Here is a 55,128-nt window from a genome sequence, read left to right as displayed (position 1 = left end):
GCCGAGTGATGGAACAGTTAGATTTGCTGATGGCCTGGCGCGACCCGCTGATTCGCACCGGCCAGGTACTGCTGATCATCCTGCTGGCGTGGGTTGCCCAACGCATTCTGACCCGTGCCATCAGCCGTCTCGGCGCTCGTTACAGCCTGCTGCCGCCAGAAGTGCTGCAGCCGCTGCGGGGGCTGGTGCGCTGGCTGATCATGGGCAGTGCACTGCTCATGGTGCTGGAGCGCCTGGGGGTTTCGGCCACCGTGCTGTGGACGGCGCTGACCGGTTTCACTGCTGTCGCTGCGGTGGCGTTCTTCGCCATCTGGAGCGTGCTGTCGAACATGTTCTGTGCGCTGCTGATCTTCACCATGGGGCCGTTCCGTATCGGCGACACGGTCGAGGTGATCGATAGCGCTGACAAGCCGGGTGTGAAGGGCCGGGTCATCGCCATCAACCTGTTCTACACCACCCTGCAGGACCTCACTGAGGATGCCTCCGGCGCCGTGTTACAGGTACCCAACAGCCTGTTCTTCCAACGGTCGGTACGCCGCTGGCGCTGAGTCGCTAGTCGAGACGCTGGCGCCGGAGTAGGCTGTGCTGCTCTTCCCCTGATTTCAGCTTCTCGAGGTACGCATCATGGCTTTGGAAACCTGGCTCGCTTTCTTCGTCGCCTGCTGGGTCATCAGCCTGTCGCCGGGTGCCGGTGCCGTGGCGTCGATGTCGGCCGGTATGCAATACGGTTTCTGGCGTGGCTACTGGAACGCCCTTGGTTTGCAACTTGGCCTGGCGCTGCAGATCGCCATCGTCGCCGCGGGCGTGGGTGCCATCCTGGCCGCCTCGGCCCTGGCCTTCAGCCTGATCAAGTGGTTCGGCGTGGCCTATCTGGTGTTCCTCGCTTACAAGCAGTGGGTCGCGCTGCCCAGCGATCTGGATGCCGGTGCGGCCGAGCGGCCTATTGGTCGGCCACTGACCCTGGTGTTGCGCGGTTTTCTGGTCAACTTCAGCAACCCCAAGGCCATCGTCTTCATGCTCGCGGTACTGCCGCAGTTCATCAACCCGCATGCGCCACTACTGGCGCAGTATCTGGTGATGGGTGTGACCATGATCATCGTGGATCTGATCGTCATGGCCGGCTACACCGGGCTCGCTTCGCGCGTCCTGCGGCTGCTGCGCACACCGCGTCAGCAGCGGGTAATGAACCGCAGTTTCGCCGCACTGTTCGCCGCTGCTGCTGGCTTGCTGGCAACGGTCAAGCGCGCCGCTGTCTGAGCCCCATTTACTATCGTTCAACGCTGACCGATAGCGTTTGTCAGGGATGTTCTGAAAGAGTCATTCATCGTCACTCCCGCGAAGGCGGGAGCCCAGTTGACTCGCCGATTCTGGGTGCCCACCTACGCGGGCAGGACGGACTTTCAGGTTCCGCTCGGCTGATTGTTACCAGATATTTCAGATTGTTCTTGTGCTTGGTCGTTAGGCCGGCAACAATTTAATGCCACCCATTCTCGTTTGGGATGCATTAATGATCCGCTTTCGTTTCTCCCTTTCCTGGCTGATGCTGCCATTGCTGGCCAGCCTCAGCTTTCTCGCTGTTGCCGAGCCCCTCGATGGCGCCGCGCAGGCGCTGCATCTGATTGGCTACATCGGCGCTGATTACCCGGCCACCGTTGCCCATGGCCAGATCATCGATGCCGGTGAATACCAGGAGCAACTGGAGTTTCTCGACGTGCTGCAGGGCTTGATCGTCGCCTTGCCGGCTCAAGCTGGCCGTGCCGAGTTGGAGCAGGGCGTGCGCGATCTGCACCAGGCGATTGTCCAGCGCCAACCGGGCGATGAGGTCGCAGGCGCCGCGCGCAAGCTGGGCGCACGCCTGGCCGAGCTCTATCAGGTGGCGCAGACCCCCGTGCTGACGCCTGACCCGGAACGCGGCGCGCCGCTCTACGCGCAGCATTGTTCGGTGTGCCATGGCGACACCGGCCTGGGCGATGGGCCTGCCGGCATCGGTCTGGAGCCGGCGCCGGCCAATCTGCGTGACGCCGCGCGTCTGGATCGCCTGAGCCTGTATGACCTCTACAACACGCTCGGCCTGGGCATTGAAGGCACCGATATGCCGGCTTTCGCCGATCAGCTCGACGAACGCCAACGTTGGGATCTGGCCGCCTACATCGCCGGCTTCAGCGCCGCGCCGGCACAGGGGCAGACGCGCTTCGCCATGAGTGAGCTGGCAGGGCGCACGCCTGCCGAGATCGACGCAGCTGGCGGCGATGTCGCCGCGTTTCGCGCCCAGCGCGCGCATCCGGTGCTGGAGCAGCGCGGCCCGCAACAATTGATCGGCTACACCCGCTCGACCTTGGAGCGCAGTCTCCAGGCCTACCGCGAGGGTGATCGTGAGCAGGCCTATGACCTCTCCGTCGGCGCCTACCTGGAAGGCTTCGAACTGGTCGAAGGTGCTCTCGACAACCTCGATGCAGTGCAGCGCAAGACCACTGAGCGCGCGTTGATGGCCTATCGACAGGCGCTGCAGGATGGCGCTGGCGTCGCACAGGCGGGACAGGCGCTGGAACAGGCCAAGGTGGAGCTGGACAAGTCTGCGGCGCTGCTGGCCGATGGCGCCATGGATGACAGCCTGAGCTTCTTCGCCAGCTTGTTGATTCTGCTGCGCGAGGGGCTCGAGGCGATTTTGGTACTGGCGGCGATCCTCGCCTTCCTGCGCAATACCGGGCAGCAGCAGGCGGTACGCAGCGTGCACGTCGGCTGGGGCTTGGCATTGCTGGCCGGTGTCGCGACCTGGGCGGTGGCAGCCTACCTGATCGACATCAGCGGCGCTCAGCGTGAGCTGCTGGAAGGCGCCACGGCGCTGTTCGCCAGTGTGGTGCTGCTGTGGGTTGGCGTGTGGATGCATGATCGCCGCCACGCTGCGGCCTGGCAGGACTACATCAAGAGTAGCCTGGTCGGTGGCGGCGGTCGCTTCGGCTTCGCCGTGCTGGCGTTTTTCTCGGTCTATCGCGAGCTGTTCGAAGTCATCCTGTTCTACGAAACCCTCTGGCTGCAGGCCGGCCCTGCCGGACATGGTGCGGTGTTGGCCGGTGCAGCGGCTGCGCTGGTGTTGCTGATCGGCCTGGCCTGGGTGATCCTGCGTGGCTCGCGCAAACTGCCGCTGGCGACCTTCTTTGGCGTCAACGCGGTGCTGCTATGTGTGCTGTCTGTGGTCTTCGCCGGCCATGGCGTGGCCGCGTTGCAGGAGGCCGGCGTGCTCGGCACGCGTCCGGTAGCCTTCTTCGAGTTCGACTGGTTGGGCATTCATGCCGATGCCTGGAGCCTGTCGGCGCAGGGCCTGGCGCTGGCCGGTATCGCGTTGCTGTATGGGCGCAGCCTGCTGGGTGAACGGCGCCGCGCAGCGGCTCAGGCCTGAGCCGCTGGACAAGGCGTGAACGAGGGCGACTTTGCTCGCCCTCGTTGCGCGATAGCGTGAACCGCTGCCACGACAGCGGGTCCTAGTGCACCTAGGCTGGCTCCAATTTCTCTGCCGAGTGCGCGCATGTCTTCCTCGATCCACTCCACTCATTACGCCGACAGTCCTGATCTGGCGTTGGCTGCTCTGCGTCATCCCTCCCTGGAGCAGGCCCTGTCTGCGGCCTGTGCCCAGCTAGCTGTGCGCGAAGCTTTTCTCGCTGCGTTGCGCGATCCGGCCATCGGCCCGCAGCCGCGCTTGCTGCTGGCGATTTCCGGTGCCGATGTGCGCGGTCAGCGGCGCCTGGCTGCGCTGGTAGCCGAGCTGCTGCCCGATGAAGTGGAACTGGACCTTATCGAGCTGGCCGACGACAACCTGTCACGCGCCGTGCGTGAGCGCTGTGAGCCTTTCTACAACGCCTGATCGAGTCGTCTGCTGGCATACTGCGCGCTGATTGTTCTGCGGAAGTTGCTGCATGCGCGTATGGATCGACGCCGACGCTTGCCCTCGGGCAGCGCGGGACCAGGTGGTCAAGTTCGCACTCAAACGAGGCTTCGAAGTGGTGCTGGTAGCCGGTCAGGCCGTCGCCCGGCCGAATTTCGCCTGCGTGAAACTGATCGTGGTGCCCAGCGGGCCGGACGCCGCCGATGATCATTTGGTGGAGCACGCCGTGCCCGGCGAGCTGGTGATCTGCAGCGATGTGCCACTGGCCGACCGTTTGGTGAAGAAGGGTGTGGCTGCGCTCGACCCGCGTGGTCGCGAGTTCGACGAACGCAACATGGGCGAGCGTCTGGCGGTGCGTAACCTGTTCACCGACCTGCGTGAGCAGGGGCAGGTGGGCGGTGGTCAGGCGCCGTATTCGGAAAAGGATCGGCAGGCGTTCGCCAACTCGCTGGATCGAATTCTCACACGGCTGAGTCGCTAGCTGCCCCGGATTTCTGCTTGGGAGGCGCGTAGGGTGTACTCGCGAAGCAGTACGCCGGTGATGAGAGAGCTGGGCGCCAGTCGCGGCTGAATCTCCTCCCACAATGTGCGTTGCCACTACCCACACAGATAGGTGCCAGTGCCTACCGCCACCAGCACGCCCTCGTCGTTGTGCAGCTCCATACGAATGACCGCCACCTTGTTACCGGCGCGCAACGGCATGGCCGTGGCAGTGAAACGCTGGCCGCGACCGGGGCGCAGGTAGTCGATACGCAGGTCGATGGTGCCGAGCTTGGACAGTTTGCTCATGCGCTCGGCAGGCGGCAGGTGCTGGTGATTGGCGAAGGCGCCGATCAGAGCCATGGCGCCGCCACAGACGTCGAGCAGGGAGGAAATCACCCCGCCGTGCAGAATGCCGTGGACGAAGTTGCCGATCAGTTCGGGCTTCATCGGCAGGTGCATGGTCACCCGCTCGGGGCTCAGCTCATCGAGCTCGATACCGAGCACCTGATTGAAGGGGATGCGCTTAAAGAAACTGGCCACCGCCTGTTGCAGGTCGGGGCTGAGGACGAAAGGCTGGGACATGGCAGGGGCTCCAAGAAATCCTGTCGCCACGCTGCAGTACCGCGCAAGACTTGGCCAGAGGCAATGCAGGAGTGCCCTGAGCATTGGCCGGATCGGCCTGACTCCTGTGGGAGGATTCGGGTGCGTTCCGTTTCAGCTTCAGCCCACCAATGGCAATCAAGGTGGGCTAAAACGGAACGCCGCCCACCCCATTGGGCCCCGGCGTTAATTCAGGCGCAACGCCACATGCCGACGCCTGAAAATCAGTGGTGCGCCAGCTCCAGCACGCGGTCGACCAGTTTGTTGATGCCCGACGCTGCCTCGGCGATGGACTTGGCGAGCATATAGGCCGGCGTGGTCACCAGCTTGCGAGCCTCGTCTTCGACGATTTCGCTGACCTCACACTCTTGGTGCTCGGCGCCCATCTGGGTCAGCGCACTGGCGGTGTCCGCGTCGTTGCCGATGGTGCAGATCACGCCAGCGCCGAAGATCTTCGCGGCCAGCGCCGGGGCGATGCAGATCAGGCCAACCGGCTTGCCGGCATCGACGAACGCCTTGCAAGCCGCCAGCACGTCAGGTTGCACGGTGCAGCCGGCACCGCTGGTGGCGAAGTCGGAGAGGTTCTTCGCTACGCCGAAGCCGCCGGGCAGGATCAGCGCGTCGAACTCTGCCATGTGCAGCAGCTTGACGTCCTTGATCTGGCCGCGGGCGATGCGAGCCGATTCCACCAGCACGTTGCGTGTTTCGTTCATCTCGTCGCCGCTGTAGTGATCGACCACGTGCAGCTGCGGCACGTTGGGGGCGAAACACTGGACTTCGGCACCACGCTGGTCGAGGCGCAGCAGGGTGATCACGCTTTCATGGATCTCGGCGCCATCGTAGACGCCACAGCCGGACAGAATCACTGCCACTTTCTTGCTCATGCTCGACTCCTGGTGAGGAAAGACGCGACCTTGAAACGGGCGCGGGTATTACCAATGCTGGGGTTGTCGCCAAATGCCACTCGGACTGTCATTCGCCGCCGCGAAGCCTGACGAAGCTGCGCATAGGATGAATAACAGCTCATTCCCGACACAAGTACAACGATATGGCGCAGTCATGAATTACGTTCTTTACGCAGTGCCCTTCTTTTTCCTGCTGATTGGCCTGGAATTGCTCGCTGACCGCTGGCGCGGTATGCGCACCTATCGCCTGGCCGACGCCCTCAACAGCCTCAGTGCCGGCGTGCTGTCGCAGGCGACCGGTGTGCTGACCAAGGTGGTCGGCCTGCTCACCTACGCCTTCGCCTGGGAGCATCTGGCGCTGTTCGAGCTGGCCGAAGGCAGCCTCTGGGTGTGGCTCTTCGCCTTCGTCTTCTACGACTTCTGCTACTACTGGAACCACCGCCTGGGCCATGAGCGCAACGTGCTTTGGGCCGCTCATGCGGTGCACCATCAGAGCGAGGACTACAACCTCTCCACCGCGTTACGGCAAACCAGCACCGGTTTCATCTTCGGCTGGATCTTCTACCTGCCGATGGCGCTGGTCGGCGTGCCGCCGCTGGTCTTCCTCACCGTCGCCGCCCTGAACCTGCTGTATCAGTTCTGGGTGCATACCCGGCACATCCCCAAACTGGGCTGGTTCGAGTGGCTGTTCATCACCCCGTCCAATCACCGCGTGCACCATGCACAGAATCCTATCTACATGGATCGCAATTACGGCGGTGTGTTCATTGTCTGGGATCGAATATTTGGCACCTTCCAGGAAGAACTCGACGAAGAACCGGTGGTCTTCGGCGTTACCGTGCCGCTGGCCAGCTGGAACCCGCTGTGGGCCAACCTGCAGGTTTATGCCGGGCTGTGGAACGATGCCAAACGATCCAGTTCGTGGTGGGACCGGCTGCGCATCTGGTTCATGCCCACTGGTTGGCGCCCGGCCGACGTGGCGGCGCGTTATCCCCAGGCCAAGGCGGACCTGAGCAACTTCCGCAAGTTCGAGGTGCCGCTGGGGCGTGGCGCGCAGATCTACGCGCTGCTGCAGTTCGTCTGCTACCTGCTGGCCGGCGTATGGCTGCTGGCGCAGGGTGATTCACTGGCGATCGGTGGCGTGCTGCTGGCATGTCTGTGGATGGCCCTGGGGCTATGCAGCATTGGTATGTGGCTGGAGAACCGCAGCAATGCCTGGCGGCTGGAGTGCCTGCGTCTGGTGAGTAACCTGCCGGTACTCTGGTTGGCCGGTGAGCTCGGCATGCTGGCGCTCGATGCCAGCGCCTGGGCGTGGCTGAGCGCCTACAGTCTGCTCAGTCTGATGGGGCTCTGGCTAGCGCGTGGTTCAGCCACGCCGGCGCTGACGCCACCGGTGTAGCCAGGCCAGGGAAAGCAGCAGGACCACAGCCGCGAGCAGGATGACCTGATAGTTGCGCAGCTCTTCCAGCAGACCGCCCATGGCGTTGCCCAGGCTGTAGGCCAGCAGGCTGATGCCGCCGGCCCAGACGCCAGCGCCGATGGCATCGAGCAGCAGGTAGCGGCGCCAGGAATAGCCGGACAGGCCAATGGTCAGCGGCATTACCGTGCGCAGGCCATAGAGGAAGCGGAAACACAGGACCCACAGATCCGGGTAACGCTGGATCAACGCGCTGGCACGTTCGCCCAGCGGCTGCCAGCGCGGCTTGCGTGCCAGCAGCGCACGGCCATGGCGACGGCCGAGGTAGTACCACAGCTGATCGCTGGCGAAGGTGCCGAGAAAGGCGCACAGCGCCACCCATTCGATCTCCAGCACGTTGCGCACGGCCATGTAGGCGGCCAGCAGCAGCGATACCTCACCTTCGAGGAAGGTGCCGAGTACCAGTGCCGGGTAGCCAAACTGGCGGATCAGGTCTTGGAGCATGCCGTGAGCTCATCGATGCAGGTGCTGAAGACTACTCTGACTACGAGGAGGCCGGAAGGTGGCGCGTCATGCCACAATGCGCGACTGGCTGTGCGACTCGCCGTCGCACGCGGTCATTTGACCGTCATCATTTGGTCATAATGGTCGCTTATAACCGTCATACTGGCCCGCCCGAGCGGGCTTTGGAGTCTGCCGTGAGCGTTACCCCCGCCAATCGTCTGTTCCCCGCCACCCGCCTGCGTCGCAATCGCCGCGACGATTTCTCCCGTCGCCTGGTGCGCGAGAATCGCCTGAGCGTCGATGATCTGATTCTGCCGGTGTTCGTCCTCGACGGCGAACACCGCCGTGAAGCCGTGCCATCGATGCCGGGCGTCGAACGCCTGTCCATCGACCTGCTGCTGAAGGAAGCCGAACATTGGGTGGCGCTGGGCATTCCGGCGCTGGCGCTGTTCCCGGTTACCCCGCTGGAGAAGAAGTCCCTGGATGGGGCGGAAGCCTGGAACCCGGACGGCATCGCCCAGCGCGCGATCCGCGCCCTGCGTGAAAAATTCCCCGAGCTCGGGGTGATCAGTGACGTCGCTCTCGACCCCTTCACCACCCACGGCCAGGACGGCATTCTCGACGACTCCGGTTATGTGCAGAACGACATCACCGTCGATGCGCTGGTCAAGCAGGCGCTGTCGCATGCCGAGGCTGGTGCCCAGGTGGTGGCGCCGTCGGACATGATGGATGGCCGCGTGCAGGCGATCCGCGAGGCACTGGAGCTGGCCGATCACGTCAATGTGCGCATCATGGCCTACTCGGCCAAGTACGCCAGCGCCTATTACGGCCCATTCCGCGATGCGGTGGGCTCGGCCGCCAACCTCGGCAAGGGCAACAAGCTCGGCTACCAGATGGACCCGGCCAACGGTAACGAGGCGCTGCATGAAGTGGCCGCCGACCTGGCCGAAGGTGCCGACATGGTCATGGTCAAACCGGGCATGCCCTATCTGGATATCCTCTGGCGCGTGAAAGATGCCTACAAGGTGCCGACCTTCGTCTATCAGGTCAGTGGTGAGTACGCCATGCACATGGCGGCGATCCAGAACGGCTGGCTCAGCGAGGCCGTGATACTGGAATCGCTCACCGCCTTCAAACGTGCGGGTGCCGATGGCATCCTCACCTATTTCGCCGTACGGGCGGCAGAACTGCTAAAACAAGGGCAATGACGCCCTCAGGAACTCAGTGATGAACAGCGAAGGACTCAACAGCGAAGTGCTCGACAACAACCCGCCTCCGGCCGAGGTGGTCGCCGAGACGCCCGTGGTGGAAACCCCGCCACCGGCGCCGATTCCCGGCCTGGATGACAGCAGTCTGTACATCCACCGTGAACTGTCGCAGTTGCAGTTCAACATCCGCGTGCTGGAACAGGCGCTGGACGAGTCCTATCCGCTGCTCGAACGCCTGAAGTTCCTGCTGATCTTCTCCAGCAACCTCGACGAGTTCTTCGAGATTCGCGTCGCCGGCCTGAAGAAGCAGATCAACTTCGCCCGTGAACAGGCCGGCGCCGATGGCCTGCAGCCGCACCAGGCGCTGGCGCGGATCAGCGAGCTGGTGCACGAGCAGGTCGAGCGCCAGTACGCCATTCTCAACGACACGCTGTTCCCGGCGCTGGCTAAGCACAACATCAACTTCATCCGTCGTCGTTACTGGACGACCAAGCTCAAGGCTTGGGTGCGCCGCTACTTCCGCGACGAGATCGCGCCGATCATCACGCCTATCGGCCTCGACCCGACGCACCCCTTCCCGCTGCTGGTGAACAAGAGCCTGAACTTCATCGTCGAGCTGGAGGGTGTCGATGCCTTCGGTCGCGACTCCGGTCTGGCCATCATCCCGGCGCCGCGTCTGCTGCCGCGTATCATCAAGGTACCGGAAGACGTTGGCGGGCCCGGCGACAACTACGTGTTCCTCTCGTCGATGATCCACGCTCATGCTGATGACCTGTTCCAAGGGATGAAGGTCAAGGGCTGCTACCAGTTCCGCCTGACCCGTAACGCCGACCTGTCGGTGGATACCGAGGACGTCGAAGACCTGGCGCGCGCTCTGCGCGGTGAGCTGTTCAGCCGCCGCTATGGTGATGCGGTGCGCCTGGAGGTGGTCGATACCTGCCCGAAACACCTGCGTGACCACCTGCTCAAGCAGTTCGGCCTGACCGAGGGTGAGCTGTATCAGGTCAACGGACCGGTCAACCTGACCCGCCTGTTCAGCATCACCGGCCTGGATAATCACTCGGACCTGCAGTACGCCCCGTTCACCCCGGTGATCCCCAAACTGCTGCAGAACGCCGAGAACATCTTCAGCGTGGTCAGCAAGCAGGACATCCTTCTGCTGCATCCCTTCGAGTCCTTCACCCCGGTCGTCGACTTGCTGCGCCAGGCTGCCAAAGACCCGCACGTGCTGGCGATCAAACAGACGCTGTATCGCTCCGGGGCCAACTCGGAGATCGTCGATGCGCTGGTGGAAGCGGCACGTAACGGCAAGGAAGTCACCGCAGTGATCGAGCTGCGCGCGCGTTTCGACGAAGAGTCCAACCTGGCCCTGGCCAGCCGCCTGCAGGCGGCCGGTGCGGTGGTGATCTACGGTGTGGTCGGTTTCAAGACCCACGCCAAGATGATGCTGATCCTGCGTCGCGAGAACGGCGAGATCGTCCGCTACGCACACCTCGGCACCGGTAACTATCACGCCGGCAACGCCCGCCTGTACACCGACTACAGCCTGCTGACCGCCGATGTCGCGCTCGGTGAGGACGTATCCAAGCTGTTCAGCCAGCTGATCGGCATGGGCAAGACCTTGCGCATGAAAAAGCTGCTGCATGCGCCCTTCACCTTGAAGAAGACCCTGCTCGACCTGATCGCCAAGGAAACCGCCGCGGCGGCCGAGGGCAAGCCGGCGCAGATCATCGCCAAGTTCAACTCGCTGACCGACCCCAAGGTGATTCGCGCGCTGTACAAGGCCAGCCAGACCGGGGTGAAGATCGACCTGGTGGTACGCGGTATGTGCTGCCTGCGTCCGGGCATCGCCGGGGTTTCGCACAACATCCAGGTGCGTTCGATCATCGGCCGCTTCCTCGAGCACACGCGGGTGTTCTACTTCCTCAACGGCGGCGACGAGAAAATCTACCTGTCCAGCGCCGACTGGATGGAGCGTAACCTCGATAAACGCGTGGAGACCTGCTTCCCGGTAGAGGGCAAGAAGCTCATCACGCGCGTGAAGAAGGAGCTGGAAAGTTACCTGACCGACAACACCCAGGCCTGGGTGCTGCAGTCCGATGGTCGTTACCTGCGCCAACAGCCCACCGGCAACCAGAACCCGCGCAGCGCGCAGTCCGGCTTGCTGGAGAAGCTCACCGCACCGGTAATCGTGACGCGCTAAAAGCGGCTGCGTGCAGCCCTCTGCTGACCCTCTCCCATTTATGGGGCGAAGAGGCACGTTTTTGGAAGCACTGCTTCCTGCGCCGATGAGCGCCTGATCGCTGGCGATCAGGCCGGGGCGCGGAGCGGGGTGCCCGAAGGGCGGGAGAGGGCTTGGATGGCCGCGTGCCGTAGTTTTTGAAGTGCTTCCTGCGCCGATGAGCGCCTGATCGCTGGCGATCAGGCCGAGGCGCGGAGCGGGGTGGCCGTAGGCCGGAGGAGAGGGCTTTGCGGTCTTGGCGGGTTGCACCCGCCCTACAGGCTTACCGCCCGAAACCCCGGTGCGCACGGCGCACCCTACGGGCGCTTGACGCAGAAGTTGATCAACGCACGCTCAACGTCAGGTCGATGCGCTTGAGCCACTCTGCTTCGGCTTCGAAGTCCGCCAATGTCAGCGGGTTGGCGGCCAGCCAGCCTTCAGGAAAGACGATTTCCAGGCTGTTGTCGCCGACCTTGAACTGCACCTCGGGCATGCTCTGCGTGCCGCGAATATGGTGAAAGAGGATGGCGAAGCGCAGCAGCACGCACAGGCGCATCAGCTTCACGCCTTCCTCGCCGAAGTCGGCGAACTTGTCCTTGGGGATGTTGCGGCGGTGGCCGCGCACCAGCAGTGCGAGCATTTGCTGATCCTGACGCGAGAAACCCGACAGGTCGGAGTGCTCGATCAAGTAGGCACCGTGTTTGTGGTACTGGTAGTGGGCGATATCCAGGCCCACCTCGTGCACCTTGGCGCCCCAGCTGAGCAGTTCACGATGCCAGTCGTCGGTCAGCCCCCAATCATTGGCAACCTTGTCCAGCGCTGAAAGCGCCTTGGCCTCGACCCGAGCGGCCTGGTCTACATCGACGTGGTAACGCTCCATGAACGCCGCCAGCGTGCGTTCGCGGACGTCTTCATGCTGATGACGACCGAGCAGGTCGTACAACACGCCTTCACGCAGAGCACCTTCGGAGTGGCTCATGCGCTGGATCTCGCAGGCATCGAAGATGGCTTCGAGAATCGCCAGGCCGGCGGGGAAGATGCCGCGGCGGTCCGGCTTGATGCCGTCGAGGTCGATCTTGTCCACTTCGCCGAGCTTGAACAGCTTGCGTTTGAGCCAGGCCAGGCCCTCGACCGTGATCTCACCATTGCTCAGGCCGGCAGCCTTGGTCGTCAGGCCGATGGCCTTGATGGTGCCGGACGCGCCGACGGCATCTTCCCAGCCGAGGCGGCGCAGGCTCTGCTCGATGCCCATCAGCTCCAGGCGGGCAGCGGTGTAGGCCTGGGCATAGCGCGCCGGGGTGATCTTGCCGTCCTTGAAGTAGCGCTGGGTGAAGCTGACGCAGCCCATCTGCAGGCTTTCACGCAGCAGCGGCTCGAAACGCTGGCCGATGATGAACTCGGTGCTGCCGCCGCCAATGTCGGCGACCAGGCGTTTGCCGGGGGTGTCGGCGATGCTGTGGGAAACACCCAGGTAGATCAGGCGGGCTTCTTCACGGCCGGAAATCACCTCGACCTGATGGCCGAGAATTTCCTCGGCGCGGCGGATGAACACCGCGCGGTTGCGCGCCTCACGCAGGGCGTTGGTGCCGACGATGCGTACAGCGCCTTCCGGCAGTGTGTTGGTGAATTGGGCGAAACGACGCAGGCAGTCGAGCCCGCGCTGCATCGCTTCTTCGCTGAGCTGGCGCTCGTCGTCCAGGCCCGCGGCCAGTTGGACCTTGTCGCCGAGGCGCTCGAGAATGCGAATTTCGTGATTGTCGGCCTTGGCCAGCACCATATGAAAGCTGTTCGACCCCAGGTCGATGGCAGCGATCAGGGGAAAACTCTCGGCAGGGGCGTTAGGCATGATTACGGCATCTCGTTCGATTTCCGCGCCATCGTGCCACGACTGAGCGCATGAGCCAACGCATACGGATGTCGCATGAAACTGGTCTAGACCTGTGATCAGGGCAGGTTTAGCGCACTAAGTGGCTGTCTCAGCATCTGCTCGTCGCAGTTATGGCCGTCGCCACCACGGTCCACCACCAGGAAGCGGCCGGGGTGTTGCAGGCACAGTAAAGGGTGGTGCCAGGTGCCGCGAGCGTAGTTCACGCCCTGATCCGGCGCGCTGATGAAGGCGCGGATCTGCGACTCATCCAGTTCGCCGGGCGGCGCGACGACGATCAGCATGCGCCCGCCATCCACCGGGTAGAACGCCTGGCTGCCCAGCGGGTGGCGTTCGAGCATGCGAATCTCGACGGGTGCGTGCCAGGCCTTACCTTCGAACAGGTTGACCAGGGTGCGTGGCGCCTCACCGGCCAGCTCCACCTGCACCAGATCGTGGTAGCGAGTGGTGGTACCGGCGTTGATCGGGAAGGCCGTGGCGCCGGCAGTTTCGATCACGTCGCCGAACGGCGCGAAGGCTTCGCGAGTCAGTGGTTCGATACGCAATGGCAGCGGGGTCATGGCGTTCACAGGTTCACCGAGCCGATGAAGTTGCGCAGCTCTTCGGTCTGCGGGGCGGCGAACAGCGCTTTCGGATCGCCGATCTCATGCACTTTGCCATGGTGCATGAACACCAGCTTGTTACCCACTTCGCGGGCGAAGCGCATCTCGTGGGTGACCATGATCAGGGTCATGCCCTCGCTGGCCAACTGCTTGACCACCGCCAGCACCTCATTCACCAGCTCCGGGTCGAGCGCCGAGGTGATCTCGTCGCACAGCAACACCTTGGGCGACATCGCCAGAGCGCGGGCGATGGCCACGCGCTGTTGCTGGCCGCCGGACAGGCGTTCGGGGTAGGCGTCGAATTTCTCCGCCAGGCCGACGCGTTCGAGCATCTGGCGGGCGGTTTTCTCGGCTTCGGCGCGTGAGGTTTTCTTCACCACCTGTGGCGCCAGCATGACGTTCTCGCCGACGGTCAGGTGCGGGAACAGATTGAACTGCTGGAACACCATGCCGACTTTCTGCCGCAGGCTGCGCAGGTCGGCGCGGGCGGCGTCGATGTAATCGCCGTCGACTTCGATCACGCCGTCGTTGATCGACTCCAGGCCGTTGAGGGTGCGCAGGAAGGTGCTCTTGCCCGAGCCGCTGCGGCCGATGATGGCGACCACTTCGCCTTCTTCGACCTTGAGGTCGATGCCCTTGAGTACGTGGTTGTCGCCGTAATACTTGTGCAGGGCGGTGACGTTAAGCAGTGACATTCAGCCTCCTTTCCAGGCGGTATGCAGCGAGCGAGAGCGGGTAGCAAAGCAGGAAGTAACCGAGGGCGACGAAGCCGTAGACCATGAACGGCTCGAAGGTGGCGTTGGCCAGCATGCTGCCGGTCTTGGTCAGCTCGGTGAAACCGATGATCGAGGTCACCGCGGTGCCCTTGACCACCTGCACCGAGAATCCGACGGTAGGTGCCACGGCGATGCGCAGCGCCTGTGGCAGGACTACGTGGCGCAAAGTTTCCAGGCGGCTCATGGCCAGGCTTTCGGACGCCTCCCACTGGCCACGGCTGATCGACTCGACGCAGCCGCGCCAGATTTCGGCGAGAAAGGCGCTGGTGAACAGCGTCAGTGCGGTGGCTGCGGCCAGCCAGGGCGACACGTCGAGGCCGAGCAGGGCGATACCGAAGAACACCAGAAACAACTGCATCAGCAGCGGCGTGCCCTGGAACAGTTCGATATAGCCACAAGCGAGGATGCGCGGCGCCGATAACGGCGACAGGCGGGCCAGCAACACCAGCAGACCGGCGATGCCGCCACAGACAAAGGCCACCAGTGACAGAAGCAGCGTCCACTGCAGGCCGGTGAGCAGGTTGCGCAGGATATCCCAGAGGGTGAAGTCCATCAGCGGGCTCCCATGATGAAGCGGCGGCCGACCCAGGCCAGCAACTGGCGAATGCCGATGGCCATGATCAGGTACAGCGCGGTGGTCAGCAGGTAGGTCTCGAAGGCGCGGAAGTTGCGCGACTGGATGAAGTTGGCGGCGAACGACAACTCCTCGGTGGAGATCTGCGAGCACACCGCCGAACCGAGCATGACGATGATGATCTGGCTCGACAGGGCCGGCCACACCTTTCCCAGCGCCGGGCGCAGCACCACATGGCGGAACGTCTCGAAGCGGCTCATGGCCAGTGCGCTGGCCGCCTCGAGCTGGCCATGCGGGATGGCCTGGATGCCGGCCCGGATGATCTCCGTCGAGTAGGCGCCAAGGTTGATCACCATGGCCAGAATGGCGGCCTCCCATTCGCTCAGACGTACGCCGAGCGAGGGCAAGCCGAAGAAGATGAAGAACAGCTGGACGATGAACGGTGTATTGCGGATCAGCTCCACGTAGACGCCGAAAATGCGGTTGAACGGGCGGATGCGCCAGGCGCGCAGTATCGCCCCGACGATGCCGAGACCGACACCCAGCAGGGTGCCGATCGCCGTCAGGCCGAGGGTGAAGGCCGCGCCCTGCAACAGCAGATCGCTGTGCTGCAGGACGGCGGCGAAGTCGAACTGGTACGCCATGGCTCAGTTCTCCGCGCGGCTCAGAGGCCGGCCGGCAGCGGCTGCTTCAGCCACTTCTGGCTGAGCGCATCGAGGCTGCCATCGGTCTTGGCGTCGGCGATGATGGCGTTGACCTTGTCCAGCAGTGCGGCTTGGCTCTTGTTCACGCCGACGTACACCGGCGAGTCCTTGAGCTTGATCTTCATGCTCGGCACGCGCTTGGGGTTGCGCTCGGAAATGGCCACCATCACCACGTTGCCGCTGGCGATCAGCTCCACCTGGCCGGAGAGGTAGGCGGCGATGGTCGAGTTGTTGTCCTCGAAGCGCTTGATGGTGGCGCCTTTCGGGGCGACGTTGCTCAGCTCGATGTCTTCGATGGAGCCACGGGTGACGCTGATGGTCTTGCCATTCAGGTCATCGAGGCTGGCAATGGCGGCGTCTTCCGGGCCGAACACGCCGAGGTAGAAGGGCGCGTAGGCGGCGGAGAAGTCGATCACCGCTTCACGCTCTGGGTTCTTGCCGAGGCTGGAGATCACCAGATCGACCTTGCCGGTAGTGAGGAAGGGAATGCGGTTGGTGCTGTTGACCGGGGTCAGCTCCAGCTTCACCGCCAGCTTGTCGGCCAGCAGTTGTGCGGTATCGATATCCAGGCCACGCGGTTTCATGTCCGGGCCAACCGAGCCGAACGGCGGAAAATCCTGCGGTACGGCGACTTTCAGTACGCCAGCCTTACTGATGTCTTCGAGTGCATCGGCGTGAGCGGTGCTGGAGCCGAAGGCCAGGGCGGCGAACAGGGTACCCAGCAGGGTGCGGTGAAATTTGCGCATGTCGAACTCCTGGTGAATGAAAACTGAAGCGTTTTGCTTGGTTCCTGCAGTGCATCGCCTGTGCCAAGTTCAATGAAATCAGGGCTTTCATCGCCTCAGGCGAGTGGAAACAAGGTCTTACTGGTCTGAACAGTTGGCGTAGCTGACCGAATGGTCAGAGGTATTCCTGAGCCATCTCGGTGCGTTCGTGCGCTGAGCTGGTCCACAAGGGGGCGTCGCTTGCCTGAAATATGCTTATGGCCTTACAAAGGCGGCTTTACTGGACTGACCGGCCCGAACAGTCATGAATGCTTCTGCTCCCCGCGCGGTACCCGAATACGCCTTGCAGGCAATCCGTCGCCTGATCGAGGACGAGGGCTATCGCCCTGGCGACGCACTGCCGTCGCAGCGTGATCTGGCCGAGCGCCTTGGTGTCAGCCGTGCGTCACTGCGTGAGGCGCTGTCGTCGCTCAGCGCGTTGGGCCTGGTCAGCGTGCAGGCTGGCAAGGGTGTGTTCGTGCAGGAGGCGAGTAAGGCCGAGGCGGCCGGCGCTTTCGCCTGGCCCTTCGCTGCACAGGTATCGGCGGCCGATACCTTTCAGTTGCGCTTCGCTCTGGAGGGCTTTGCCTGCGGCCTGGCGGCCGGGGTGATGACCGCTGAGGAGCTGGATATCCTCGAGGACAACGTCGAGCAGATGCGCCGTGAGCTGCGCGCGGGCGATTTCGAGCAGGCCACGCGGCTGGATTTCGAGTTCCACCAACGCATACTCGCTGCCAGCGGCAATCAGGCAATGTTCGCCCTGGTTACCTCCAGCGCCGATATCTTTCTGGAAAGCCAGAAGCTGCCGTTCATCCGCCCGGAGCGAGCGATGGAAACCTGGCAGGAGCACCGCAAGATCATCAAGGCCCTTGCCCGGCATGCCGCCGGCCCGGCGCAAAAGGCCATGCAGCAGCATATCCGCGCCGCCGCACTGCGCACCGGTATTGCCTTCACCACGCTGGGCGATTGAGGCCTACATTGGCGACTATTGAAAGGCTCAATCGTCAGTGCCTTTCGGTGTCACTCAAGCCGGGCTATGATGGCGCCACTTTTTTGCTTCCGAATCACGGAGACTCCTCATGAGCGAATTCATCACCAACGTCAGCGACGCCAGCTTCGACCAGGACGTCATCCAGGCTGAAGGTCCGGTTCTGGTCGACTATTGGGCTGAGTGGTGCGGCCCGTGCAAGATGATTGCACCGGTGCTCGACGAGATCGCCAAGGAATACCAAGGCAAGCTGAAGATCTGCAAACTGAACATCGACGAGAACCAGGAAACCCCGCCGAAGTACGGCGTGCGCGGTATCCCGACCCTGATGCTGTTCAAGAACGGCAACGTCGAAGCGACCAAGGTCGGCGCGCTGTCCAAGTCGCAGCTGGCTGCTTTCCTCGACAGCAACATCTGAGGCAAGTCGCTCTGGAAGAGGCCCCGCAATTGGCGGGGTTTTTTCGTTTTCGGGACTAGACGCTGTTTTTTCACGGTGTTAAATTCGACCCCGCTGCATCCTCCATGCAGCTCTCTGCACGCCGTCGCCGATTCATTCCTATACGAACTCGTTCGCGATCCTGTCGCCTTCTCTGCGGCGCGGCCTCTCAAGCTAACAGCTTTCTTCTCCTCTCGATGATCACGTCATTCCTATGAATCTGACCGAACTCAAGCAAAAGCCGATTGCCGAACTGCTGGACATGGCCGAACAAATGGGCCAGGAAAACATGGCTCGTTCGCGCAAGCAGGACATCATCTTCGCCCTGCTGAAAAAGCATGCCAAAAGCGGCGAGGAGATTTCCGGCGACGGCGTGCTGGAGATCCTCCAGGACGGTTTCGGCTTCCTGCGCAGTGCCGACTCTTCCTACCTGGCCGGCCCTGACGACATCTACGTCTCGCCCAGCCAGATCCGCCGTTTCAACCTGCGTACCGGTGACACCATCGTCGGCAAGATCCGTCCGCCGAAGGAAGGCGAGCGTTACTTCGCTCTGCTCAAGGTCGACAGCATCAACTTCGACCGTCCGGAGAACGCCAAGAACAAGATTCTGTTCGAGAACCTGACGCCGCTGTTCCCCAACAAGCGCCTGACCATGGAAGCCGGCAACGGCTCCACCGAGGACATCACCGGCCGTGTGATCGACCTCTGCGCGCCGATTGGCAAGGGCCAGCGCGGCCTGATCGTCGCTCCGCCGAAAGCGGGCAAGACGATCATGCTGCAGAACATCGCCTCGAACATCACCCGCAACAACCCCGAGTGCCACCTGATCGTCCTGCTGATCGACGAGCGCCCGGAAGAAGTGACCGAAATGCAGCGCACCGTGCGCGGCGAAGTGGTCGCCTCCACCTTCGACGAGCCGCCGACCCGCCACGTGCAGGTTGCCGAAATGGTGATCGAGAAGGCCAAGCGCCTGGTCGAGCACAAGAAGGACGTAGTCATCCTGCTCGACTCCATCACCCGCCTGGCGCGTGCCTACAACACCGTGATCCCGAGCTCCGGCAAGGTACTCACCGGTGGTGTCGACGCCCACGCCCTGGAGAAGCCGAAGCGCTTCTTCGGCGCCGCGCGTAACATCGAAGAAGGCGGCTCGCTGACCATCATCGCCACCGCGCTGGTGGAAACCGGCTCGAAGATGGACGAAGTGATCTACGAGGAATTCAAAGGCACCGGCAACATGGAGCTGATCCTCGATCGCCGTGTTTCCGAGAAGCGTGTGTTCCCGGCGATCAACATCAACAAGTCGGGCACTCGTCGTGAAGAGCTGCTGACCGGTGAGGAAGAGCTGTCGCGCATGTGGATTCTGCGCAAGCTGCTGCACCCGATGGACGAGATCGCGGCGATCGAGTTCCTGATCGACAAGCTGAAAGCGACCAAGACTAACGATGAGTTCTTCCTGTCGATGAAGCGCAAATAAGAGGATCTACTGCGCTTCGGTGATGCTGCGTTAAAAACCGACTCGGAATGCTCATGTACAAAAGTACACTCCGCTTCCTCGCCTGTTTTTGCCTTGCCTGACCTTCGCTCGCTACGATCCATTGCACCGCCACAAGGCCGGGGAAACCCGGCCTTGTCGTATCTGGAAGCTTTCAAGCCTTCTGAAAGCCCGACTTCGGCGCTAAACTTTGCGGCCGACTCTTGCCTGTCCGACACGAGGCTCCTGCATGCAGTATCGCGACCTGCGCGACTTCATCCGTGAACTGGAAAAGCGCGGCGAACTCAAGCGCATCCAGACCCCGGTATCGCCCGTTCTGGAAATGACTGAAATCTGCGACCGCACCCAGCGCAAGGGCGGCCCGGCGTTGCTGTTCGAACAGCCCACCGGCTTCGACGTGCCGGTGCTCGGCAACCTGTTCGGCACGCCCAAGCGCGTGGCGCTGGGCATGGGCGCCGAAGAAGTGTCCGAACTGCGCGAGATCGGCAAGCTGCTGGCCTTTCTCAAGGAGCCCGAGCCGCCGAAGGGACTGAAGGATGCCTGGAGCAAGCTGCCGATCTTCAAGAAGGTCATCAGCATGGCGCCCAAGGTGGTCAAGGACGCGCCATGCCATGAAGTGATCGAGGAAGGCGATGACGTCGACCTCGGCAAGTTACCGATCCAGCACTGCTGGCCGGGCGATGTGGCGCCGCTGATCACCTGGGGCCTGACCATCACCAAGGGCCCAAACAAGGAACGGCAGAACCTCGGCATCTACCGCCAGCAGGTGATCGGCCGCAACAAGGTGATCATGCGCTGGCTCAGCCACCGTGGTGGTGCGCTGGATTACCGCGAGTGGTGCCAGAAGCATCCGGACAAGCCTTATCCAGTGTGCGTCGCTCTGGGCGCCGACCCGGCGACCATTCTCGGCGCCGTTACGCCAGTGCCGGATACGCTCTCCGAATATGCTTTTGCGGGCCTGCTGCGCGGTCATCGCACTGAGCTGATCAAGGCGCGTGGTAGCGATCTGCAGGTGCCGGCCAGTGCCGAGATCGTCCTGGAAGGCGTGATCCATCCGGGTGAGACCGCGCCGGAAGGCCCCTACGGCGACCACACCGGCTACTACAACGAGGTCGATACCTTCCCGGTGTTCACCGTCGAGCGCATCACCCGTCGCCGCGATCCGATCTACCACAGCACCTACACCGGCCGGCCGCCAGATGAGCCGGCGATCCTCGGCGTAGCGCTGAACGAAGTGTTCGTGCCGATCCTGCAGAAGCAGTTCCCCGAGATCACCGATTTCTATCTGCCGCCGGAAGGCTGTTCCTACCGCATGGCGGTGGTGACCATGAAGAAGCAGTACCCGGGCCACGCCAAGCGCGTAATGCTCGGTGTGTGGTCGTTCCTGCGACAGTTCATGTACACCAAGTTCGTTATCGTCACCGACGACGATATCAACGCACGGGACTGGAATGACGTGATCTGGGCGATTACCACGCGCATGGACCCCAAGCGCGACACGGTGATGATCGACAACACGCCGATCGACTACCTCGACTTCGCCTCGCCGATCTCCGGCCTGGGTTCGAAGATGGGCCTGGACGCCACCCACAAGTGGCCCGGTGAAACCACTCGCGAGTGGGGCCGCGCCATCGAGAAGGATCCGGCCGTGGTGGCGCGTGTCGACGCGCTGTGGAGCGAGCTGGGAATCGATTGATGAACGTCACCCTGCAACCTTCCGGCGTCACCCTCTCGCTGCAGCCGGGCGAACGCATCCTCGATGGTGCTCGGCGCCTGGGCTACGACTGCCCACAAAGCTGTCGCAACGGTAACTGCCATATCTGCGCTGCGCTGCTGGTTGAAGGCCGTGTCAGGCAAAACGGCGTGGAGCTGGACCATGGTGAGCTGTTCACCTGCCTGGCCGAGCCGCTGGAAGATTGCGTGCTGCACTGGGACGGTGTGCTGGCGCCGGGCGAGCTGCCGGTGCGCGAGCTGAGCTGCCAGGTGGTCGAATGCCAGGATGTGGGCGGCGACGTGTTCCGCGTACGCTTGCGTACCCCGGCCGGCAAAGCGCCGCGTTATCACGCCGGGCAGTACCTGCTACTGCAGCGCCCGGATGGCGAGATGGCGGCGTTCTCACTGGCTTCGGCGCCACATGCCGGGCGTGATCTGGAGTTGCACATCCTCGCCCGCGAAGACAGCAGCATCGCCCTGTTGGAGCAGTTGCGTGCAGCCGGTATGGCGCGCGTGCAGATGCCCTACGGTGATACCCACCTCGCCGATCTGCCCGATGGACCGCTGGTGCTGATCGCCGCCGGCACCGGTATGGGTCAGATGCATAGTCTGATCGAGCATTGCCGCGCCGCCGGTTTCGCTCACCCCGTACACCTGTACTGGGGCGCACGTCGGCCCGACGACTTCTATCAGCTGCCGCACTGGGCCGAGTGGCAACAGCTGGATAATCTGCACCTGCACCAGGTGGTCAGCGACCAGTGCGGCTGGCAGGGCCGTTGCGGCCTGTTGCACGAAGCCGTACGCGAAGACTTCCCCGACCTCAAGGCCCTGCACGTTTATGCCAGCGGCTCGCCGACGATGGTCTACGCCACGCTCGATGCGCTGGTCGAAGCGGGGATGGACGCCCACCAGATGCGCGCCGACGTGTTTGCCTACGCGCCGCGGCCGTAGCCGCAGAGGCGGGTGCAACCCGCCCTGCGCGGTTCAGTAAACCCTTACTACCACCTTGCCCGCCTGTCTTGCGTCCATTGGGTTTTGGCTTTCCCGTCCTGGCTTAGCGCGCCGATTAAAGTTGGCACTTTCCGATTCGCTGTTGGGTCGTAACTGATGTAGGGGATGGCGAAGCAGCGAGGGCATTGCCAGGCATTGGCTTCGCAGCAGTGTTACACCCTGCATAGGATCGGCAGCCGCACATGGGTTGCCGGTTTCAGGCGCGCCGCTCCATCGTGGGCCGCCACAGACATGCGAGGAGATTGCCATGGGCTTGGGAACCATACTGCTGATCATTCTGCTTCTGATGCTGGTTGGTGCGCTCCCGGCGTGGCCGCATAGCCGCAGTTGGGGTTATGGGCCCACTGGTGGCTTGGGGCTGGTGCTGGTTATCGTGCTGGTGCTAGTGCTGCTCGGTTACGTGTGAGCCGGCGCCGGCGTCGTTGACGCAGGCGGTCGCCACCAGCGTTTTTCGTCGTTGACGGCCTGGCGGGCTAAGGTGGGCAGCTTCCAGTTCGCGTCAGTCGCCAATGGATCTGGCGGCTGCAGGCCCTGACGGTCGCAATGAATCTTGGATCTTCTGACGGTGTGGAGTCGCAGGAGCGGGTTGCCCCGCCCCTGAGCGTTTTAGCGAATCTCCACCACCACCTTGCCCACCGCCTTGCGCTGACCAAGTGCATTGATCGCTTCGCCGCCGCGCTCAAGCGGGAAGGTCTGCGACACCAGTGGCTTGAGTTTACCTTCGGCGTGCCAGGCGAACAGCTGCTGGAAGTTCGCGGCGTTGTCCTGCGGCTGGCGCTGAGCGAAGGAGCCCCAGAATACGCCGACCAGTGATGCGCCCTTGAGCAGTGGCAAGTTGGCCGGCAGGGCCGGGATGCCGCCGCCGGCGGCGAAACCCACTACCAGGAAACGGCCGTTCCAGCCGATGCTGCGGAAGGCTTCCTCGAACAGCGTGCCGCCTACCGGGTCGTAGATCACGTCTACGCCCTGGCCGCCGGTGAGCTTCTTCACCTCGTCCTTGAGACTGTGTTCGCTGTAGTTGATCAGCTCGTCGGCGCCGGCCTTGCGCGCCACTTCCAGTTTCTCGGTGCTGCTCGCTGCGGCGATGACCTTGGCGCCCATGGCCTTGCCGATTTCCACCGCGGCCAGACCGACGCCGCCGGAGGCGCCGAGCACCAGCAAGGTTTCACCCGGTTGCAGGTTGGCGCGTTGCTTGAGGGCATGCATCGAGGTGCCGTAGGTCATGCCGAAGGCGGCTGCGGTGGTCAGGTCCATGCTCTTGGGTACTGGCAGCACGTTGTAGGCCGGTACGGCGACTTCTTCGGCGAAGCCGCCCCAGCCGGTCAGCGCCATGACCCGGTCACCGGCGCGCAGGTGGCTGACTTTCTCGCCCACGGCCTTGACCACGCCGGCTACCTCGCCGCCCGGGGCGAAGGGGAAGGGCGGCTTGAACTGGTATTTGCCTTCGATGATCAGTGTGTCGGGGAAGTTGACCCCGGCGGCCTGCACCTCGATCAGCACCTCGTTTTTCTTCGGTTCGGGGCTCGGCAGGTCTTCCAGTACCAGGGTGTTGGCAGGGCCGAAGGCTTTGCACAGCAGGGCTTTCATCAAGGTCATTCCTCTTACAGGGTGCCTTGCAGTGTAGAAAGCGCCCGCTGAGGGTCAACGAGCATGCCGATGCCTGATAGGTCGGCATAAGCGCCGGGCTTGGGTGCGGGCCTGTGGATGGCTATGCTAGGCACATCCCCGATGGAGTGCCGAACGTGAAACTGTTGACCGCCCTGCTGCTGAGCCTGTCGATCTGCCTGCCTGCCCTGGCCTCTTCGGAAAAGAAGGAGGAGGCTCCTGCGACGATTTATCACAACCTGACGCCAGCCTTGATCGGCAACCTCGCGGATCAAGGCAATCGTCTGAAGTTCTTCAAGGCCGATGTGTCCCTGCGGGTGACCGGCACCGAGGCCGAGGAGAAGCTCAAGCAGCATGAACCGCTGATCCGCCATCAGATGGTGATGCTGTTCTCGGCGCAGACCAGCGAGATCATCAACGCGCCCGATGGCCGTGAGAACCTGCGCCTGGAGGCCTTGAAGCAGGTGCAGGACGCGATCAATGGCGAAGAGGGCAAGCCCATCGTCGAAGACCTGCTGTTCAACAATCTGATTATTCAGTGAAAGGGTGCGGCTTCAGCAGCGTGATTTTCGCGGCTGAAGCCGCTCCTACATGTTGTTCAGGCCATCTGCGCCAGGGTCTTGCGAAAGCGGCTCAGCGCCGCGACGAAGAACAGCGCGCCGATGCCGGCGATGGCCAGCATATAGGGCCAGACGATGGGCAGCCCCGCACCGCGATAGAGAATGGCCTGGGCTAGCGCGACGAAGTGAGTGGTCGGCGCCGCCAGCATGATCTGCTGCACCAGCTCGGGCATGCTCTCGCGTGGCGTGGTGCCGCCGGAGAGGATCTGCAGCGGCAGCAGCACCAGGATGATCAGCAGGCCCAGTTGCGGCATCGAGCGCGCTACCGTGCCGAAGAAGATGCCCATCGAGGTGGTGGCGAAAAGGTGCAGTGCCGCCCCGGCCAGGAACAGAGCAATTGAGCCTTCGATCGGCACCTGCAGCCATCCCTGCACCACCAGCAGCAGTGACAGGGCTGCAGCCGCCAGCACCACCAACCCCATCGACCAGACCTTGGCCAGCATGATTTCCAGTGGCGTCACCGGCATCACCAGCAGGTGTTCCACGGTGCCATGCTCGCGTTCGCGGATCAGCGCCGCACCAGTGAGGATGATCGACAGCATGGTGATCTGGTTGATCACTTCCATCACCGAGCCGAACCAGGCGCGCGTCAGGTTGGGGTTGAACTGTATGCGCAGCGCCAGTTCGGCCGGCTGCTGCAGCTCGCCACGGTAGCGGCGGACGAACTCGGCCACTTCGCTGGCGCCGATGTTCTGGATGTAGCCGGCACCGGTGAAGGCCATGCTTACCTGCGTCGCATCGACATTGAGCTGGATTGCCGGGCTGCGACCGGCGAGCACGTCGCGCTGAAAATTCGGCGGAATGTTCAGGGTAAAGGTGTAGCGCCCGGCATCCATGCCGCGATCCATCTCGCTCAGGTCGATGCGTTCCGGGGTACGGAAATAGGGCTCCTGAAAGGCCTGGATCAGGCGCTCTGAGAGTTGCGACTGGTCTTCGTCGACCACGGCGATGGCGGCGTTGTGCAGGCTCTCCGGCATGCTGGTGGCGGCCGAGTAGACGCCCATGCTGAAGGCCCAGAGGATCAGCAACACCAGCGCCAGGTCATGCTGCAGGCTGCGCAGCTCCTTGATGCCGAGGTACAGGATATTGGCCAGGCGCTCCATCAGACCTCCTGTTTGCGCAGCAGGCTGGCGCTGAGCAGCGTCAGCAGCGGGATGGTCAGTGCCAGGGCGGCGAAGTAGCCGGCCAGGTCCTGCAGCTCCAGTGCCTTGGAGAAGATGCCGCGGCTGATCACCAGAAATTGCGAGGTCGGGTAGAGCTGGCCGATCACCGCGCCTGCGCCTTCCAGCGAGGCGACCGGGTAGATCAGTCCGGAGAACTGGATGGCCGGCAGCAGGGTGACGATGGCGGTGCCGAAGACCGCGGCGATCTGGCTCTTGGTGAAGGTCGACATCAGCAGGCCGAGGCCTGTGGCGCACGCCAGGTAGAGCAGGGCGCCGGCCAGCAGGGTCAGCGGGTTGCCCTTGAGCGGCACGTCGAACACGGTGACTGCCAGCAGCGCCAGGAGGATGAAGTTGAACAGGCCCAGGGCGATGTAGGGCAGTTGCTTGCCGAGCAGGAATTCCAGGCGGGTGACCGGGGTGACGTAGAGGTTGATGATCGAGCCCAGTTCCTTCTCGCGCACTACACCGAGGGCCGTGAGCATCGCCGGAATCAGCATCAGCAGCAGCGGAATTACTGCCGGCACCATGGCCTTGAGGCTCTCCACGTCCGGGTTGTAGCGGTAGCGCACTTCCAGCTCGGCGGCGTTGGCTGCTTGCGGCTGCGGCGAACGCCGCGCCAGTTCGCTCAGGTAGTGCTGGTGCAGGCCGGTCACGTAGCCCTTGATGGTTTCTGCGCGGGTCGGCATGGCGCCGTCGATCCACATGCCGATCTGCGGGCTGGCGCCGCGCTTGAGGTCGCGGCCGAAGTTCGGCGGAATCTCCACCGCCAGGCTGATGTCTCCGTTGCGCAGGCGTCGTTCCAGCTCGTCGTAATCGGAGAGCGGCGTTTTCTCCAGGAAGTAGCGCGATCCGGACAGGTTCAGGTGGTATTCCTGGCTGGTGGTGGTCTGGTCGCGATCCAGCACGGCGAAGGTCAGGTCTTCGACGTCGAGGCTGATGCCGTAGCCGATGATGAACAGCAGCAATACCGTGCCAAGCAGCGCCATGCCACCGCGAATTGGGTCGCGGCGCAGCTCCAGCGCCTCGCGGCGGGCGTAGCTGAGCAGGCGGCGCAGGCTGAAGCGCTGACGCTGTGCTGGCGGCGCCTGTTCCAGTGGCGGCGCCTCGCTGACCGGTTGCTCGCCGACAGCCTCCTGCAGGTAGGCGATGAAGGTGGCTTCCAGGCTGTCCAGCCCGCGTTTTTCCATCAGGCCTTGCGGCGTGTCGCTGTCGAGTACCTTGCCGGCGTGCATCAGCGAGATGCGATCGCAGCGCAGCGCCTCGTTCATGAAGTGGGTAGAGATGAAGATGGTCACGCCGTCCTGGCGCGACAGGTCGAGCATCAGTTGCCAGAAGCCGTCACGGGCGACCGGGTCGACCCCCGAGGTGGGTTCGTCGAGGATCAGGATCTCCGGCTTGTGGATCACCGCCACGGCCAGCGACAGGCGCTGGCGGATGCCCAGGGGCAGGCGTTCGGGGAGCATGTCCATGACCTCGCCGAGGTCGAAGCGTGCGGCCATCTGCGTCACACGCGGCTCGATCTCCTCGGCCGGGACATGGAACAGCTGGGCATGCAGTACCAGGTTCTGCCGAACCGTCAGCTCGCCATACAGGGAGAACGCCTGGGACATGTAGCCGACGCGCTTGCGCGTGGCCATGTCACGCGGGTCGACCGCTTGGCCGAACAGCAGCGCCTCACCCTCGCTGGCCGGTAGCAGGCCGGTGAGCATCTTCATGGTGGTGCTCTTGCCGCAGCCGTTGGAGCCGAGAAAACCAAAAATCTCGCCACGGCGGATGCGAAACGACACCGAATCGACGGCGACGAAATCACCGAAGCGCATGGTCAGGCCCTTGGCTTCGATGGCGATCTCGTTGCTGTCTTGCAGGGGTGGAATGACCACCTGCTGATGGCCGCTGCGGCGTTCCTCGGGCAGCAGGGCGATAAAGGCCTGCTCCAGGCTGACGCTGTTGGTGCGTGCGCGCAGTTCCGCCGGGCTGCCTTCGGCCAGCACGCGGCCGGCATCCATCGCCACCAGATGGTCGAAGCGCTCGGCCTCCTCCATGTAGGCGGTGGCCACCAGCACGCTCATCTGCGGGCGCTGCGTGCGGATGCGCGCGATCAGCTCCCAGAACTGGTTGCGTGATAGCGGGTCGACGCCAGTGGTCGGCTCGTCGAGGATCAGTAGATCTGGGTCATGAATCAGCGCGCAGCACAGCCCGAGCTTCTGTTTCATGCCGCCGGACAACTTGCCCGCCGGGCGCTCGCGGAAGGCCGCCATGCCGGTGCTGCGCAGCAGGTCGTCGATGCGCCGTTCGCGTTCGGCGGCGTCCTGGCCGAACAGGCGACCGAAGAAATCCAGGTTCTCGAACACCGACAACGTCGGATACAGGTTCTTGCCCAGGCCCTGCGGCATATAGGCGATATGCGGGCAGACGCGGCGGCGATGGCGGGCATCGGCCATGTCACCACCGAGCACCTCGATGTTGCCTTCCTGAAGCTTGCGCGCCCCGGCGATCAGCGCCAGCAGGCTGGACTTGCCGACGCCGTCCGGGCCAATCAGGCCGACCATGCCACGGGCCGGCAGGGCCAGATCTATCTGCTGCAGGGCGTGGGTCTGGCCATAGCGCAGGCCGACGCCGCTCAGGCGTGCGACCGGCGCGTTCATTGCGGAACCTTGATCGCCAGATGTGCAGGCCATTCAGCCTCAGGGTCGAGGCGCAGGTAGGCCATGCCGGGCACACCGGTCTTCACCTGCTGCAGGTGCTTGCTCAGCAGCTCGGGGTCGATGCGCGCCTTGACCCGGAACATCAGTTTCTCGCGCTCGCTGGCGGTTTCCACGGTTTTCGGCGTGAACTGGGCGACGCTGGCGACATAACTGACCTTGGCCGGGATCACGTATTGCGGCGCGGCGTCGATCACCAGGCGCACCTCGCTGCCCAACGCGACGCGGCCGGCCTGGCGCTCGGGCAGGAAGAAGGTCATGTAGACGTCGGTCAGATCCACCAGGTTGAGCAGCTTGCCGCCGGCACCGAGCACTTCGCCGGGTTGAGTGACGCGATACTGTACGCGCCCGGCGCGTGGCGCCTTGAGCTGGCTGTCGTCGATGTCCACCTGCAGCCTCTCGACGCTGGCGCGGGCCGCTTCGGTCGCCGATTGCGCTTCGATGGCCTGCGACTGGGCTGCAGCTATGCCGGCCTCGGCCGAGCTGACCTGAGCGCGGGCGGCGGCCAGCGCGGCCTCGGCACTCTGCAGGCGGGCCAGATCGTCATCCAACGTCTGCTGAGGCAGGGCGTTGCGCTTGACCAGCGTGGCGCTGCGCGCGTGACGTTTGCGCGCGGCATCCAGCTCAGCCTGGCGTTGGTGCACCACGGCCTCGGCGGCAAGTTTTTCGCTTTGACGCAGGCTGATCTGGCTGGCGGCGGTGATCTGGCCATTCTCTGCCTGGCGCAACTGGGCACGGGCCTGGGCCAGCTGGGCTTCGAGCACCTGGGTGTCCATGCGCGCGAGAATCTGGCCGGGCTCGACGAAGTCACCTTCGTCGACCTCGATGCTGGCGACGCGCCCGGCGAGTTTGGTCGCCACATCCACTTCGGTGGCTTCGATGCGCCCGTTACCGCTGGCGAAACCCTCGCCCAGCCCCGCCGGGCGCAGTTGCCACCAGGCTGCGGCCGCCAGCAAGGCCAGGCTGGCGGCGAACAGATAGGGCAGGCGGCGTTTTGCGTTGGTCATCTCGGCTTCCCTGTAGCGCCCCATGGCTGGAGGCTTTCACGACATTTCCATTGTCTGCCTGATGCGCCTCAGGGTGCTTGATGCAGGTCAAGCGGGGATGGCTGCCACAGGCAAGTACGGTTGCGACCCTCATGCTTGGCGCAATATAGCGCCTGATCTCCCTGGGCGAGAAACTCGCCTGGCTGTTCGTCCTTGACCGGGGCGACCACGGTGATGCCGATGCTCAGGGTCAGCCGGCCGAACGGGCTGGCGGGGTGGGGGATATCCAGGTCGGCGATCATCGTGTGAATGCGCCCAGCGACCTGCTCGGCACCGTCCAGGTTGGTGTTGGCCAAGATGATGGCGAATTCCTCGCCACCATAGCGGCAGGCAGTGTCGCCTTCACGTTGCAGGCTCTCGCGCAGGACGCTACTGACGCGGCGCAGCGCATCGTCGCCAGCCAGGTGGCCGAGGGCGTCGTTGTAGGCCTTGAAGTGGTCGATATCCAACATCAGCAGCGCCAGGGGCGCATCGAGACGGCGCAGGCGGCGCCATTCGGCCAGCAGTTGCTGATCGAAATAGCGGCGGTTGTACAGCCCAGTCAGACCGTCCAGCTGTGAGAGGCGCTGCAGCTGCGCTTCCAACTGCAGGCGCTCGCTGTTGTCGCGGGAGACGGCGATCAGGTATTCGCGGTCGTGCAACTGCACCAACTGGGTGTTGATTTCGGCCGGCTGGCGACTGCCATCGCGGCGAATCAACTCGCGCTGGAAAATCCGCGAGAGGTTGTTGCTTTGCGCCTGGCGCGCCTGTTCCAGCCAGCGGTGAAAGCCTGGCAGGAGCTTCTCCGGATCATCGCGCAGCAGCTCGGCGAACTGTTCGGGGCGGTAGCCGAGCGTGGCGTAGGTTGCCTGATTCATGTGCAGCAGCTCGCGGGTATTGCTGTCGAAGATGAACAGTCCGTCATGGCTGGAGTCGGTCAGGTCCAGTACCAGTTGTAACCGCTCGCGGTTCTCGCGCAGGCGCTGCTCGGTTTCTTCACGGCGTTCGGCCTCCAGCTTGAAGCGGCGGTTGGCCTGCTGCAGGGCATGGGCTCGGCGGCTGTTCTCCAGCGCCAAAGCCAGGGCGGCAACCAGCAGCAGGCTGATGGTCAGGCTGGCACCGAGCACGACGTCGGGCAGCGGCGAGTCCAGTTGATCGAGCAGTTCTTCGGTGGGGCTCAGGCGCAGGCTGAAGCCCTGGTTGTTGAGCAGGCTCAGGCCCAGTTGCAGACTGTGCCGCGCATTGTCGGTCGCAGCGCCATGACGAAACAGGCTATGGCCGTTCTCCAGCAATTCGAGGTTGAAGGCTTCGCGGTCGATCTGGGTGAGTAGCTGCAGCATCAGCGGCTCGACGCGAAATACGCCCTGCAGGAAGCCGTCGAACACCTTGCTGCCATTCAGCTCGCGGTACAGCGGTGTGTAGAGGACGAAGGCACGTCCGCCCTGCACCAGATCGAAGCTGTTGGAGAAGCGCTGTTCACCGTTCTCACGAGCTTCCATCGCCAGTGGGTAGTTGGGGTGCTCCGGGTACAGGCGAAAATTCAGCGCGGCTTCGTTGCCGGCCACCGGCAGCAACCAACGCATATGCAGGTCGGGGCCGACCCATTGGATCGACTGGTAGGCGGGAAAGCCGCGCAGGGCACGCTCCACTTCTTCGTCCCAACTGGCGCGTGGCAGACGGCCGAGACTGTTCCATAAGCGGGCGATACGCTCGAGGCTGGCCACTTCCAAGTGCAGCGTGCTTTCCAGCTGCCGTGCCAGGCTACGTGCCTGGTAGCCGACCCGCTCGTCGACGCGCTGTTGTTGCACGGATTCGATCTGGCGCCAAAGCAGCACGCTGGCGCTGCTCAGCACCAGTAACAGTAGCGCCAGCGCAAGGCGCGCTGGCCAGGCGGAGGATGCTGGCATGGATAACTCCCTTGGCATGCTGTGGTGATAGCACAGTGCCGTAGGTGACTCAACGCATGGCGAGAATTGCCGTCCATTCGGACTCGGCCACCGGCATCACCGACAGGCGGCTGCCGCGTTGTACCAAGGCCAGCTCGGCCAATAGCGGGTTGTTCTTCAGGTGTTGCAGCGGCAGTACCTCGTCGAAGGCTTCGACGAACTCGACGTCCAGGGCGCTCCAGGGGTTCTTCTCGGCGCTGGCCTTGGGGTCATGGTAGTGGCTGTGCGGGTCCAGCGCGGTTGGGTCGGGGTACACCTCGCCGGCAATGCGCGCGATACCGGCGATACCGGGTTGCGGGCAGCTGGAGTGGTAGAAGAAGAACAGGTCGCCCGGTTGCATTGCGCGCATGAAGTTTCGCGCCTGGTAATTACGCACGCCATCCCAGCGCGTTTTGCCCAGTCGTTGCAGGTCATGGATGGACAATTCATCGGGTTCGGACTTCATCAGCCAATAAGGCATGAACTTTGCTCCTGCAGGTCTGTCCGTAAGCGGACGCTCGTTTGAGGGGGATCTCCGACGGCCGGTTGGCGTCGGAAATTGCACAGTGCTTGGCACTGAAGGAAAATGCCCGGCTAAACGCTTGGCGCTGTCGTATTGCATAAAACAATAACGCGCGACCAACGCGCGCATTGCCTTGAAGGGGGAGGCAATAAATGAAACGCAAGCCAGATCTTTTGTGGGTTCTCGTCGTACTGTTCAGCCTGGGCGTGGTTACCACGGGTTACACCCAGAGCCTTTGGGAGCGTCAAAACGACGCTTCGGTCAATGTAACGCAGCAGCCCTGATTCACTGGCTGTCCGCGTAAGCGCCGCAGGGAACGCGGTGCAGCATCCTTCGCTTCAATACCACGCCTTATCCGTCACCGTTGCCTGCAAGGGCACGTCCCAGCTGGCCATGGCCAGTTCATCCACCCGCTGACATTCATGCGCCAGACCCAGTAGTGTCGGCATGTGCCAATTTTTGCGCATGCGCAGATAAGCCAGGCTGCGGTCGTAGAAACCGCCGCCCATGCCCAGGCGTCCGCCGCGATCATCGAAGCCCACCAGCGGCAGCAGCACCAGATCCAACGCCCACACCTTGCGTTGGCGTTTGGGTTGCGGGCGCGGCTCGAGGATGCGGAAGCGATTGCCCGCCAGTTTCTCGTGCTGGCTGACGCGCTGAAACACCATCTTGGTGCGCGGCCAGGCGCTGAGCACCGGCAGGTAGGTGCGCTTGCCGCGTTTCTGTGCGGCGGCCAGCAGCGGGCGCGGGTCGATCTCGCCGTCATTGGGCAGGTACAGGGCGATATGCCTGGCGCGGCGAAACTGCGGGCTTTGCGCCAGCTGGCGGTACAGGTTGCGTGCGGCAATGCGTTGCTGGCTGCGGCTGAGCGCGCGACGACGTTGACGCAGCACGCGGCGCAGTTGCGGGCGACTGAGAGTGGCTGGCGTAGTCATGAGGTGTGGCAGGGGCGAGGCGAGTAGCAGTGCTGAAGGCTGCTGCTGGAAAGGATGACTTCCCGACGTGCCGCTGTCGGTTTAGCCCTTGAACCCGAAAGTTCAAGGTGGAGGTTGCAGGAGGCGTTAAGGCTTTCCGTCAGGCGGACATGCACACCGGCCCCAACGTGCAACCCCCGTGGTTGTGCGTATCGGCTCAGGGACATCACCGACTGGCGCACACCCCAGGAAGTTGCGCCCAGTATACCCGAACAGAGGGTCTGCGGGGCGGCCTGCGACGAACAGGCAGGCATGACGGTGCTCAGGCGCTCGGGTCGTCGGCCAGTGCATGGTCGACGCGATCGAGCAGATCGCGCACCTGCTGGCGGGTGGAGTTGGCGTCCTGATCCAGGCGCTGTTGCTTGTGCAGCAGGTCGTGAGTGATGTTCAGTGCGGCCATCACGGCAACACGATCAGCACCAATCACTTTGCCGCTGGTGCGGATCTCGCGCATCTTGCCATCCAGATAACGGGCAGCACTCTCCAGATTGGCGCGTTCATCCTGCGGGCAGGCGATGCAATATTCTTTGTCCAGAATGTGGACGGTCACGGTGTTCGACTGGGTCATGAGTCCTGCTCCAGGGCTTTAAGGCGCGAAATCATCGATTCGACCTTGTGCCGGGCCATTTCGTTCTTTTCGATCAGATGGGCGCGTTCCTCGCGCCAGGCCTGTTCATTCGCCAGCAGGAGTCGGTTGTGAGCCTTAAGCTGCTCGACACGCTGGATCAGCAGTTCCAGCTTGGCGGTCAATGCGTGCAGATCGGCGTCTTCCATGGGCTCTCGCTATGGGAGGGAATGGCTGGACTATATAGGCCTGTCCCGGCTACGGGTCAAACCACGGATAGCAGTGGTGTGATGCAGATGGCGGCATCACCCTGGCGGCCTCGGATGGTCTTGCCGCGTCTGCCGGTGCTAGGATACGAGGCCTCCATTCTAGAGATTGCGCCGTCTGGCGCCTAGCTATCTATGTCGATTCCAAGCTCTCCCTACGCCGCCTTCGCCGCTTTGCTCAACAGCGCCGGGCATTCCGTTTCCCCTGCTGAACTGCATGGTCTGCTGCTCGGTCGCAGCTGCGCTGGCGCGGGCTTCGATGCCGATGCCTGGCTGCTCGACGCTGCCGATCTGCTCGGCGGCGAGCCGCAGGATAGCGTGCGCCAGGCGCTGATCGGTCTGCAGGAGATGGTCAAGGGTGAGCTGTGCAGCGAAGACGTCACCGTGGTGCTGTTGTTGCCGGATGACGAAACCCCGCTGGCGCAGCGCGCAACCGCTCTGGGCCAGTGGTGCCAGGGTTTTCTCGGTGGCTTTGGCCTGACCGTTCGCGACGGTGCGCTGAGCGCCGAAGCCATGGAAGTGTTGCAGGATCTCTCCGCCATCGCCCAGGTGCAGAGCGCTCTGGAAGAATCGGAAGATGGCGAGAGCGATTACATGGAGGTGATGGAGTACCTGCGTGTGGCGCCGCTGCTGCTGTTCACCGAGTGCGCCAAGCCCGCGGCGCCCGCTGCCAAACCCTCCCTGCACTGATTTTCGTCGGAGCCTGCCTTGATCAGCATCCCCAAGTCCGAATATGCCCGTCGGCGCAAGGCGCTGATGGCGCAGATGGAGCCCAACAGCATTGCCATCTTGCCGGCGGCACCGGTGTATATCCGTAACCGTGACGTCGAGCATGTCTACCGCCAGGACAGCGACTTCCAGTACCTCACCGGTTTCCCCGAGCCGGAGGCGGTGATGGCGCTGATTCCTGGCCGCGAGCACGGTGAATATGTGTTGTTCTGCCGTGAACGCGACCCGGAGCGTGAGTTGTGGGACGGCCTGCGCGCCGGTCAGGATGGCGCGGTGAAGCATTTCGGTGCCGACGATGCCTTTCCCATCGGCGACATCGACGACATTCTCCCGGGGCTGATCGAAGGTCGCGAGCGTGTCTACTACGCCATCGGTAGTAACCAGGAGTTCGATCATCGGCTGATGGAATGGGTCAACCACATCCGCGGCAAAGCTCGCCAGGGCGCCACGCCGCCGAACGAGTTCGTTGCCCTCAACCATCTGCTGCACGACATGCGCCTGTACAAGTCGGCTGCCGAGGTGAAGGTGATGAAGGAGGCGGCCGAGATCAGTGCGCGCGCCCACATCCGCGCGATGCAGGCGAGTCGCGCCGGGCTGTTCGAATATCACCTGGAAGCCGAGCTGGATTACGAGTTCCGCAAGGGTGGGGCGAAGATGCCGGCCTACGGCAGCATCGTCGCTGCTGGCCGCAATGCCTGCATTCTGCACTATCGCGAGAATGACGCGGCGCTCAAGGACGGCGATCTGGTATTGATCGACGCTGGCTGCGAGATCGACTGCTACGCCAGCGACATCACCCGCACCTTCCCGGTCAGCGGCAAGTTCTCGCCCGAGCAGAGGGCCATCTATGAGCTGGTGCTCAAGGCCAACGAGGAAGCGTTCAAGTTCATCGCGCCAGGCAAGCACTGGAACGAAGCCCACGAGGCCACCGTGCGCGTGATCACTGCCGGTCTTGTCGAGCTGGGCCTGCTCGAGGGTGACGTCGACGAGCTGATCGCCAACGAAGCCTACAAACCTTTCTATATGCATCGCGCCGGCCACTGGCTGGGTATGGACGTGCACGATGTTGGCGACTACAAGGTCGGCGGCGAGTGGCGCGTGCTGGAAGTCGGTATGGCGATGACCGTCGAGCCGGGCATCTACATCGCCCCCGACAACGACAAGGTCGCCAAGAAATGGCGCGGCATCGGCGTGCGCATCGAAGACGACGTGGTGGTGACCAAGAAAGGCTGCGAGATTCTCACCAACGGTGTGCCCAAGTCGGTCGCCGAAATCGAGGCGTTGATGGCTGCCGCGCGTAGCGAGGCGGCCTGAGCCTATGTCACGCGTACAGCTGGCGATTATCGGCGGCGGTCTGGTCGGTGCCAGCCTGGCGCTGGCCCTGCAGGAGACGGCGCGTCAGCGTGGCTGGCGCATCGCTCTGATCGAACCCTTCGCGCCGGGCAGCGAATACCAGCCCAGCTATGACGCGCGTTCCACTGCGCTGTCCTATGGCAGTCGGTTGATCTACGAGCGTCTCGGTCTGTGGCAGAGCATCGCCCAGCGGGCCGAGCCGATTCAGCAGATCCATGTGTCCGACCGCGGCCGCTTCGGCGCCACGCGCCGGCCAGCCGTCGAGGAAGGCGTGCCGGCGCGCGGTTACGTGGTGGAGAACGCCTGGATCGGCCCCTGCCTGTGGCAGGCGCTGGATGCGGATGTGATCGAATGGCGCTGCCCGGCCGAAGTGGTCGGCATGCAGCGCCTCGACGATGGCTATCGCCTGACCCTGAACGACGAAACCTGCCTTGACTGCGACCTGGCGATTCTTGCCGATGGTGGGCGTTCCGGTTTGCGCGAGCAGCTCGGTATCGGCGTCAGCAGCAAGCCTTACGGGCAGAGTGCGCTGATCGCCAACGTCAGCCCGCTGGAGGCGCATCGTGGGCAGGCCTTCGAGCGCTTCACCGATGACGGCCCGATGGCGCTGCTGCCCTTGAGCGACAACCGCTGCGCGCTGGTCTGGACGCGCGCCGCCGCTGACGCCGAGCGCCTGCTGCGCGCCATCGAGGCCAGCTTTCTCAGAGAGTTGCAGCAAGCCTTCGGTTATCGCCTGGGCGCCTTGCAGCAGGTCGGTGCGCGACATCTCTACCCGCTGAGTCTGGTCGAGGCGCAGGAGCAGGTGCGTCCGCATCTGGTGGTGTTGGGCAACGCCGCGCACAGCCTGCACCCTATCGCTGGCCAGGGCTACAACCTGTCGCTGCGCGATACCCTGGCGTTGGCCGAAGTCATCATTGGTAGCGAGGCCGCACTGGGCGAACTCGCCACCCTGCAGCGATACCAACAAAGGCAGCAGCTCGATCAACAGAAGACTGTCGGCTTCTCCGATCAGGTAACGCGCCTGTTCAGCAACGCGCAGCCGCTGCTGACCGCCGGGCGTAACCTGGGCTTGCTCGGCCTCGATCTGCTACCGCCAGCCAAGCGCTGGTTCGCCCGGCAGGCCATGGGTATGGGAACCCGTAATCTATGACCGGCCCCGAAGTGTGCGCTGTGCGCACTAGCCGGAAGCCAGGGTGCGCACGGCGCACTCTGGGGTGTAAGGAGTGATATGCGCGCGGATCTGATCATCGTCGGTGCCGGTATGGTCGGCAGCACCCTGGCTCTGGCGCTGGAGCACAGCGGTCTGGATATTCTGATCGTCGACGGCAGCCCGCTGAGCGTGTCGCCCTTCGATGCGCAGGCGCCGTTCGAGCCGCGCGTCAGCGCATTGTCGATGGCCAGCCAGCGCATTCTCGAGCGCCTGGGCGCCTGGCCAGGCATCGCTGCACGGCGTGCTTGCCCCTATGGCGAGATGCGCGTGTGGGATGGCTCCGGCACCGGCAGCATTCACTTCGCTGCCGCCAGCGTGCATGCCGATACTCTGGGCCATATCGTCGAGAACCGTGTGGTGCAGGACGCTTTGCTAGAACGTCTGCACGACAGCCAGATCGGCTTGTTACCCGGCGCACGCCTGGAGCAACTGCGCCGCAGCGGCGACGACTGGCTGCTGACGCTTACCGATGGCCGTCAGTTGCGTGCACCGTTGCTGGTCGCGGCCGACGGCGCCAACTCCGCGGTGCGTCGCCTGGCCGGTTGCGCTACGCGCGAATGGGATTATCTGCACCACGCCATCGTGACCAGCGTGCGCTGCGAGCGTGCGCACCAGGCCACTGCCTGGCAGCGTTTCACCGATGACGGTCCGCTGGCCTTCCTGCCGCTGGCCGGGCCGGCCGGCGAGCACTGGTGCTCGATCGTCTGGTCCACCGTACCGGTCGAGGCTGAGCGCTTGATGGCGCTGGACGATGAGGCCTTCTGCGCCGAGCTGGGCAAGGCGTTCGAATCCCGCCTGGGCAAGGTGCTGCATGCCGATCGCCGTCTGTGCATCCCGCTGCGTCAACGCCATGCCAAGCGTTACGTGGAGCCGGGGCTGGCGCTGATCGGCGATGCCGCACACACCATCCACCCGCTGGCGGGGCAGGGCGTCAACCTGGGCTTTCTCGATGCGGCGGTGCTGGCCGAGGTGCTGCTGCATGCCGCTATGCGAGGTGAGAACCTCAGTGATGAGCGCGTGCTGAGCCGTTTCGAGCGTCGGCGCATGCCGCACAACCTGGCGATGATGGCGGCGATGGAAGGCTTTCAGCGTTTGTTCCAGGCCGACCCGTTGCCGTTGCGCCTGCTACGCAACGTCGGCCTCGACCTGGTCGACGGCCAGGCCGAAGCCAAGGCGCTGTTCGTGCGTCAGGCGCTTGGGCTGGCCGGCCACTTACCGGAACTGGCGCGAGCCTGAGCTGACGCAACTTGTAATAACTGCTGCGTGTGGTCTTGCTGTTTACGTTGAGAAGGCAAATAACATTCACTACTATTCAGCCACTTTGTAATCCACAAGAGGCTGGTCCCATGAAGGCTCGTAACGCGCTCCTCGCCGCATTCACTCTCAGCACCCTGGCAACTGCCGTCCAGGCTGCCGATGAAGTGGTGGTCTACTCCGCCCGCATCGATGAGCTGATCAAGCCGGTGTTCGACGCCTACACCGAGAAAACCGGGGTCAAGGTGAAGTTCATCACCGACAAGGAAGCCCCGCTGATCGCCCGCCTCAAGGCCGAAGGCGCCAACACCCCGGCTGACCTGCTGATCACCGTCGACGCCGGCAACCTCTGGCAGGCCGAGCAGGAAGGCGTGCTGCAGCCGACCAAGTCCGACGTGATTGATGCCAACATCCCCGCTCAGTATCGCTCCAGCACCGACAGCTGGACCGGCCTGTCGCTGCGTGCACGGACCATTTTCTACTCCACCGAGCGCGTCAAGCCGGAAGAGTTGTCCACCTACGAAGCGCTGGCAGACAAGAACTGGGAAGGCCGCCTGTGCCTGCGCACCAGCAAGAAGGTCTACAACCAGTCGCTGACCGCCACCCTGATCGAAGCCCATGGCGCCGAGAAGACCGAGGAAATCGTCAAGGGTTGGGTCAACAACCTGGCTACCGACGTGTTCCCGGATGACACCGCGCTGTTGCAAGCCATCGACGCCGGCCAGTGCGACGTGGGCATCACCAACACCTACTACTATGGCCGTCTGCACAAGCAGCAGCCGGATCTGAAGGTCAAGCCGTTCTGGCCGAACCAGAACGACCGTGGCGTGCACGTCAACCTGGCCGGTGCTGGTGTGACCAAGCATGCACCGCATGCCGAACAGGCCAAGAAGCTGCTGGAGTGGATGACCACCGCAGAAGCGCAGAGCATCTTCGCCGGTGTTAACCAGGAGTACCCGGCCAACCCGGCGGTGAAACCGTCTGCCGAGGTAGCTTCCTGGGGCACTTTCAAGGCTGATACCGTGGCGACCGAAGTAGCTGGCAAGCGCCAGGCCGAAGCGACCATGCTGATGGACCGCGCCGGCTGGCAGTAAGCGCGTAACGATCATCGACGAGCACAGCGCTGCCGTTATACTGCGACGCCCCGCCTAGCCGGGGCGTCGTCATTTCCGTAGTCGAGGAGTCCGCGTGCCGCATCCCGTCCAGCGTCGCTGGTACCCCATCGTCCTTGCCGTCGCCGTTCTGGTGTTGATGCCGCTGTCGGTGCTGCTGCTGAGCTGGCACGACGTGGATCAGCAGATCTGGGCGCACCTGTGGCAGACGCAGATGGCACGGCTGATCGGTAATACGCTGACGCTGGTGATCGGTGTCGGCGTAGGGGTGACGCTGCTGGGGGTGAGCCTGGCCTGGCTCACCAGCCTCTGTGAGTTTCCCGGCCGGCGCTGGCTGGACTGGGCGCTGATGCTGCCTTTCGCCATTCCCGCCTACGTGCTGGCATTCGTTTTCGTTGGCCTGCTGGATTTCGCCGGCCCGGTGCAGACGCTGCTGCGCGAATGGTTCGGCAGTGGCTTGCGCCTGCCGCGCGTGCGCTCGACCGGCGGGGTGATCATCGTGTTGGTGCTGGTGTTCTATCCCTACGTCTATCTGCTCGCTCGTGGCGCCTTCCTGGCTCAGGGCAAGGGCTTGATGGAGGCGGCCCGGGTGCTCGGGCAAAGCCCCTGGCAGGCGTTCTGGCGGGTGGCGCTGCCAATGGCGCGCCCGGCCATCGGTGCTGGTCTGGCCCTGGCAATCATGGAGACTCTGGCGGATTTCGGCGCGGTGTCGGTGTTCAACTTCGACACCTTTACCACGGCGATCTACAAGACCTGGTACAGCTTCTACAGCCTGACCAGTGCCACCCAACTGGCCAGCCTGCTGCTGCTGGCCGTGGCGTTGGTGCTCTACGGCGAGCGTCGTGCCCGTGGCGCCGCACGACCGGCCAACGAGCGGCCGCGCGGCAAGGCGCTGTATCACCTGCACGGCTGGAAGGCCTTCGCGGCCAGCGCCTGGTGCGGTCTGGTGTTCGCTTGCGCCTTCGTCATACCGCTGCTGCAGCTGCTGGCCTGGTTCTGGCAGCGTGGCCGCTTCGACCTCGACGAGCGCTACGCCGGGCTGATCCTGCATACCCTTTACCTGGGTGGCATGGCGGCGCTGATCACCGTCAGTGTGGCCATGCTGCTGGCCTTCGCCCGCCGCCAGGCGCCGAACCGCGGCGTGCGCTTCGGCGTCGCGCTGGGCAATCTCGGTTATGCCTTGCCGGGTTCGGTGCTGGCGGTGGCAATCATGCTGGCGTTCAGCTTTTTGGATCGTGAACTGGTGATTCCGTTGTCCACGGCACTGGGCGGTGCGGGCAAACCCTTGCTGCTGGGCAGCCTGGCGGCGCTGCTGGTGGCCTACCTGATTCGTTTCATGGCGGTGGCCTTCGGACCACTGGAGACCAGCCTGGCGCGTATTCGTCCGTCCCTGCCCGAGGCCTCGCGCAGCCTTGGCGTTGGCAGCTTCGGGCTGTTCTTCAGGGTCTATCTGCCGCTGCTGCTACCGGGCACCTTGTCGGCCGCGCTGCTGGTATTCGTCGATGTGCTCAAGGAAATGCCGGCGACTCTGCTGATGCGCCCGTTCGGCTGGGACACCCTGTCTGTACGGGTATTTGAGATGACCAGCGAAGGCGAGTGGGCGCGCGCCTCGCTGCCGGCGCTGACCCTGGTGCTGGTCGGCCTGCTGCCGGTGATTCTGCTGATAAGGCGCTCGGCCCGCAGTTTCGGTTGATCAATACAACGCTGTAGGGCGGGTGCAACCCGCCAGTATCGTGGCATGGCGGGTTACACCCGCCCTACGACCTGAAGCCAGGATGACCCCCCGGACGCATGCGGCTACAATGCGCGCCATTCGCGAGCCGGGGTAACCCGGCAAGATTCATCTAGAAGCGTTGCCGAGGCCGCCAGTGCAAGGCGCAGACAGGCGAGAAAGCGGAATGTGCTTTTGCACATGAGCATTTCGAGTTTGCCTGCAACGCAGCAATGGCAACGCAGGCAGCTTCTAGGGGTCTGAATCGCTTCGCCAAGCCCGGAAGGAGATACCCATGGGACAGCGCACCCCCCTCTATGACCTGCACCTGGCACTGGGGGCCAAGATGGTGGACTTCGGCGGCTGGGACATGCCGCTGCACTACGGTTCGCAAGTGGAAGAGCATCATCAGGTGCGCCGCGAGTGCGGCGTGTTCGATGTCTCGCACATGTGCGTGGTGGACGTGAGCGGCAGTCAGGCGAAGGCCTTCCTGCAGCGTCTGCTGGCCAATGATGTGGCCCGCCTGGAGAGCCCCGGCAAGGCGCTTTACAGCGCCATGCTCAATGAGCAGGGCGGGGTGATCGACGACCTGATCGTTTACCTCACCGAGCAGGGTTACCGCCTGGTGGTCAACGCTGGCACCCGTGACAAGGACCTGGCGTGGATGCATGCGCAGGCGAGCGACTTCGATGTGCAACTGCGCGAGCGTCGCGATCTGGCCATGCTCGCCATTCAGGGGCCGAAGGCGCGCGCACGGGTTTCCGAACTGCTGAGCCAGGCCCGTGCCGCACTGATCCACGAGCTCAAGCCGTTCCAGGGTCTGTCCGATGGCGACTGGTTCATCGCGCGTACCGGTTACACCGGCGAAGATGGCCTGGAAATCGTGCTGCCGGTGACCGAGGTTGTGTCCTTCCTCAACGATCTGGTCGGTGCCGGTATTTCGCCCATCGGCCTTGGCGCCCGTGACACCCTGCGCCTCGAAGCGGGTATGAACCTCTACGGCCAGGACATGGACGAGCAGGTCAGTCCGCTGGCTGCCAACATGGCCTGGACCATCGCCTGGGAACCAGCCGAGCGCGACTTCATCGGCCGCTCAGTGCTGGAAGCGCAGCGCGCCGCCGGCTGCCCGAGCAAGCTGGTTGGGCTGGTGCTGGAGGAGCGCGGCGTGCTGCGTGCACACCAGGTGGTACGCGTTGATGGCATCGGTGAGGGCGAGATCACCAGTGGCAGCTTCTCGCCTACGCTGAACAAATCCATCGCGCTGGCGCGGGTGCCGGCCGCGACCGGGGATCGTGCCGAGGTGGAGATCCGCGGCAAGTGGTACCCGGTGCGGGTGGTCAAGCCGAGCTTCGTGCGCAACGGTAAAACCCTTATCTGAATCATCAGGTCGCGGTGCTGGCTTCCCCTGGCGCTGCGGCCTGCTAAATTGTCCAGACGGCCCACTTGCCGTCACCGTTTACGAGGAATCAAACATGAGCAATATCCCCGCCGATCTGCGTTATGCCGCCAGCCACGAGTGGGCGCGCCTGGAGGCTGACGGTAGCGTGACCGTGGGCATTTCCGACCACGCCCAGGAAGCCCTCGGCGACGTGGTATTCATCGAGCTGCCGGAAGTCGGCAAGCAACTGAACGCCGGCCAGGAAGCCGGTGTGGTGGAGTCGGTCAAGGCCGCCTCCGACATCTATGCGCCGGTTGGCGGCGAAGTGATCGCCATCAACGAAGCGCTGGCTGACAGCCCGGAAAGCGTCAACAGCGACCCGTATGGCAGCTGGTTCTTCAAGCTCAAGCCGAGCGACACCAGCGAGCTGGACAAGCTGCTGGACGCCGCCGCCTATCAGGCTGCTGCTGACGCCGACGCCTGATTCATCAGGCCTCGATCCAGAAACCCGCTGCGGCGGGTTTCTGCGTTTCTGGGCTCTGCTAATGAATTCGCGTCCAGGGCGTCAGTGATAGCCCGTATGTAATCCGGGGAGTGACGATACCCCCTGTAGGAGGCGCTTTAGCGGCGAGTTCTTTTCGCGGCTAAAGCCCCTCCCAAGATTTGTACTGTGCATGCATCGGTTGATGCGGGTAGGCGCGCTCTTGTAAGGCCCGTTCAATTCCCTCTTTAACCGCTGGTCGGTTGGGCTAGCACTTCTCCAGAGTACAATATATAAAAATACATATTGTATTTAGTTAAGGTGTTCCATGACTGAGCCCATCGATATCCAGCAGCTGCGCGCCAATGCCGACGCAGCCGGGCAACTGCTCAAGGCGTTGGCCAATCCTGATCGCCTGTTGCTGCTCTGCCAGCTGTCGCAAGGCGAGCGCAACGTCAGCGAGCTGGAGGCGCTGCTCGGTATCCAGCAGCCGACGCTGTCCCAGCAACTGGCGGTGCTGCGCCGCGAGGGGTTGGTGGAAACCCGTCGTGACGGCAAGCAGATCTTCTATCGCATCAGCAGCCCAGCGGCGCTGGCGGTGATCGAGACGCTCTACCGCCTGTTCTGCGAGGGCCGGCAATGAACATCGACTGGGCCGGCTTCACGCCATGGAGCGCCTTGGCAGGAGGGGCGCTGATCGGTCTGGCGGCTGCCATCTTCGCCTTGGCCAATGGTCGGGTAGCGGGTATCAGCGGCCTGCTCGGCAGCCTGCTGCAGCGTCAGGGCGAAGGGCGCGGCGAAAAAGCAGCGTTCCTTGTTGGCCTGCTTCTGGCTCCCTTGCTCTGGGGATTGTTCGCGGCATTACCGTCGATTCATTTCGAGACGAGCAGTCTCGGCTTGATCGTCGCCGGCTTGCTGGTCGGTATCGGCACCCGTTATGGCTCGGGCTGCACAAGCGGCCACGGGGTTTGCGGTATTTCCCGCCTGTCGCCGCGCTCGATGCTGGCAACCCTGTGCTTCATGGCCACGGGTTTCGTCACGGTCTTTGTCCTGCGTCACCTGCTGGGGGCTTGAGGATGGTCAGACTCGGTGCATTCGCCTGCGGCCTGCTGTTTGGTCTGGGCCTGCTGCTAGCGGGCATGGCCGACCCGGCCAAGGTGCTGGCTTTTCTCGACTTTGCCGGAAATTGGGATCCCTCGCTGGCGCTGGTGATGGTCGGGGCCATTGCAGTCGCAGCAGTGCCGTTGAACCTGGCGCAACGGCGCGCCAGGGCACTGCTCGGCGGCGCCATGCAGTTGCCGACGCGTCGTGACCTCGATGCTCGCCTGATTGGCGGCAGCCTGCTGTTCGGGGTCGGTTGGGGTATCGCTGGCATCTGTCCGGGGCCGGCTGTTGCCATCCTGCTGACCGGGCACTGGCAGGCCCTGCTGTTCGTCGCGGCGATGCTCGCCGGCATGCTGATCTTTACTGCGCTGGAAGGCCGGCGCGGACGTTGACCTGGAGAACCTCGATGAAAGCCAATGTTGGAACGCTCGACCGCAGTCTGCGCATCGCCGCAGGTCTGATTCTTATCGCGCTGAGTCTTACCGGTGTCATCGGTCTGTGGGGTTGGATCGGTGTGGTGCCACTGGCGACCGGCATCTTCCGTTTCTGCCCGGCGTATCCATTGCTGGGTATCAACACCTGCAAAATGAAATGAAACATATCCACTGAGGCGAGATGCGCATGCGACTTGATGCAGATCAAGTCGCCCCGGGTGTGCGCTGGGCATGGTCGATACATAACCAGAACAGCCAATACCTGAGGAGATACACACATGCGCACTCTGACCCTGCTGGCCGGATTGTGCTTGGGCGCCAGCGCCTGGGCCAATCTACCGGCCAACGAACCCGTCGAGCCGATCGCACCGGCCGAGATCACTGATCCGGCCAAGGTGGAGCTGGGCAAGCAGCTGTTCTTCGACCCGCGCCTGTCGCGCTCGGGGTTCATTTCCTGCAACTCCTGCCACAACCTGTCGATGGGGGGCAGCGACAACCTGCCGAGCTCCATCGGCCACAACTGGCAGCAAGGGCCGATCAATTCGCCGACCGTGCTCAATTCCAGTCTCAACCTCGCGCAGTTCTGGGATGGCCGCGCCGCCGACCTCAAGGAACAGGCCGCCGGCCCTATCGCCAACCCGATGGAAATGGCCTTTACCCACATTCTCGCCGTCGACGTGCTGCGCTCGATCCCGCGATACCGCGAGTCGTTCAAGGCCGTGTACAAAACCGACGAGATCACCCTGGACGAAGTGACCGATGCTATCGCCGAGTTCGAGAAGACCCTGGTCACGCCCAACTCGCGCTTCGACCTGTGGCTCAAGGGTGATGCTGAGGCCATCACCAAGACCGAGCTGGAAGGTTACGAGCTGTTCAAGTCCATCGGCTGCGTGGCTTGCCACAACGGCCCGGCGCTGGGCGGCAACTCGTTCCAGAAGATGGGCCTGGTAGAACCCTATGAAACCAGCAACCCCGCCGAAGGCGTTGCCGGTCTGACTGGCAAGGATGCCGACCGCTTCAAGTTCAAGGTGCCGACCCTGCGCAACGTCGAACTGACCTATCCCTACTTCCACGACGGTGCCTACTGGAAGCTGGAGGAGTCGGTGGACATCATGGCGCGCTTGCAGCTCGGCCGGCAGCTGAGCGAAGGCGAGATTGGCAAGATCACCGCCTTCCTCAAGACCCTGACCGGCGAGCAGCCGAGCTTCGCCCTGCCGCTCCTGCCTCCGTCTAACAATGACACACCGCGGCCGCAGCCATTCGAGTGATCAGTACTCTTCCAGCGCCTCGGCGAACTGGCGCACGGCATCGACGACCTGCCGTGCGCCACTCTGGATTTCCTCGATCACATGCCCGGCCTGGTTGACCAGCTCCACACCCTGCTCGACCTTGTGCTGACTGGACTGCATGTTGTCCACGGCGTCTTGCGCTAGCTCGTGGTTGCGCTTGACCACCTCGACGATCTCCACTGTTGCCTGTGCGGTGCGCGCGGCCAGGCCGCGTACTTCATCAGCGACCACGGCGAATCCGCGGCCCTGCTCGCCTGCGCGCGCCGCTTCGATAGCGGCGTTGAGGGCCAGCAGATTGGTTTGCTCGGCAATGCCGCGGATGGTCTGCACGATGCTGCTGATCATCTCCGACTGCTGGCTGACCGCGCTAATGCCCTCGGCTGCGCGGGACAGCTCGTCGGCGATGCCGCGCACCATCGTGACGGTTTCGCTGATCACCTCGGCGCCATGCCGGGCATTGTCGTCGGTGCGTTGAGAAATTTCATAGGCAAGTTTGGCTGCATCAGATTCGGCCTGTTGCTGGTGCACCTGCGGGGTGATGTCACGGGCGAACTTGACGATCTTATAGAGCGTGCCGCTGGCGTCGAACACCGGATTGTAGGTGGCGCTCAGCCAGATGATGTCGCCGTGGCGGTTGATGCGCTGGAATCGCCCTGAGAAGAATTCGCCGCGATTCAGGCGTGCCCAGAAGTCGCGGTAGGCAGGCGAGTCGGCCTCTTCGCGGGTGCAGAACAGGCGATGGTGCTTGCCGCGGATTTCGTCCAGGCGGTAGCCCATGGTCTGCTGGAAGTTTTCATTGGCATCGAGTACCTCGCCCTTGAGGTTGAAGGCGATTACCGCCATGGAGCGGCTGATGGCCTCTACCATGCTGTTCTGTTCCTGCTCGCGGATGACCTGTGCAGTGATGTCCGTGGCCAGTTTGAGCACGCCTTCGACACGGCCATCTGCGCCGCGGATCGGGTTGTAGCTGGCTTCCAGCCAGACTTCCTGGCCTTGCTTGTTGCGACGGCGGAAGCGCTCACGGATGTACTCGCCGGCCGCCAGGCGTTGCCAGAAGCGGCGGTACTCGGCGCTTGACTGGTATTCGGGGAAGCAGAAGATGCTGTGATGCTGGCCGACGATCTCCTCCAGTCGGTAACCCATGGTGGTCAGGAGATTGTCATTGGCGCTGACGATGGTGCCGTCTGGCTTGAATTCGATCATGGCCGTCGACCGATCGACGGCAGCCTTCCTGGCAAGCGCGGACTGCAACTGCTGGCGAGCCACTTCCAGGGCTCGCTTGAGGGCTTTGTTGAACATGATGTGCTCTTGAAGGTGGCGGGTTGATCCCGACCAATCTTATCGGCTTGGTCAGGATCAACTTGAAAGCCTTCAGAGTACTTTTCAACTGCCTTGCGGGGCTGGCTGCTGTTGGGTGATGCAGTGGATATTGCCGCCGCCCAGAAGGATCTCACGGCCTGGCACCATCACCACGCGATGTTCGGGGAAAATACGCTCAAGAATGGCACGTGCCTCCTCGTCCTTCGGGTCATCGAAGCTCGGCGCCACGATGCCGCCGTTGACGATAAGGAAGTTGACGTAGGAGCCGGCCAGGCGAACTTCCGGGCTGCGCTCCTGGCTGCCGTCGACCATGTCGACGCCCGCGCACTCTTCGGCAGTGGCATGAATTGGGCCGGGAATCGGCATCTTGTGCACGGTCAGCTGCCGCCCCTTGGCGTCGCGCACGCTTTCCAGCACGCGCATGGCGGCCTGACAGCGCGGGTAGTTGGGATCGTTCGCATCGTCGGTCCAGGCCAGTAGCACTTCACCGGGGCGCACGTAACAGCAGAAGTTGTCGACGTGGCCGTCAGTTTCGTCGTTGTACAGACCGTCCGGCAGCCAGATCACTGTGTCGATGGCCAGGTGCTCGCTCAGCACGGTTTCGATTTCTTCACGCGACAGGTGCGGGTTGCGGTTCTTGTTCAGCAGGCACTCTTCGGTGGTGATCAGGGTGCCTTCGCCATCGACATGGATCGAACCGCCTTCGAGGACGAAGCCTTCGGTGCGGTAGCGTTTGCAGTCTTCGATCTCGAGGATCTTGCGCGCCACCTGATCGTCACGCAGCCACGGCCAGTAGAGGCCGCCATCGAAGCCACCCCAGGCATTGAAGGCCCAGTCCACACCGCGCACTTCGCCATTGGTGTTGGTGACGAAGGTCGGCCCGGTGTCACGCACCCAGGCGTCGTCAGTGGTGATTTCCACCAGGCGGATGTTGGCGTCATCCAGGCGTGCGCGGGCGTTTTCGTACTGCGCCGCTGATACGCAGACGGTTACCGGTTCGAACTGGGCAATGGCCTTGGCCACGGCGGTGAAGGCCGCCTGCGCCGGCTTGCCGCCGTTGCGCCAGTTGTCCGGGCGTTCGGGCCAGACCATCCAGGTCTGGCTGTGTGGTGCCCACTCGGCAGGCATGTGGAAACCATCGGCGCGTGGAGTCGTGGTCAACGTGGTCATATATCGCTTCCGTAGGGTGCGCCATGCGCACCGGCAAAGTGTTTGGAGGGCTGGGTGCGCACAGCGCACCCTAGCAGGCCTTTGAAAAACGTAGGCGAGGCAGCCAGTGCAAGGCAAAAACAGGCGAAAAAGCGCAGTTTACGAGTTGTAAATGAGCATTTTGAGCCTGTTTTTAACGCAGCAATGGCAACGCAGGTAGTTTTTCAACAGCCTGCTACGCGATCGAGGGTGTTTCACCGTCGAGCGTGGAAAGCGGCCAGTATAGGTTCGGCCGGCGGTCGCGGAACACACCCCAGGCGGTGCGCACCTTCTCCAGCTCGGTCAGGTCGAAGCTGTGTACCAGCACGCCTTCCTCCGTCTGGTTCAGCTCCTCGACTTTCTCGCCGAACTGGTTGGCGATGAACGAGCTGCCGTAGAAGGTGATGTCGTAGCCGTCCTGCTCCTCACGGCCGATGCGGTTGCTGGCCACCAGCGGCATCAGGTTGGCGCCGGCATGGCCCTGTTGCACACGCTGCCAGTGCTCGCGCGAGGTGATGTTGGCATCGTGCGGCTCGCTGCCGATGGCGGTTGGGTAGAAGAGGATTTCCGCGCCCATCAGCGCCATGCTGCGCGCGCATTCGGGGAACCACTGATCCCAGCAGATACCGACGCCGATGCGGGCATAAGCGGTGTCCCAGACCTTGAAACCGGTATCGCCCGGGTTGAAGTAGTACTTCTCGTGGTAGCCGGGGCCATCGGGAATATGGCTTTTTCGATAAATCCCGAGATTAGTGCCGTCGGCATCAAGGATGGCGATGCTGTTGAAGCGGGCGCGGCCGGCGCGTTCGAAGAAGCTGATCGGCAGCACTACCTTCAGTTCGGCGGCAACTTTCTGGAAGTGCGTGATAGCCGGATTTTCCTCCACCGTGGTCGCCAGCTGGGTGTAGTCGGCGTTGGGCTTCTGGCAGAAGTAGGGAGCCTCGAACAGCTCCTGGATCAGGATGATCTGCGCGCCCTGTGCGGCAGCCTGGCGTACCAGCCTCTCGGCATTGGCGATGTTCGCGGGCGTATCCCAGGAGCAGGCCATCTGGGTCGCAGCGACGGTAACGATACGGGACATAAAGCACCTCTTGGCTCGTTCACAGGCCAATCCAGCTGCGCCGGGGGCCTTTCGGAGTGCCATGGCTGAACATCGGCCAGGACGGGATGTTCGATTTATATCTGATAAATATCGGTATTAGAAGATGCTTTTGGTCGGCCGAGCGAAATAAATACGATTTTTATCGGATTTATATTGGTTCGGTCGTAGGGGCACAGGCCGCTTAGGGTGCGCGCAGCGATCGGCCACGCCGTCAGATGTCATCGGTGCGCACGGCGCACCCTACGGGGGATTACGCCAGCGGTGCAGGTCGTTTCGGCAGGGCAGCGGGCAGATAGAGGCCCAGATAGGCGTCGAATACGCGCATGCCTTCCTCGGCCAGGCGTGGCGTGATTTCGCCGTGCAGCTGTACGGAGCGGGCATAGACGCGATCACCCAGTTCCATGGCCAGGGCGAAGACATCGATATCCATCGGTAACTGCGGCAGGGGGAAGTGGCGGTCGAACAGCGACTGCATCAGGCGGCCCAGTTCGATGTCATGCTGATGGTCGGCCTGGGTTACCTCGGCCAGGCCATGCTGGGCGAGGATCAGCTGGCGCGCTGCGGCGTCGCGCGCGTAGATGTCCAGCATACGTTGTTCGACGATGCGCGACAGGTCATGCCAGGTGTTCAGGCTGGCGTGTTCGACCGGCTCCTGCAGGCAGGCGCGAAAGGCTGCGTGCACGTCTGCAGTCAGGCCTTCGAGCAGTGTCGGCACGCTGGCGAAGAAGTGGTACACCGACGACGGTGGAATGCCTGCGTGCTCGGCCACCGTGTAGATCGACAGGTTGGCCATGCCCTGCTCGGCCAGCAGTTCGCGTGCTGCCGCCAGTATCACGGCGATCCGTGCCTGGCTGCTGGCGCGTGGCTTGCGGGTGCTGGCGGGGCGCGACATGGCTGAGTCCTCGTGGGTCGAGGCGCTATTGGACGTCAGCAGGCGGCGGCGAGGCAAGCATCGCCGTACACGCCTCAGATACTGTCGCGAAAGCGCTGCCAGACGTTGCTGCGCACCTGCGCATGTTTCTCCGAAAGGACTTCCAGCGGATACAGGCGGCGTTTGGTGTCCTGGTCCGGGTACAGGCCGGGCTGCGCCAGCAGGGCGTTGTCGATGAACTGCGCGGAGTCTGCATTACCGTTGGGGTAGAGCGTCTCGGCGGTGATCTGGGCGATGACCTGCGGTTGCATCAGGTAGTCGATGAAGCGGTGAGCGAGGTCCGGCCGAGCGGCGTTGGCAGGAATCACCAGGTTGTCGATGAACAGCACCGAGCCTTCGTCCGGTACCACGAAGCGTACCGGCTGGCCGGCCTGCGCCGCGGCAAGGGCGTCGCCGACCCAAGCCATGGCCAGGCACAAGTGGCCGCTGCTGAGATCTTCGATATAGCGCTCGCTGTCGACGTAGCGCAGGTTCGGGCGTAGTGCCTCGAGCACTCCGCCGGCGCGCTCGACCCGGCTTGGTGCGCTGCGGGCAAGGCTACGGCCCTGGTAGTTGAGCAGCAGCGACAGGGTTTCATCTGGCGCATCCAGCACGCTGATGCCGCAGCTGGCCAGGCGCGCGCTCTGTTTGGCATCGAACAGCAGGCTCCAGCTGTCCGGCAGTGGTCCGCCATAGGCCGCCTCGGCCTGCGGCGTGTTGATCGCTAGGCCGACCGCGCCCCACAGGTACGGCACGGCGTGCTGGTTCTGCGGGTCGACCGCGGCCAGCTTGCTGAGCAACTGCTTGTCGAGGTGTGTGCGGTTGGGTAACTGGTTGAAGTCCAGCGGACGAATACGGCCGCTGGCGATCAGCCCTGGCAGATCGTTGTGCGAGGGCACCGCGATGTCGATGGGCTGGCCGCTTTGCAGCGCGGCGGCCAGTTCTTCAGCGCTGGCGAAGGTGTGGTACTCGACCTCGATGCCGGTGTCGCGCGTGAAGTTTTCCAGCACCTGCGGCGCGATGTAATCATTCCAGTTGTAGACCCGAATGCTGTCGGCGGCCTGGGCCAGGCCACAGCTCAGGCCTAGCAGGACGGCGGCAAAAACGCGTTGCATGAGTAGCTCCCCGATGGATGAAGGCAACAGTATCCGGCGGTCTTGGGCGCCGGGGGTTGATTCATGTCAGCGGAGTCGCCGTGCGGCGAACCGCTGGCCCCGGTGCAGAGCACTGGAGCAGGCAGTTGGCAGGCAAAAAGAAGCCGGCTCTGCGGCCGGCTTTCTCGGTTTACACGGTGTGCAGGTACCAGTTGTACTCGAGGTCGGAGATGGTGGTCTCGAACTCCTCCAGCTCGGCTTCCTTGCACGCGACGAAGATGTCGATGTACTTCGGATCGATGTATTTGTTCAGCACTTCGCTGTCGTCCAGCTCGCGCAGGGCATCGCGCAGGTTGTTCGGCAGGCTCTGTTCGAGCTGTTCGTAGGAGTTGCCTTCGATCGGCTCGCCCGGTTCGATCTGGTTGGTCAGACCGTGATGGATACCGGCGAGAATCGACGCCAGCATCAGGTAGGGGTTGGCATCGGCGCCGGCGACGCGATGCTCGATGCGTACCGCGTCAGCACTGCCGGTCGGCACGCGCACGGCCACGGTGCGGTTGTCCAGCGCCCAGCTCGGCGCGTTGGGCACGTAGAACTGTGCACCGAAGCGGCGGTAGGAGTTGACGTTGGGGCAGAGGAACGCCATCGACGCGGACATGGTGTCGAGGATGCCGCCGACGGCATGACGCAGCGAGGTGTTCTCCAGCGGATCTTCGGCAGCGAAGATATTCTTGCCGGTCTTCTTGTCGAGCAGCGAGATGTGCACGTGCAGACCGTTGCCCGCCTGGCCCGGATAGGGCTTGGCCATGAAGGTGGAGTCCATCTCATGGTCGTAGGCGATGTTCTTGATCAGGCGCTTGAGCAGCAGTGCGTAGTCGCAGGCCTTGATGGCGTCTTCGACGTGGTGCAGGTTGACCTCGAACTGCGCCGGGGCACTTTCCTTGACGATAGCGTCGGCCGGGATGTCCTGCTCCTTGGCGGCTTCGAGCATATCCTGCAGGCAGTCGACGTACTCGTCGAGGTCATCGATCAGGTAGACCTGAGTCGAATGCGGACGCTTGCCGGAGATCGGCGAGCGTGGTGGCTGCGGGCGACCGTTCACGTTCTCCTGGTCGATCAGGTAGAACTCCAGTTCGAAGGCTGCGCAGATACGCAGGCCCAGTTCGTCGAACTTCTGTACCACCTGGCGCAATACCTCGCGCGGGTCGGCGAAGAAAGGCGTGCCGTCCAGCTCGTGCATGGTCATCAGCAGTTGCGCAGTGGGGCGCTTCTGCCAGGGCTCGTTGCACAGGGTATTGGGGATGGGGAAGCAGATACGGTCGGCGTCGCCGATGTCCAGGCCAAGGCCGGTGCTTTCGACGGTGGAACCGTTGATGTCGAGCGCAAAGAGCGAGGCGGGCAGGTTGATGCCTTTCTCGTACACCTTGTGCAGGGCGTTTCGATCGATGCGCTTGCCGCGCACCACGCCATTCATATCTGCAATAAGAAGGTCGACGAACTGGACCTCAGGATGTTCCTTAAGGAACGCGTTCGCTTCGTTAAGCTGAACGGCACGCGGGGGTACCGACATGATGCAACACCTTTTTGTTAAATATATCAATCATGCGACTGCATGGGTGTGAGTCAATCCGAAACGCACTTTACTGTCAAGCTGGCCCGATGATGCCCTGTAGTGGGGCGTTATGGCCATTTTTGGGGCGTTTCAAGGCCTTTCAGGGTGGTTCAACCGGCGTCTTTTCAGGGTGCTCAGTGGGGTGTGTTCAATTTTTTACAGAGCTATTGTGTAAAAAAATGAACAAGGCTAAGCTCGGTTCAAACCCATAACAGCAATAATACGGGTGTCTCATGTTTTGCCTGCCGACCATCGGCGTCAGCGCTTGTTCCAGCACCACCGGTCACGCTACCTCTGTCCTCGTTCGCGAGGCGGGCCTGCACATCATGCGGGTTACCAGGGTCAGCATGCCTGGCGGCGCGGCAACACGGCAGCATCTTTCCCCTGCGGCATCATCGTCGCTCAGTCTGTGTCATCAGGTCTTTCGCTCACTCAATACCCTGCACGATAGCGTACGCAGCCGTGCAATGCCCCTTGGCCGGCTTCGTGCACTGCACAAACCATGCTCCAGGTTTGTCGGGATCGTGCTATGCCGCGAGCTAGACAGTGCGGTTTTGGTGAGCAAGGGCGGGCGATTTTCTTTCTGTGGCGTGCAAAGTCGGGTGTCGGAGGTGTCGCACCCCTAGTAGCATCCACCCGAATATCTCGCCTTCTTCCAGGCCTTTGGTGAGGCTTGCAGGGAGGAGGCGGGGCAACGCTGAACCGGCTATAACCCTAGTTGGTTCTACAACCCTGAGGTCTCTATGAGTACCAAGTTAGACCAGCTCACGAGCTGGCTGAAAGAACGCAAAATCACCGAAGTCGAATGCCTGATCAGCGACCTGACCGGCATTGCCCGCGGCAAGATCTCGCCGACCAACAAGTTCCTCGACGAGAAGGGCATGCGCCTCCCCGAGAGTGTGCTGCTGCAGACCGTGACTGGCGACTACGTCGAGGACGACATCTATTACGACCTGCTGGATGAGGCGGACATCGACATGTTCTGCCGTCCGGACCCCAACGCTGTCTTCGTCGTGCCCTGGGCCATCGAACCCACCGCCATGGTGATCCACGATACGTTCGACAAGCAGGGCAACCCCATCGAGCTGTCGCCGCGCAACATCCTCAAGAAGGTGTTGCAGATGTATGCCGACAAGGGTTGGAAGCCCATCGTCGCGCCGGAGATGGAGTTCTACCTGACCAAACGCAACAGCGACCCGGACTTCCCGTTGGTGGCGCCTGTTGGTCGCTCCGGCCGCCCGGAAACCGGTCGTCAGAGCTTCTCCATCGACGCGGCCAACGAGTTCGACCCGCTGTTCGAAGACATGTACGACTGGTGCGAACTGCAAGGCCTGGATCTGGACACCCTGATCCACGAAGAAGGCCCGGCGCAGATGGAAATCAACTTCCGTCATGGCGATGCACTGCACCTGGCCGACCAGATTCTGGTGTTCAAGCGCACCATGCGTGAGGCCGCACTCAAGCATGACGTGGCAGCCACGTTCATGGCCAAGCCGATCACCGACGAGCCGGGCAGCGCCATGCACATCCACCAGAGCGTGGTCGACATCAAGACCGGCAAGAACATCTTCTCCAACGAAGACGGGACGATGAGCGAGCTGTTCATGCATCACATCGGGGGGCTGCAGAAGTACATCCCCGAGCTGCTGCCGCTGTTCGCGCCGAACGTCAACTCGTTCCGCCGCTTCCTGCCCGATACCTCGGCGCCGGTGAACGTGGAGTGGGGCGAGGAGAACCGTACCGTCGGCCTGCGTGTGCCTGAGGCAACTCCGCAGAACCGTCGCGTGGAAAACCGCCTGGCCGGCGCTGACGCCAACCCGTACCTGGTGCTGGCAGCCACTCTGCTGTGCGGCTACATGGGGATGGTCGGCGGAGTGAGACCCGGTGCACCGGTCAAGGGCCGTGGTTACGAGCGTCGCAACCTGCGCCTGCCGGTGACCATCGAGAGCGCTCTGGAGCGGATGGAAGCGTGCAAGGACGCCGAGAAATTCCTCGGCGAGAAGTTCATCCGTGGCTATGTCGCGGTCAAGCGTGCCGAGCACGAGAACTTCAAGCGCGTGATCAGCTCCTGGGAACGCGAGTTCCTCCTGCTGTCGGTGTAATGGGCTACCGGCCGCGCCTGGCGCGGCCGGTGCCACGAATCTCTGCGTAGCGCCGCAGGCGCTGCGTGTTAGCAAGGTGTTGGCAATGAACAAGCAAGCGAACAATCCCAAGACTGCCCAGTGGCAGGCCCTGAGCAAGGCCCACCACCTGGCGCCGTTCAGTGATTACAAGCAGCTGGCCGAAAATGGCCCGCGCATCATCACCGAGGCCAAG

54 protein-coding genes, 1 other RNA gene and 2 pseudogenes (1 of these 57 only partly in view) are annotated in these 55,128 nt (G+C 63.2%); 31 read left to right on the top strand and 26 right to left on the bottom strand.

All coding sequences use genetic code 11. From position 1 onward, the window contains the following. From EGJ86_RS11760 to EGJ86_RS11735, 6 genes are all read left to right on the top strand, one after another. On the top strand, positions 1–9 hold the 3' end of the coding sequence (locus EGJ86_RS11760; RefSeq protein WP_099524660.1) for an ATP-binding cassette domain-containing protein. The gene continues 1,905 nt to the left of window position 1, outside the view; the window shows 9 of its 1,914 coding nt (coding positions 1,906–1,914); its start codon lies off the left edge, out of view; the stop codon is at positions 7–9. Further along, positions 9–548: a mechanosensitive ion channel family protein gene (locus tag EGJ86_RS11755; RefSeq protein ID WP_099524658.1), complete on the top strand. Its 540-nt coding sequence runs from the start codon at positions 9–11 to the stop codon at positions 546–548. Before EGJ86_RS11760 ends, EGJ86_RS11755 begins: the two co-directional genes overlap by 1 nt. A 76-nt stretch (positions 549–624) precedes the next feature. After that, complete coding sequence (locus EGJ86_RS11750; protein WP_099524656.1) at positions 625–1,257, top strand: LysE family transporter; 633 nt, start codon at positions 625–627, stop codon at positions 1,255–1,257. Between the two features lie 250 nt (positions 1,258–1,507). Beyond that, positions 1,508–3,397 (top strand): cytochrome c/FTR1 family iron permease, encoded by a 1,890-nt coding sequence (locus EGJ86_RS11745; protein WP_106735077.1) that lies wholly within the window; start codon positions 1,508–1,510, stop codon positions 3,395–3,397. Positions 3,398–3,523: 126 nt separating this feature from the next. Further along, positions 3,524–3,859 (top strand): enhanced serine sensitivity protein SseB C-terminal domain-containing protein, encoded by a 336-nt coding sequence (locus EGJ86_RS11740; RefSeq protein WP_106735078.1) that lies wholly within the window; start codon positions 3,524–3,526, stop codon positions 3,857–3,859. Positions 3,860–3,911: 52 nt separating this feature from the next. Next, positions 3,912–4,361 carry a YaiI/YqxD family protein gene (locus tag EGJ86_RS11735; protein WP_099524651.1) on the top strand — a complete coding sequence of 150 codons (450 nt, stop codon included), beginning with the start codon at positions 3,912–3,914 and terminating at the stop codon, positions 4,359–4,361. A gap of 116 nt (positions 4,362–4,477) precedes the next feature. On the opposite strand, the gene EGJ86_RS11730 is transcribed toward EGJ86_RS11735, so the two are convergent. Together EGJ86_RS11730 and elbB are read right to left on the bottom strand one after the other, a co-directional pair. Beyond that, a complete protein-coding gene (locus EGJ86_RS11730; protein ID WP_106735079.1) occupies positions 4,478–4,945 on the bottom strand; it encodes a thioesterase family protein in 468 nt (155 codons plus the stop codon). A 242-nt stretch (positions 4,946–5,187) separates the two neighbouring features. Then, complete coding sequence (gene elbB / locus EGJ86_RS11725) at positions 5,188–5,847, bottom strand: isoprenoid biosynthesis glyoxalase ElbB (protein WP_106735080.1); 660 nt, start codon at positions 5,845–5,847, stop codon at positions 5,188–5,190. Between the two features lie 175 nt (positions 5,848–6,022). Here elbB and EGJ86_RS11720 point away from each other — a divergent pair, with 175 nt between their 5' ends. Then, positions 6,023–7,267, top strand: a complete 1,245-nt coding sequence (locus tag EGJ86_RS11720; RefSeq protein ID WP_099524646.1) for a sterol desaturase family protein — start codon at positions 6,023–6,025, stop codon at positions 7,265–7,267. Here EGJ86_RS11720 and EGJ86_RS11715 read toward each other — a convergent pair. Then, the gene (locus tag EGJ86_RS11715) at positions 7,235–7,789 is read right to left on the bottom strand and encodes a DedA family protein (protein WP_099524644.1); all 555 of its coding nucleotides are present in this window, start codon (positions 7,787–7,789) and stop codon (positions 7,235–7,237) included. The two genes, EGJ86_RS11720 and EGJ86_RS11715, sit on opposite strands and share 33 nt — an antisense overlap. A 194-nt stretch (positions 7,790–7,983) precedes the next feature. On the opposite strand from EGJ86_RS11715, the gene hemB reads away from it, so the two are divergent. Together hemB and ppk1 are read left to right on the top strand one after the other, a co-directional pair. Next, the gene (hemB, locus tag EGJ86_RS11710) at positions 7,984–8,997 is read left to right on the top strand and encodes a porphobilinogen synthase (RefSeq protein ID WP_125835220.1); all 1,014 of its coding nucleotides are present in this window, start codon (positions 7,984–7,986) and stop codon (positions 8,995–8,997) included. 19 nt (positions 8,998–9,016) lie between these two features. Further along, on the top strand, positions 9,017–11,200 hold the full coding sequence (gene ppk1, locus EGJ86_RS11705) for a polyphosphate kinase 1 (RefSeq protein ID WP_125835219.1): 2,184 nt from the start codon (positions 9,017–9,019) through the stop codon (positions 11,198–11,200). Positions 11,201–11,561: 361 nt separating this feature from the next. Here the strand turns inward: ppk1 and ppx are convergent, their stop codons facing one another. The 6 genes from ppx to EGJ86_RS11675 all read right to left on the bottom strand — a co-directional run bounded on the left by ppx (position 11,562) and on the right by EGJ86_RS11675 (position 16,505). Then, on the bottom strand, positions 11,562–13,064 hold the full coding sequence (ppx, locus tag EGJ86_RS11700; RefSeq protein WP_177432826.1) for an exopolyphosphatase: 1,503 nt from the start codon (positions 13,062–13,064) through the stop codon (positions 11,562–11,564). A gap of 98 nt (positions 13,065–13,162) precedes the next feature. Further along, positions 13,163–13,672 (bottom strand): ureidoglycolate lyase, encoded by a 510-nt coding sequence (locus tag EGJ86_RS11695; protein WP_125835217.1) that lies wholly within the window; start codon positions 13,670–13,672, stop codon positions 13,163–13,165. Further along, positions 13,669–14,400: an amino acid ABC transporter ATP-binding protein gene (locus EGJ86_RS11690; protein WP_106735086.1), complete on the bottom strand. Its 732-nt coding sequence runs from the start codon at positions 14,398–14,400 to the stop codon at positions 13,669–13,671. The genes EGJ86_RS11695 and EGJ86_RS11690 overlap by 4 nt, the downstream gene beginning before the upstream one ends. Beyond that, the gene (locus EGJ86_RS11685; protein WP_177432828.1) at positions 14,387–15,037 is read right to left on the bottom strand and encodes an amino acid ABC transporter permease; all 651 of its coding nucleotides are present in this window, start codon (positions 15,035–15,037) and stop codon (positions 14,387–14,389) included. The genes EGJ86_RS11690 and EGJ86_RS11685 overlap by 14 nt, the downstream gene beginning before the upstream one ends. Next, the gene (locus EGJ86_RS11680) at positions 15,034–15,699 is read right to left on the bottom strand and encodes an amino acid ABC transporter permease (protein WP_125835215.1); all 666 of its coding nucleotides are present in this window, start codon (positions 15,697–15,699) and stop codon (positions 15,034–15,036) included. The genes EGJ86_RS11685 and EGJ86_RS11680 overlap by 4 nt, the downstream gene beginning before the upstream one ends. A 20-nt stretch (positions 15,700–15,719) precedes the next feature. Next, positions 15,720–16,505 (bottom strand): transporter substrate-binding domain-containing protein, encoded by a 786-nt coding sequence (locus EGJ86_RS11675; protein ID WP_125835214.1) that lies wholly within the window; start codon positions 16,503–16,505, stop codon positions 15,720–15,722. A gap of 283 nt (positions 16,506–16,788) precedes the next feature. On the opposite strand from EGJ86_RS11675, the gene EGJ86_RS11670 reads away from it, so the two are divergent. The 6 genes from EGJ86_RS11670 to EGJ86_RS11645 all read left to right on the top strand — a co-directional run bounded on the left by EGJ86_RS11670 (position 16,789) and on the right by EGJ86_RS11645 (position 22,569). After that, entirely contained in the window at positions 16,789–17,493 is a 705-nt protein-coding gene (locus tag EGJ86_RS11670; RefSeq protein ID WP_099524629.1) for a FadR/GntR family transcriptional regulator, read from the top strand. Between the two features lie 109 nt (positions 17,494–17,602). Then, positions 17,603–17,929: a thioredoxin TrxA gene (gene trxA / locus EGJ86_RS11665; protein WP_003458627.1), complete on the top strand. Its 327-nt coding sequence runs from the start codon at positions 17,603–17,605 to the stop codon at positions 17,927–17,929. A gap of 232 nt (positions 17,930–18,161) precedes the next feature. Beyond that, positions 18,162–19,421 (top strand): transcription termination factor Rho, encoded by a 1,260-nt coding sequence (rho, locus tag EGJ86_RS11660; RefSeq protein ID WP_090335975.1) that lies wholly within the window; start codon positions 18,162–18,164, stop codon positions 19,419–19,421. A 247-nt stretch (positions 19,422–19,668) separates the two neighbouring features. Next, a complete protein-coding gene (gene ubiD, locus EGJ86_RS11655; protein ID WP_125835213.1) occupies positions 19,669–21,135 on the top strand; it encodes a 4-hydroxy-3-polyprenylbenzoate decarboxylase in 1,467 nt (488 codons plus the stop codon). Then, complete coding sequence (locus tag EGJ86_RS11650; protein ID WP_125835212.1) at positions 21,135–22,103, top strand: CDP-6-deoxy-delta-3,4-glucoseen reductase; 969 nt, start codon at positions 21,135–21,137, stop codon at positions 22,101–22,103. Before ubiD ends, EGJ86_RS11650 begins: the two co-directional genes overlap by 1 nt. 307 nt (positions 22,104–22,410) lie before the next feature. Beyond that, a complete protein-coding gene (locus EGJ86_RS11645; protein ID WP_072423525.1) occupies positions 22,411–22,569 on the top strand; it encodes a DUF3309 family protein in 159 nt (52 codons plus the stop codon). A gap of 200 nt (positions 22,570–22,769) precedes the next feature. On the opposite strand, the gene EGJ86_RS11640 is transcribed toward EGJ86_RS11645, so the two are convergent. Further along, on the bottom strand, positions 22,770–23,750 hold the full coding sequence (locus EGJ86_RS11640) for an NADPH:quinone oxidoreductase family protein (protein ID WP_106735091.1): 981 nt from the start codon (positions 23,748–23,750) through the stop codon (positions 22,770–22,772). Between the two features lie 155 nt (positions 23,751–23,905). On the opposite strand from EGJ86_RS11640, the gene EGJ86_RS11635 reads away from it, so the two are divergent. Continuing rightward, positions 23,906–24,310 (top strand): flagellar basal body-associated FliL family protein, encoded by a 405-nt coding sequence (locus tag EGJ86_RS11635; RefSeq protein ID WP_017678349.1) that lies wholly within the window; start codon positions 23,906–23,908, stop codon positions 24,308–24,310. Positions 24,311–24,366: 56 nt separating this feature from the next. On the opposite strand, the gene EGJ86_RS11630 is transcribed toward EGJ86_RS11635, so the two are convergent. From EGJ86_RS11630 to EGJ86_RS11610, 5 genes are read right to left on the bottom strand one after another with little or no spacing between them, the layout of a single operon-like run. After that, positions 24,367–25,491, bottom strand: coding sequence for an ABC transporter permease (locus EGJ86_RS11630; protein ID WP_125835211.1), 1,125 nt, complete (start codon positions 25,489–25,491; stop codon positions 24,367–24,369). Beyond that, complete coding sequence (rbbA, locus tag EGJ86_RS11625; RefSeq protein ID WP_125835210.1) at positions 25,491–28,196, bottom strand: ribosome-associated ATPase/putative transporter RbbA; 2,706 nt, start codon at positions 28,194–28,196, stop codon at positions 25,491–25,493. Before rbbA ends, EGJ86_RS11630 begins: the two co-directional genes overlap by 1 nt. Continuing rightward, positions 28,193–29,284: an HlyD family secretion protein gene (locus EGJ86_RS11620; protein WP_017678352.1), complete on the bottom strand. Its 1,092-nt coding sequence runs from the start codon at positions 29,282–29,284 to the stop codon at positions 28,193–28,195. The genes rbbA and EGJ86_RS11620 overlap by 4 nt, the downstream gene beginning before the upstream one ends. Before the next feature lie 44 nt (positions 29,285–29,328). After that, the gene (locus EGJ86_RS11615; RefSeq protein WP_125835209.1) at positions 29,329–31,185 is read right to left on the bottom strand and encodes a diguanylate cyclase; all 1,857 of its coding nucleotides are present in this window, start codon (positions 31,183–31,185) and stop codon (positions 29,329–29,331) included. Between the two features lie 49 nt (positions 31,186–31,234). Then, a complete protein-coding gene (locus EGJ86_RS11610) occupies positions 31,235–31,684 on the bottom strand; it encodes an EVE domain-containing protein (protein WP_125835208.1) in 450 nt (149 codons plus the stop codon). 194 nt (positions 31,685–31,878) lie between these two features. Here EGJ86_RS11610 and EGJ86_RS25335 point away from each other — a divergent pair, with 194 nt between their 5' ends. Beyond that, complete coding sequence (locus EGJ86_RS25335; RefSeq protein ID WP_256579501.1) at positions 31,879–32,010, top strand: hypothetical protein; 132 nt, start codon at positions 31,879–31,881, stop codon at positions 32,008–32,010. A 54-nt stretch (positions 32,011–32,064) separates the two neighbouring features. Here the strand turns inward: EGJ86_RS25335 and EGJ86_RS11605 are convergent, their stop codons facing one another. From EGJ86_RS11605 to EGJ86_RS11590, 4 genes are all read right to left on the bottom strand, one after another. Next, positions 32,065–32,661 carry a 5-formyltetrahydrofolate cyclo-ligase gene (locus tag EGJ86_RS11605; RefSeq protein WP_125835207.1) on the bottom strand — a complete coding sequence of 199 codons (597 nt, stop codon included), beginning with the start codon at positions 32,659–32,661 and terminating at the stop codon, positions 32,065–32,067. A 55-nt stretch (positions 32,662–32,716) separates the two neighbouring features. Beyond that, positions 32,717–32,895, bottom strand: a non-coding RNA gene (gene ssrS, locus EGJ86_RS11600) — 6S RNA. Positions 32,896–32,962: 67 nt separating this feature from the next. Next, positions 32,963–33,268: a cell division protein ZapA gene (locus EGJ86_RS11595; protein ID WP_003458649.1), complete on the bottom strand. Its 306-nt coding sequence runs from the start codon at positions 33,266–33,268 to the stop codon at positions 32,963–32,965. Then, complete coding sequence (locus EGJ86_RS11590; RefSeq protein WP_003458652.1) at positions 33,265–33,474, bottom strand: TIGR02449 family protein; 210 nt, start codon at positions 33,472–33,474, stop codon at positions 33,265–33,267. Before EGJ86_RS11590 ends, EGJ86_RS11595 begins: the two co-directional genes overlap by 4 nt. A gap of 192 nt (positions 33,475–33,666) precedes the next feature. On the opposite strand from EGJ86_RS11590, the gene EGJ86_RS11585 reads away from it, so the two are divergent. The 13 genes from EGJ86_RS11585 to EGJ86_RS11525 all read left to right on the top strand — a co-directional run bounded on the left by EGJ86_RS11585 (position 33,667) and on the right by EGJ86_RS11525 (position 45,565). Next, positions 33,667–34,221, top strand: a complete 555-nt coding sequence (locus EGJ86_RS11585) for a YecA family protein (protein ID WP_125835206.1) — start codon at positions 33,667–33,669, stop codon at positions 34,219–34,221. An 18-nt stretch (positions 34,222–34,239) separates the two neighbouring features. Further along, on the top strand, positions 34,240–35,574 hold the full coding sequence (gene pepP, locus EGJ86_RS11580) for a Xaa-Pro aminopeptidase (protein ID WP_125835205.1): 1,335 nt from the start codon (positions 34,240–34,242) through the stop codon (positions 35,572–35,574). Positions 35,575–35,578: 4 nt separating this feature from the next. Further along, the gene (ubiH, locus tag EGJ86_RS11575) at positions 35,579–36,763 is read left to right on the top strand and encodes a 2-octaprenyl-6-methoxyphenyl hydroxylase (protein WP_125835204.1); all 1,185 of its coding nucleotides are present in this window, start codon (positions 35,579–35,581) and stop codon (positions 36,761–36,763) included. Between the two features lie 78 nt (positions 36,764–36,841). Beyond that, complete coding sequence (locus EGJ86_RS11570; RefSeq protein WP_125835203.1) at positions 36,842–38,059, top strand: 2-octaprenyl-3-methyl-6-methoxy-1,4-benzoquinol hydroxylase; 1,218 nt, start codon at positions 36,842–36,844, stop codon at positions 38,057–38,059. A gap of 110 nt (positions 38,060–38,169) precedes the next feature. Next, on the top strand, positions 38,170–39,171 hold the full coding sequence (locus EGJ86_RS11565) for an extracellular solute-binding protein (RefSeq protein ID WP_099524609.1): 1,002 nt from the start codon (positions 38,170–38,172) through the stop codon (positions 39,169–39,171). 94 nt (positions 39,172–39,265) lie between these two features. Beyond that, positions 39,266–40,882, top strand: a complete 1,617-nt coding sequence (locus tag EGJ86_RS11560; RefSeq protein WP_125835202.1) for an iron ABC transporter permease — start codon at positions 39,266–39,268, stop codon at positions 40,880–40,882. 313 nt (positions 40,883–41,195) lie between these two features. Then, complete coding sequence (gene gcvT, locus EGJ86_RS11555) at positions 41,196–42,278, top strand: glycine cleavage system aminomethyltransferase GcvT (protein ID WP_106735103.1); 1,083 nt, start codon at positions 41,196–41,198, stop codon at positions 42,276–42,278. A 94-nt stretch (positions 42,279–42,372) separates the two neighbouring features. Beyond that, on the top strand, positions 42,373–42,762 hold the full coding sequence (gene gcvH, locus EGJ86_RS11550) for a glycine cleavage system protein GcvH (RefSeq protein WP_003458665.1): 390 nt from the start codon (positions 42,373–42,375) through the stop codon (positions 42,760–42,762). A gap of 325 nt (positions 42,763–43,087) precedes the next feature. Then, entirely contained in the window at positions 43,088–43,402 is a 315-nt protein-coding gene (locus tag EGJ86_RS11545; RefSeq protein WP_125835201.1) for a metalloregulator ArsR/SmtB family transcription factor, read from the top strand. Then, positions 43,399–43,833 (top strand): YeeE/YedE family protein, encoded by a 435-nt coding sequence (locus tag EGJ86_RS11540; protein ID WP_125835200.1) that lies wholly within the window; start codon positions 43,399–43,401, stop codon positions 43,831–43,833. The genes EGJ86_RS11545 and EGJ86_RS11540 overlap by 4 nt, the downstream gene beginning before the upstream one ends. Positions 43,834–43,835: 2 nt before the next feature. Continuing rightward, positions 43,836–44,255: a DUF6691 family protein gene (locus tag EGJ86_RS11535; RefSeq protein WP_125835199.1), complete on the top strand. Its 420-nt coding sequence runs from the start codon at positions 43,836–43,838 to the stop codon at positions 44,253–44,255. A 14-nt stretch (positions 44,256–44,269) separates the two neighbouring features. Then, positions 44,270–44,458, top strand: coding sequence for a DUF2892 domain-containing protein (locus EGJ86_RS11530; RefSeq protein ID WP_125835198.1), 189 nt, complete (start codon positions 44,270–44,272; stop codon positions 44,456–44,458). Positions 44,459–44,575: 117 nt separating this feature from the next. Further along, the gene (locus tag EGJ86_RS11525; protein ID WP_125835197.1) at positions 44,576–45,565 is read left to right on the top strand and encodes a cytochrome-c peroxidase; all 990 of its coding nucleotides are present in this window, start codon (positions 44,576–44,578) and stop codon (positions 45,563–45,565) included. On the opposite strand, the pseudogene EGJ86_RS25625 reads toward EGJ86_RS11525, so the two are convergent. From EGJ86_RS25625 to EGJ86_RS11495, 7 genes and pseudogenes are all read right to left on the bottom strand, one after another. Then, positions 45,566–46,006, bottom strand: a pseudogene (locus EGJ86_RS25625) (methyl-accepting chemotaxis protein); the annotation flags it as partial. Between the two features lie 102 nt (positions 46,007–46,108). After that, a pseudogene (locus EGJ86_RS25620) lies at positions 46,109–46,885 on the bottom strand (PAS domain-containing protein); the annotation flags it as partial. 84 nt (positions 46,886–46,969) lie between these two features. After that, the gene (aguA, locus tag EGJ86_RS11515; protein WP_125835196.1) at positions 46,970–48,076 is read right to left on the bottom strand and encodes an agmatine deiminase; all 1,107 of its coding nucleotides are present in this window, start codon (positions 48,074–48,076) and stop codon (positions 46,970–46,972) included. A gap of 214 nt (positions 48,077–48,290) precedes the next feature. Then, complete coding sequence (gene aguB / locus EGJ86_RS11510; RefSeq protein ID WP_125835195.1) at positions 48,291–49,175, bottom strand: N-carbamoylputrescine amidase; 885 nt, start codon at positions 49,173–49,175, stop codon at positions 48,291–48,293. 271 nt (positions 49,176–49,446) lie between these two features. After that, positions 49,447–50,088, bottom strand: coding sequence for a TetR/AcrR family transcriptional regulator (locus tag EGJ86_RS11505; RefSeq protein WP_125835194.1), 642 nt, complete (start codon positions 50,086–50,088; stop codon positions 49,447–49,449). 74 nt (positions 50,089–50,162) lie between these two features. Next, positions 50,163–51,221, bottom strand: a complete 1,059-nt coding sequence (locus EGJ86_RS11500; RefSeq protein WP_106735112.1) for an extracellular solute-binding protein — start codon at positions 51,219–51,221, stop codon at positions 50,163–50,165. Between the two features lie 169 nt (positions 51,222–51,390). Next, entirely contained in the window at positions 51,391–52,770 is a 1,380-nt protein-coding gene (locus EGJ86_RS11495; protein WP_099524587.1) for a glutamine synthetase family protein, read from the bottom strand. Positions 52,771–53,555: 785 nt separating this feature from the next. Here EGJ86_RS11495 and EGJ86_RS11490 point away from each other — a divergent pair. Then, entirely contained in the window at positions 53,556–54,914 is a 1,359-nt protein-coding gene (locus EGJ86_RS11490; RefSeq protein WP_074855158.1) for a glutamine synthetase family protein, read from the top strand. Positions 54,915–55,128 lie beyond the last annotated feature (214 nt).

Origin of the sequence: Pseudomonas sp. o96-267 (genome assembly GCF_003935465.1) — a bacterium.
Classification (GTDB): domain Bacteria; phylum Pseudomonadota; class Gammaproteobacteria; order Pseudomonadales; family Pseudomonadaceae; genus Aquipseudomonas; species Aquipseudomonas sediminis.
This window is presented reverse-complemented; position numbering and strand designations above follow the sequence as displayed.

Excerpts from the sequence above, each read along its gene's own strand:
- EGJ86_RS11755 (WP_099524658.1), top strand. The coding sequence starts at position 9 with ATGGAACAGTTAGATTTGCTGATGGCCTGGCGCGACCCGCTGATTCGC.
- EGJ86_RS11750 (WP_099524656.1), top strand. The coding sequence starts at position 625 with ATGGCTTTGGAAACCTGGCTCGCTTTCTTCGTCGCCTGCTGGGTCATC.
- EGJ86_RS11745 (WP_106735077.1), top strand. The coding sequence starts at position 1,508 with ATGATCCGCTTTCGTTTCTCCCTTTCCTGGCTGATGCTGCCATTGCTG.
- EGJ86_RS11740 (WP_106735078.1), top strand. The coding sequence starts at position 3,524 with ATGTCTTCCTCGATCCACTCCACTCATTACGCCGACAGTCCTGATCTG.
- EGJ86_RS11735 (WP_099524651.1), top strand. The coding sequence starts at position 3,912 with ATGCGCGTATGGATCGACGCCGACGCTTGCCCTCGGGCAGCGCGGGAC.
- EGJ86_RS11730 (WP_106735079.1), bottom strand. The coding sequence starts at position 4,945 with ATGTCCCAGCCTTTCGTCCTCAGCCCCGACCTGCAACAGGCGGTGGCC.
- elbB (WP_106735080.1), bottom strand. The coding sequence starts at position 5,847 with ATGAGCAAGAAAGTGGCAGTGATTCTGTCCGGCTGTGGCGTCTACGAT.
- EGJ86_RS11720 (WP_099524646.1), top strand. The coding sequence starts at position 6,023 with ATGAATTACGTTCTTTACGCAGTGCCCTTCTTTTTCCTGCTGATTGGC.
- EGJ86_RS11715 (WP_099524644.1), bottom strand. The coding sequence starts at position 7,789 with ATGCTCCAAGACCTGATCCGCCAGTTTGGCTACCCGGCACTGGTACTC.
- ppk1 (WP_125835219.1), top strand. The coding sequence starts at position 9,017 with ATGAACAGCGAAGGACTCAACAGCGAAGTGCTCGACAACAACCCGCCT.
- ppx (WP_177432826.1), bottom strand. The coding sequence starts at position 13,064 with ATGCCTAACGCCCCTGCCGAGAGTTTTCCCCTGATCGCTGCCATCGAC.
- EGJ86_RS11690 (WP_106735086.1), bottom strand. The coding sequence starts at position 14,400 with ATGTCACTGCTTAACGTCACCGCCCTGCACAAGTATTACGGCGACAAC.
- EGJ86_RS11680 (WP_125835215.1), bottom strand. The coding sequence starts at position 15,699 with ATGGCGTACCAGTTCGACTTCGCCGCCGTCCTGCAGCACAGCGATCTG.
- EGJ86_RS11675 (WP_125835214.1), bottom strand. The coding sequence starts at position 16,505 with ATGCGCAAATTTCACCGCACCCTGCTGGGTACCCTGTTCGCCGCCCTG.
- EGJ86_RS11670 (WP_099524629.1), top strand. The coding sequence starts at position 16,789 with ATGAATGCTTCTGCTCCCCGCGCGGTACCCGAATACGCCTTGCAGGCA.
- trxA (WP_003458627.1), top strand. The coding sequence starts at position 17,603 with ATGAGCGAATTCATCACCAACGTCAGCGACGCCAGCTTCGACCAGGAC.
- rho (WP_090335975.1), top strand. The coding sequence starts at position 18,162 with ATGAATCTGACCGAACTCAAGCAAAAGCCGATTGCCGAACTGCTGGAC.
- ubiD (WP_125835213.1), top strand. The coding sequence starts at position 19,669 with ATGCAGTATCGCGACCTGCGCGACTTCATCCGTGAACTGGAAAAGCGC.
- EGJ86_RS11650 (WP_125835212.1), top strand. The coding sequence starts at position 21,135 with ATGAACGTCACCCTGCAACCTTCCGGCGTCACCCTCTCGCTGCAGCCG.
- EGJ86_RS11645 (WP_072423525.1), top strand. The coding sequence starts at position 22,411 with ATGGGCTTGGGAACCATACTGCTGATCATTCTGCTTCTGATGCTGGTT.
- EGJ86_RS11640 (WP_106735091.1), bottom strand. The coding sequence starts at position 23,750 with ATGAAAGCCCTGCTGTGCAAAGCCTTCGGCCCTGCCAACACCCTGGTA.
- EGJ86_RS11630 (WP_125835211.1), bottom strand. The coding sequence starts at position 25,491 with ATGGAGCGCCTGGCCAATATCCTGTACCTCGGCATCAAGGAGCTGCGC.
- rbbA (WP_125835210.1), bottom strand. The coding sequence starts at position 28,196 with ATGAACGCGCCGGTCGCACGCCTGAGCGGCGTCGGCCTGCGCTATGGC.
- EGJ86_RS11620 (WP_017678352.1), bottom strand. The coding sequence starts at position 29,284 with ATGGGGCGCTACAGGGAAGCCGAGATGACCAACGCAAAACGCCGCCTG.
- EGJ86_RS11615 (WP_125835209.1), bottom strand. The coding sequence starts at position 31,185 with ATGCCAGCATCCTCCGCCTGGCCAGCGCGCCTTGCGCTGGCGCTACTG.
- EGJ86_RS11610 (WP_125835208.1), bottom strand. The coding sequence starts at position 31,684 with ATGCCTTATTGGCTGATGAAGTCCGAACCCGATGAATTGTCCATCCAT.
- EGJ86_RS25335 (WP_256579501.1), top strand. The coding sequence starts at position 31,879 with ATGAAACGCAAGCCAGATCTTTTGTGGGTTCTCGTCGTACTGTTCAGC.
- EGJ86_RS11605 (WP_125835207.1), bottom strand. The coding sequence starts at position 32,661 with ATGACTACGCCAGCCACTCTCAGTCGCCCGCAACTGCGCCGCGTGCTG.
- EGJ86_RS11595 (WP_003458649.1), bottom strand. The coding sequence starts at position 33,268 with ATGACCCAGTCGAACACCGTGACCGTCCACATTCTGGACAAAGAATAT.
- EGJ86_RS11590 (WP_003458652.1), bottom strand. The coding sequence starts at position 33,474 with ATGGAAGACGCCGATCTGCACGCATTGACCGCCAAGCTGGAACTGCTG.
- EGJ86_RS11585 (WP_125835206.1), top strand. The coding sequence starts at position 33,667 with ATGTCGATTCCAAGCTCTCCCTACGCCGCCTTCGCCGCTTTGCTCAAC.
- ubiH (WP_125835204.1), top strand. The coding sequence starts at position 35,579 with ATGTCACGCGTACAGCTGGCGATTATCGGCGGCGGTCTGGTCGGTGCC.
- EGJ86_RS11570 (WP_125835203.1), top strand. The coding sequence starts at position 36,842 with ATGCGCGCGGATCTGATCATCGTCGGTGCCGGTATGGTCGGCAGCACC.
- EGJ86_RS11565 (WP_099524609.1), top strand. The coding sequence starts at position 38,170 with ATGAAGGCTCGTAACGCGCTCCTCGCCGCATTCACTCTCAGCACCCTG.
- gcvT (WP_106735103.1), top strand. The coding sequence starts at position 41,196 with ATGGGACAGCGCACCCCCCTCTATGACCTGCACCTGGCACTGGGGGCC.
- gcvH (WP_003458665.1), top strand. The coding sequence starts at position 42,373 with ATGAGCAATATCCCCGCCGATCTGCGTTATGCCGCCAGCCACGAGTGG.
- EGJ86_RS11545 (WP_125835201.1), top strand. The coding sequence starts at position 43,088 with ATGACTGAGCCCATCGATATCCAGCAGCTGCGCGCCAATGCCGACGCA.
- EGJ86_RS11540 (WP_125835200.1), top strand. The coding sequence starts at position 43,399 with ATGAACATCGACTGGGCCGGCTTCACGCCATGGAGCGCCTTGGCAGGA.
- EGJ86_RS11535 (WP_125835199.1), top strand. The coding sequence starts at position 43,836 with ATGGTCAGACTCGGTGCATTCGCCTGCGGCCTGCTGTTTGGTCTGGGC.
- EGJ86_RS11530 (WP_125835198.1), top strand. The coding sequence starts at position 44,270 with ATGAAAGCCAATGTTGGAACGCTCGACCGCAGTCTGCGCATCGCCGCA.
- EGJ86_RS11525 (WP_125835197.1), top strand. The coding sequence starts at position 44,576 with ATGCGCACTCTGACCCTGCTGGCCGGATTGTGCTTGGGCGCCAGCGCC.
- aguA (WP_125835196.1), bottom strand. The coding sequence starts at position 48,076 with ATGACCACGTTGACCACGACTCCACGCGCCGATGGTTTCCACATGCCT.
- aguB (WP_125835195.1), bottom strand. The coding sequence starts at position 49,175 with ATGTCCCGTATCGTTACCGTCGCTGCGACCCAGATGGCCTGCTCCTGG.
- EGJ86_RS11505 (WP_125835194.1), bottom strand. The coding sequence starts at position 50,088 with ATGTCGCGCCCCGCCAGCACCCGCAAGCCACGCGCCAGCAGCCAGGCA.
- EGJ86_RS11500 (WP_106735112.1), bottom strand. The coding sequence starts at position 51,221 with ATGCAACGCGTTTTTGCCGCCGTCCTGCTAGGCCTGAGCTGTGGCCTG.
- EGJ86_RS11495 (WP_099524587.1), bottom strand. The coding sequence starts at position 52,770 with ATGTCGGTACCCCCGCGTGCCGTTCAGCTTAACGAAGCGAACGCGTTC.
- EGJ86_RS11490 (WP_074855158.1), top strand. The coding sequence starts at position 53,556 with ATGAGTACCAAGTTAGACCAGCTCACGAGCTGGCTGAAAGAACGCAAA.